The sequence below is a fragment of the Bacillus pretiosus genome (assembly GCF_052947655.1).
This window is the reverse complement of sequence record NZ_CM129593.1, coordinates 545,001-602,671: the sequence shown is the minus strand read 5'-3', so window position 1 is coordinate 602,671 and position 57,671 is coordinate 545,001. Positions and strand designations below refer to the sequence as shown.

Below are 57,671 nucleotides of genomic sequence, written 5' to 3'. Positions count from 1 at the left end.
ACTGTTTTTGTTTTATTAACTTTCGTCTTACGCATCGCAGCCTCTACTTCTGAAACCGCTAAAATACTACTATATCCAGGCTCTACATCCTTTACAAAATCAATCATTGGATCTAACACATCTGGTTTTAATCCAGTCATGAACCCAGCTTCACCTAGCATTGTTTTTTCCATTAACGCATTACATGGACATACTGTTACACACTGCCCACAACTTACACAAGATGAGTCATTTATGCTTACACCATGATCCCATATAACACGTGGACGATCTAAGTTCCAGTCTATCGATATAGTTTCATTAACCTGTAAGTTTTGACATACTTCTACACACTGTCCACAAGCAATACATTGATTTGGATCATACCGATAAAACGGATGTGACATATCCACTTCACAAGCACTTACTTTCGGCTCATACGGATATTTCTGTTCTTCAATTCCCATCATATGTACCGTGTTATGGACTTTACAGTTACCATTATTGTTATCACAAACGGTACAATACAATAAATGATTCTCTAATATTCGATCCATTGCCTCAGTCTGTGCCTCTTTTGCACGCTGGGACTGTCTTTCAATATGCATACCGTTCTCTAATTTCGTTGAACAAGCACGTAATAACTTCCCATTTACTTCTACAATACACGTATCACAAGTTTGAATTGGATCTACTTCTGGTACATGACAAATTTGAGGATGTTCCAAATTACTCTCGTTAAATAATTGTAGTATCGTCTTTTCACCCGATGTGGAAAATTCTTTACCATCCACGGTTACACGGACTGTCTGTTCTGCCATAGTTTCCCCTCTCCTTACAACCAACTGTACAACACAATTATGAATCCGTTTTCAAAATCGTATTACTGTACATATTTTTGAAACGCTCTGCCCGAATACTTTTCTTATGAAGTCGATTCTAGATGTTATAAGGTATAACTACGAAAGCTTGAAAATATCACTATTCTACAGTTCTATTATATCGTACATATACAATAATAACCAAAATAATCTGTGATTCCCTTGCTAATAGGTGTTTTTATTTCCCCATTGTTTTATGATAAATATGGGAGAGAAATACATATAAAAGGGGAATTTAATATGGGGCCTACGCAAGAGACTTATACAATTGTACGCTATCAATCTGGTACATTTTCAAAACAACTGGATGAGATTGTTACAGAATCTCCTATTACTATTAAATTAAATGGTGAAGAATATGTAACAGTTGTATGCACACCAAATTATATTGAAGATATGGTAATTGGTTTTTTAATTTCTGAAGGAATTATTGCTTCCTATAAAGATGTTGAAGAACTATGGGTGCAAAAAGATAACGGAATTGTCCATGTAACATCATCAAAAGTAAATCCACTCTATCAAACTTTATATAATAAACGATACATCACTTCTTGCTGCGGAAAAGGTAGACAAGGTTTTATTTTCGTTAACGATGCAGCAAAAGCAAAAGATTTACATGATATACATGTAAAAATTACTCCTGAAGAATGCTTTCACTTAATGAATACTTTACAACAATCTTCCACTACCTTTCGCCAAACCGGTGGGGTTCACAATACCGCGCTATGTGATCGAAACAATATCCTCCTATCAAGAATGGATATTGGAAGACATAATGCATTAGATAAAATATATGGTCATTGTTTACGCAACGATATATCCGTTAAAGGAAAAATCATCGCATTTAGCGGGCGTATTTCATCCGAAATTTTACTCAAAGTTTCAAAAATCGGATGTGAAATGGTTCTATCTAAATCCGCTCCAACAAAATTAGCATTACAACTTGCTCACGATTTAGGCATTACAGTCGTAGGATTTATTAGAAATGAATCTTGCAATATTTACACACATCCACATCGAATTGATGGTTATCAATCGAATAACTAAAATAACTCCTCGGTTGAGGAGTTATTTTAGTTATAAAAATGTAATATATTAAAGACTTGAATAGTTAATGAAGTTAATATATAATTTCATTACATATTAAAAACAAAACATTGTAGCATATATCTTTTCATTCTTTTACAAATTAAAAGAGACTGTTAACAAAACGCATACACAATCTTATTGAAGTAATGGATTTATTTCGACCAAGGAGGTTATAACTATGGAAATTCGCTTATTAACGACAGAGGACGCAGAAATATATTTAAAAGTTTGTATGGAAGGTTTAACGAAGAACCCGGAAGCTTTTAGCTCTTCTTATGAAGATGTTCTTAAACATGAGGATCCTGTAGCTGCTATGGCAAAACGATTAAGCAATCCGGATAAGTATACTCTAGGGGTCTTCAAAGATAACGATTTAATCGGCATTTCTACTTTAGAAACAAAGCCTTTCATTAAACAAGAACATAAAGCAAAAATCGGTTCCGTTTTTGTTTCCCCAAAAGCGCGTGGCCTTGGAGCAGGAAGAGCTCTAATTAAAGCAATTATCGAAAATGCCGATAAATTACATGTAGAACAACTTATGCTCGATGTTGTAGTTGGTAACGATGCCGCAAAAAAATTATATGAGTCATTAGGCTTCCAAACTTACGGCTTACAAGAGCGTTCATTAAAACATAACGGGCAATATTGGGACGAGGAACATATGGTTCTGTTCTTAAATGATTAATACTTCAATATAGTTTTTTAAAAGCATCTTCTTATTAAGGAAGGTGCTTTTTTCATTACAACAATGTAATCTTCATGTCACCTTTATCGATCGTACCAAACCTTTCCATTCATTATACTAAAAGTATAAAGTGAAACTTTACTCAGTGGAAAGCTTTACCTCCACTGAGTATTAGCCCTCACCAATCGGGCTTTTATGGGCAGTTGATCTTCCATCTAACTTCTTCGCATCCACTAAATCTTTAGATGGAATTCTTACTGCCCATTAATGCGGGGTAAAGTGACACTTTCATTAGTGAGGTACCAATCATGAAATGAACGTATAGCATTCAATTGATATATAAAGGAGAATGTGACATGAAACAAAACAAACGAGCTATGCTTTTAATATTTACTACAGCAATTGTAACTTCTGGGTTAGCAATTTTACCTTGGTTTATTATATAAAACTATTCCCCTAATAACGAAAAAAAGCTTATTGCTTCTTAAGAAGCAATAAGCTTTTTCTATATTATAAAATCCCCAAAATTTTATTTACACAACTTATAATAATAACCATAGATACGGCAATGCACATGACAACCGTATTACGATCTTGCTTTTCTTTTTTTGAAATTTCTTCTTTTGGATTCATGTGTATGATCTCCTTTTAAAAAAAGTGTGAGATAGGAAATTTTTCTTATCCGATGCGAGGTGAATACGAAAACCCTCTCTATCTCACATACACAATAGAATGGAATTGTCATTTTATAAATAAAATGACATGACGTTATGTCGCAACATAGGGTATTTTGTGTCGCTACGTTTTCTATTATAAAAAATAGTTGTGCAAAACTAGTGCATTTTTTATGTCAATTACTCTGAGCGAAAAATAACTCTTCGACCTAATCACATAAAAAGAGTTTTTTATTATTTTCATGTAAACTATACAAGTAGAATGAACAGTTTGGGGTGCACAATATTATGGTTAAAATTTTATTAGTAGACGATGAAGAACGCATGTTACGATTATTAGATCTGTTCTTAAGTCCTCGTGGCTATTTTTGTATGAAAGCTACCTCTGGCCTTGAAGCACTAAAGTTAATAGAACAAAAAGACTTCGATATTATTTTGTTAGATGTTATGATGCCGAATATGGATGGATGGGATACTTGCTATCAAATCCGTCAAATTTCCAACGTTCCGATCATCATGCTAACAGCTCGTAATCAAAACTACGATATGGTGAAAGGTCTCACTATGGGCGCGGACGACTATATTACAAAACCATTTGATGAGCATGTATTAGTCGCAAGAATCGAGGCTATATTACGCCGTACAAAGAAAGACGGCTTCGTTAGCTTCAATGGTATTGAGTGGGATAAAACAAAACATACTGTCACAGTGTATGATGAAAAAATCTCACTGACTCCTATCGAATTTTCGTTACTTGGACTATTTTTACAAAATACAAACCGTGCTTATAGCCGAGATGATTTAATCGAAAAAATTTGGGGTTATGAAACAGACATTGAATATAGAACAATCGATTCACATATTCGCAATATCCGCGATAAATTACGCAAAAAAGGATTTCCAGTTGAAAATTACTTAGAAACTGTTTATAAAGTCGGATATAAATGGAAAAGTGAATAATTACTTCGGTCAGTGGACAATAGTATACCACTGACCCTTTATATGAAATAAGGTATGGTGAGAAAATGAGTAAACTTTCACTTAAAATTGGGACATACTTTTTAATACTAGCTTTATGTATTGAAACAATTGCTTTCGTATCTTTTTACAAAAGCATTTCAAACATGCGCATTGAGGAGGAAACACTTGCTCTTTTAGAAAAGGGTAATCGCTATAGTAACATGATTAAAAACCGCGCCAAGTGGAATGCATATTCTAAAGAAAAGAGACTCACAGAAAGCGCTGAACACAGTAAACGGCCTAAACGTGCTGTATACCCCGAGTTTGATATCAACACTGAAGCTGAACACTTAGTCGAATCAGAAGCAATTGCTAACTCTGATATAGCTATCATTATAACTGACAATAATGGCAAAATTATTTCCACTTCAGAACCTGTAACAAAGGTAATGCAAAAACATCTTACTTGTAAAACAGAACCTATTCCAGCAAACGGATTGGTTGTCGAAAAGAACTGGAAAAAATCAAAATTCATCACAACGGTAAGCCCACTTAACACAGCAGAGTTTCAAGGAAAGTTATATATGTTATTAAAAACATCTTTCTTAGAAAATATGTTACTTAAACTCATGAAGCAATTTCTTATCATTAGTGTTTTGACAGTTATTTTAACGACTATTTCTGTCTTTGTTTTTTCTCGTGTTATTACAGAACCGCTTATAAAAATGAAGCGGGCAACAGAAAAAATGTCAAAATTAAATAAACCAATTCAATTAGGTATTAAACGGAATGATGAACTTGGAAGTTTAGCAAAAACGATTGAAGATTTATCTAGTGAACTGACTTATATGAAAAAAGAACGCAATGAATTTCTCGCTAGTGTTGCCCATGAACTATTAACTCCATTAACCTATATGAAAGGTTATGCGAAGGTAGCAAAGAGAGACTCTTTAACGAAAGAAGAGCGTGAAGAATACTTACAAATCATTGAGGATGAAACAGATAGTGTAACCGATCTCGTCCAAGATTTATTTATGCTGGTGCAATTAGAACAACACCAGTTTGTTATAAAAAAACAAAAAGTGATTCTTCAACCATTTTTAGAACGAATGGTTGAAAAAACAAAAACAACATTAACAAATAAACAAATGCAACTCCATGTATATTGCAAAGATGATTTAGAAGTTTGCATAGACGAAAGACGTATGGAACAAGTTATGTTAAATTTATTACACAACGCTTATCAACATTCGCCAGAAAACACTACTATTACGATACGCGTACTCACAGAAACAGATTCTTTTACAATAAGTGTAGCCGATGAAGGAGAAGGTATTCCTGAAGAAGATATCCCGCATATTTTTGATCGTTTTTATCGTGTTGATAAATCGAGAACGAGAGCTACTGGAGGAAAAGGTATCGGGCTAGCTGTTGCAAAAGAAATTGTAGAATTGCATAACGGTTCCATTCTAGTAACAAGCCAATTAGGAGTAGGAACAAACTTTAGAATCGAGCTACCTTTTGAATAAGATGCGTGTGAAAACACCAGTAGTAGTAAACACTACTGGTGTTATTTTGTTCATAAAATCAGCTCATATAAGCTAACCTTTTGAAATTATTCTTATTTCAATATAAAATAAAGTAAAACTTTAACCAATCGGGCATTTACGGGCAGTTATCTCCCACCTAAAATCCGCGCATTCGCCGGATTTTAAAGTTGGATTCTTACTGCCCGCAAATAGCGGGGTAAAGGTACATTTGCAAAGATTTGGAGGGTGATATAATTGGATATCCATGTATTAACAAAAAATGAAGCAGAAATTTACTTAGAACTTCGTGTAGAAGGATTAAAGCAAAACCCTGAAGCTTTCAGCTCTTCTTATGAAGATATTATTAATAAAGAGTGTGCGATTGAATATAAAGCACAAAAATTAGCACAAGATGAAAACTATACGCTAGGTGCATTTAAAGATGGACAATTAATCGGAGTTGCAACGCTGGAAACGAAACCATATGTAAAACAAGAACATAAAGCTAAAATTGGTTCTGTATATGTGTCTCCAAAAGCACGCGGACTTGGAGCAGGAAAAGCACTTATTAAAGAATGTCTTGAACTTGCTAAATCTTTAGAAGTAGAACAAGTTATGCTTGATGTTGTTGTTGGCAACGATGGTGCGAAGAAACTTTATGAATCATTAGGTTTTAAAACATTCGGTGTACAAGAACGTTCACTGAAATATAACGGACAGTATTGGGACGAAGAGCATATGGTCTTATTCTTAGATGAAAATAAATAATAAAAAACATCCTCATGCCTGGAGGATGTTTTTTACTTTCTTGTATACCATGCCTTATGTAATAATTGAACCGCTTTCGCAATTTCGTCTTCTGATAAAATTGCAAACCCAAGTAAAACTACATTTTCAGGCGCAGTACCGTCTTTATAGTACGTAGAAACAGGATATATTTTAATACTATATTTTGCAGCTTCTTTAATTAGTTCTTCTTCTCGCATTCCATTATGCACTTTTAATAAAATGTGTAATCCAGAATCTTCTCCTATCACTTCAACACGATTAGAGAAATACTTCTCTATTTCAAAAACAAGTCGATCCCTCTTTTTTCGGTAGACGACGCGCATTTTATGAATATGTTTTCCCCAATAGCCTTCATTTAAAAACTTTCTAATCACTTCTTGGTCCATTCTTGAAACACTTTGTGTATAAAACAAATATTCCTTTTGATATTTTTCAATTACATTCTTCGGTAATACTATATAGCTCATCCGTAATGAGGGCAACAAAGCTTTTGAGAGCGTCCCCATATAAATAACTTTCCCATCTGTATCTAAACCTTGTAGTGCCGGAATTGGCTTTCCTGAATAACGAAATTCACTATCGTAATCATCTTCAATAATATACCTGTCTTCCTCTTTCTTCGCCCATTGTAAAAGCTGCGTCCTTCTCGTAATAGGCATAATCATTCCATATGGGAATTGATGAGATGGAGTTACAAATACAACATTCGCATCGCTATTTTCTAAATCTGCCATACAAATTCCGTCTCTATCTAAAGACAACATTTGAACCTTCTTCTCTCCCTGTTCAAAAACGACCATTTTCCTATGATAACCTGGATTTTCAACAGCATAATTACTTCCCTTCAACAATTGAAAAAGTAACTTCACTAATATTTGTGTTCCCGCCCCTAATACAATTTGGCTAGCTGAACAACGCACACCTCTAGATTCATACAAATAGTTGGCAATTTCCTCCCTCAGGCTCAATTCCCCTTGAGGATGTCCAAGAAAAAGCAATTCATTATTATGTGGTTGCCATACATCATTTATAAGCTTGCGGTACGTAGTGAACGGAAACGTATTCGTATCAACCCCTGTTTGGGTGAAATCAAATGTATAGTTCTCCTCCCGAAACGGTACTTCTTCTACTTTCGCTTCACTTCCTTCTACATAAATCATTTGTTCAACTTTACATACAAAATAACCTTTTCTCGATGCTGACTCAATATAACCTTCTGCAAGTAATTGCTCGTAAGCCGCTTCTACTGTATTCTTACTCACTTGTAAATAGTTTGCCAGCTTTCTTTTTGCAGGTAATTTTGTTAAAGCCGGAATCGTTCCATCTTTAATCTCTTTTTTTATATACTCATACAATTGCACGTACAATGCTCTTTTACTATTCACATTTAAATTAGGCGTTAATTCTAACATAATATCTGACCCCTTAATAAAACTAAAATCTGATACTTTTTACAGTACCAGAAGTTATATATAATTCCTTTTATCATGTCACACATAAAAAATCAAATACCGGAGAGGAGAAACATGATAATGAACAATGGTAGACGTATCGGACTCATTATGATTATTATAGGGGCTACATTATGGGGATTATCTGGTCCAATGATTCAGTGGCTATTTCAGCATACTAATGTATCCTCAATTGATTTTTTAACAATTCGCTTGTTGCTTGCAGGAATATTTATTTTGTCTTTCTTACTTATAAAGAAACAAAACATATTTCAAATTTGGAAACACCCTAGATATTCTATACAACTTATTATTTTCTCTATTCTCGGCATGCTCGGTGCGCAATACGCCTTTATTGAAACAGTTCATATTAGTAACGCCGTTACAGCGACATTATTTCAATTTCTTGGCCCTGTTCTTATTACCATTTATGTCGCATTTGGACAAAAAAAATTCCCAGCGTCTATGCAACTGCTCGCAATTATAACAGCACTAACGGGGACATACTTTATTATTACAAATGGTTCAATTGAAAATATTGTTTTATCAAAAGAAGCCATTATTTTTGGTCTATTAACTGCAATTGGATTTGCATTTTATACCCTTCATCCAGCCTCTCTTATTAAAGAATGCGGAACAACTGTAGTAATTGGCTGGGGAATGTTAATTGGCGGTATTGCCCTGCTTATTTGTAATCGCTCGTTTGAATGGAATCAGCTTTCACAAACTTTTACATCAAGAACTTTTTCTATGCTTATTCTTATCATCATAAGTGGCACTCTTTCTTTCCTCCTTTATATCGGTAGTCTGAAATATTTAGCAGCAACAGAAACGAGCATTTTATCTAGCATTGAACCACTTGTAGCTGCCATCGTTTCAATCGCTTGGCTAAATGAATCCTTTGGAGCATATCAATTATTAGGCGGCGTATGTATCGTTCTTTCTGTTATTTTCTTAACGATGCCACAAAAAGAGAATGAACCTGCCTTTTCAACTGAACAAATATAGAAAATGTCAAAAGAGGTCGTACAAAACTTACGACCTCTTTTTATACTTTAAAGGAATTGTCCCGCTTTCTAGCAAATACAATTACACTAACAATAAAATTTAGGAGTGTGACACCATGAAAAAAATCGGAACTATGCTACTTTTCTCTTTTCTCATCGCTGGATGCACACAAGCGCAACCTGATTCAGAAGCACCTAAAAAAGAAGCCATCGCAACGTCATCCACTCAAGTTAATGCACCTTCCTTCTTTCATCTTAGCGTTTTAAAAGATGTAAATTGGGAAGAAACACCCTCCTTCATACAAGAAAAAATACCTTTAAAAGGCATCGAAGAAAAAATCGCAATGGCTGATAGTCCTATTATCGCAAATGAAAAAAATGAAATAATGTGGTACTTTTTAGATCCTGAAATGCCAACTGGAAAACTATCTATTATTGCACTAAAACAAGGATCAATAACTCCAACACCCGTACTCTTTCAACAAGAAACTTCCAAACCAACTTGGACTACTTCAAATACAATTGATTCTACTACAAACGAACTCCCTCTCACTATGTCACTACCTTCATCTGGATTATGGATATTAAATATATATGTGAATGAAAAATATTATGATCAGTTTTTAATTACCGCTGAGTAAAGTGACAAAACTAAAACCCTTTCTTACAACAATGTAATTTCTACGTCATATACTTCGATAGTTGAAGTATCTCCCTTCTCTTATACTTAAAGTAAGAAATGACATGAGGAGAGATGAGAGATGAAAAAAATGATAGAAGTGATCGTAGCAGTAACTGAGGTTTTAGTAAATGGTAAACAAGTTGCAATGGAATTAAATAAATAGTGAAGACACACAAATAAATAATTTTACACTTCTTCATTATTTTGATTTCTTATCTCAAAAAAGCAGTGCCTTTTTAGGCACTGCTTTTAGCTATTAATAACTTGGTATTTTCATAATTTGCGCCACACCTGAATCAATGGCCGCTTTCGCTACAGCTTCCGCAACACTTGGAACAACTCTTTTATCTAACGGATTCGGGATTACATAATTCGCATTACGTTCTTCGTCCGTAATGATGTTAGCGATCCCATATGCTGCCGCTAATTTCATCTCTTCTGTAATATCAGTCGCGCGCACATCTAACGCACCACGGAATATCCCTGGGAACGCCAATACATTATTTACTTGATTCGCATAATCCGAGCGTCCGGTTCCTACTACAGCTGCCCCAGCCTCTAATGCATCCTCTGGGAAGATTTCTGGAATTGGATTCGCCATAGCAAACACAATTGCTTTCTCATTCATCGTTTGTACAAGTTCTTTCGTTAATACGTTAGGAGCAGATACGCCAATAAAAATATCAGCTTGATGAATCGCTTCTTTTAACGTTCCACGCACATATTCTCGATTTGTCTTTTTGGAAACTTCAATTTGTGCTTCGTTCATCCATGATTCACCTTCACAAACAATACCTTCTAAGCTAACTAACGTAATGCGCTTTGCACCAGCTTTTAATAATAATTTTCCAATTGCAATTCCTGCCGAACCCGCACCGTTAATAACAATTTTCACATTATCCATTTGTTTGCTAACAACTTTTAATGCATTAATAACAGCTGCTAAGACGACAATAGCGGTCCCATGTTGATCATCATGGAATACAGGAATATTTGTTTCTGCTTTTAATCGCTTTTCAATTTCAAAACAACGTGGTGCCGCAATATCTTCTAAGTTAATTCCTGCAAACGTAGGCTCTAAATTTTTCACAAGAGTAACGATTTCATCCACATCAGTCGTACCTAAACATAACGGGAAAGCATCTACATTCGCAAATTTCTTAAATAAAATACTCTTCCCTTCCATAACAGGCATAGCTGCTTTCGGTCCAATATTCCCTAAACCAAGTACCGCTGTTCCATCTGAGATAACTGCCACCATATTACCGCGTGCCGTATAGTCATACACTGTTTCTTCATCCGCCGCAATTGCTTTGCAAGACTCCGCTACACCTGGTGTATATGTCAGGCTTAAATCATCCGCTGAATTTACTTCTACTTTACTTGTAATTTCAATTTTCCCTACTAATTCTTTATGCAGTAACAATGATCTTTCATTAATTTGATTATCTAACATACTTATAATCTCCCCTTAAATTGACAAGCTAGCTATATGAATATAGCTAGCTTGTTTGATCATGAAAACATTTTCAATAAAATTGTCGCTGTTACAACCATTGCTGCCCCGCCTAAACGTGTTGAAATTTGCGCAAACGGCATTAATTCCATACGATTTGAAGCTGATAAAATAGCAACATCTCCAGTTCCACCTAAACCACTATGACATCCCGTTACAATTGCTGATTCAACTGGATACATTTTCATCACTTTCCCTACAAGAAAACCTGATGCTACCATTGTAAGAACAACTGATGCGCACACAACAACATATCCTACTGAAAGAACTGCTGCTACGTCTTTTAACGGAATATATAGCAATCCTAATCCAACCATTAACGGCCAAGTTAAATTCTTCGAAATGAATTTATATAAATGGAATGCTCCTTGCTCCATTTTTGCTGGCATTAATTTAAAGTATTTCACAAGTGCTGCTGAGAAAATCATAATGATTGCCCCAGGAATACCGATGAACTTAGAAGCAAATCCTCCGAAGATGAAGAACGTACACGCAATTAATAAACCTGCTCCCATTAATGAGAAGTCAATTGGCTTCTCTGTATTTTGTTCTTTTAATAACTCTGCTTGATTGTCTGTTTTCACTAATACACCGTTACCACTAAGCTCCGGTTTCTTCTCACCTAAACGCTTCATATACCCTGCACTCACGATTGCGAACATATTTCCAATAATAGCCGCTGGAATAAGTTGTGATACAAACGTTGCTGATGATTCATTTAAAATATCACTATAAGCTAGCGACAATGGTAAAATCCCTTCCCCAATACCACCACTCACAATTGGTACGATGATAAAGAAGAATGTTTGCTTCATTTCAAATCCAAATAGTGAACCGACCAATAATCCTACCGCTACAGAAGCTAACGTCCCTACTACTAAAGGTATAAACATACGAACGAAACCTTGTACTAATACTTTACGATTCATTCCTAAAATACTTCCGACTACTAAACAAGAAATATATAAATATAAAAAGTTCGATTTTTTCATTAACATAGTCGCAGCTTCCATTGAAGCTGGATTCATCCAGTTAAAAAATACAAGTAATGATGGAATAAATAATGAAAGTATTGCCGGGCCGCCAATATTTTTTAAAATTGGAATTCTCATTCCAATGTCGCCTAAGAAAATTCCCATGATCATAATAACTGCAAATCCACCAATCATATCTGCTGGCAATTTATTATATACAGATGCCCCATAAATAATAGCAGCCAATACTACATATAACGGTAAAGGTATAACACCGATTTTTACATTCATAATTTTAGAAGCGAAAGATTCTCTTTGTACTTCATTTCCTCCAGAAAATGATACCGCTTCCACATTCTTTTGAATTCCCATATGGCACCTCCTTGTTTTCTTAATAACAATATTAAAACGCTTTCAATAGTAAAAATAGTTTTTGTAAGTTTTGTAATTGATTTTGTAATTAAAAAAAGTATAAGCGACTTATAATAAGTCGCTTATACGTAAAACTCTATTTTATTTTGGTCAATACATCTTAATTTACTCACTGGTCTTCCTACATGTTGATACACCATTTCGTTTTCTAATACTCCAATTTCAGTCAAAAACATTACATACTTTCGAATAGAAACTCTTGAAACCCCAACTAATTGCGCCATTTCATCTGTTGTAAACGCTCGTCCATTCAGCGACTCGATCTTTTGCCAAATTAATTGCATCGTTTGCTTCGTTAATCCTTTCGGAAGCTCTTTAGTGACAGTAGGTTCTCTTTTTTCTTTTTGCAAAATTAACGAATCTAATTCCGATTGACTAATTTTTTGTTGTTCTTTCATGAAAGTAAGCTTTTCTCGATATATAGTTAACGCCTTTTTAAATCGTTCAAATGTAAATGGTTTAATTAAATAATCTACTACACCATATTGTAATGCTTTTTTAATACTCCCCATATCATGTACAGCTGAAATCATTATAATATCGATTTCTTTTTCTTGGTTCCGAATATACATTAAAAGCTCAAATCCAGTTTCTTCAGGCATAAAAATATCAAGTAATACTAAATCTACTCGTGATTCCTCTAATACTTCTATCGCTTCTTTAACGGAGTTAACTGCTTGAACAAGTTCAAACCCTCCTACTTGCTCTAAATAATGCGTATTTAACATTGCTACCATCGGGTCATCTTCTACAATTAAAACTTTAATCATATTTGCCTCTCATCCCTACCTTTAGGTATTTCAATTGTTATCGTTGTTCCCTTTCCTACTAATGAATGCATATGAATTTCCCCATTTATTCGCTGTATACTTTCTTTTACAAGATACAAACCATAACCACGGTTATCTCCCTTTGTGGAATAACCTTTCGTAAATAATGCCCCTATTTCTTCTTCTGGTATACCTTTCCCCGTATCTTGTACTGTAATGATTAATGTATCCCCATATTGTATCTCAAGTTCAACTTGCTTCTTTTTACAATTCATCACTGCCTCTAATGCATTATCAATTAAATTTCCGACAATCGTAATTAGTTCATGAATAATACTTTCATCATCTATTTCCGGCATGTAAGAATCTTCACTTATGATTAATTTTATATTTTTCTCTCTAGCATAGCTAAGTTTCCCAAGTAAAAAACCAGCAAATACTGGACTTTTTATTCTCTCCATAACCCCACCAATTTCATATTGATGCTCTGATACCATACCGCTTATATACTTCTGTAATTCTTCATACTGCTTCATGTGTGTAAGTCCTAATACGACATGCATTTTATTCATAAATTCATGCGATTGTGCCCGTAATGCTTCCGCATATAGTCTAATACCAGTTAATTCTTCTGCTAATTTTCTAACCTCTGTTTTATCACGAAATGTTGCAATTGCACCAACTATTTCTCCTTTTACATATAAAGGAACACGATTCGTCACAATCGTAATTCCATAAATATTTTGTTCTTCGTTTAATTGTACCTCTCCCGTTTGTAATACTTCTTTTATACGTGAATTAGGCATATACAACTCAACATCTTTACCGATAAAATCTTCTTCAAGTCCACTTTTCTTAAACAATCGTTTTGCCTCATTATTTATTAAAGTTACATTGGCTTCTTTATCTACAGCAATAATACCTTCCTTTACAGATTGTAGCATCGTATTTCTTTCTTCAAGAATTTTCGCTATCCTGTGAGGTTCAAGACCGAATAAACTTTTCTTTATATGTCTAGCTAGCAATATTGCTCCTATAATTCCAACTAGTACTCCAACTCCGACACCAATGTAAATGATATGTCTACTTTCCCTAACTCTCTCTTTTACATTATCTGCTGAAATACCAACGGCCACCGCTCCAAGTTGTTCACCTGTTTCAGAAAATACAGGTACAAACACTCGCATTGAAATACCTAAAGTTCCTTCTGCCAGCGATACATGTTCCTTTCCTTTCAATGCAGGCCCTTCATCTCCCCCAATAAAATGATAGCCTATTTTTTGAGGATTTGGATGTGATTTTCTTATTCCATTCATGTCCATAACTACAATGAATTGAACACCTGTATTTTTTAATATTCTATTTGTATACGTTTGGATTGCAGAAGTATCTGCCTTCCCAATCAAACCATCGATTACAATTGAATCATTCGCCACAATGTGTGCAATTGTTTTTGCTTTCTCTGCTTGGCTATCCTCCGTCGTCCGTTCTACATTATGACTAATTAATATATCTGTCACAAGTAAAGAAAAAATTACAACTGTACAAACTAACAATGTAATCGTTTTCCATAAATTCCATAGTCTTTTTCTTTTTTTCATCCCGTTAATGACTCCCCTAATTGCTGAATAGAAAAATAAGTAAGGTGAAAATAATATCACCTTACTTATCTGCTGTTATTATACTTTAAATTTACTAGTCATCGCTTGTAGTTCTTCGGCCATCCCAGCTAAGTTTTGCGAAGCTGAACTAATTTCTTCCATTGAATTCACTTGTTCTTCTGTTGAAGCAGCAACACTTTGCATACTAGCTGTATTTTCTTCTGCAGCCGCTGCAATTTCATCAATAGCATTTGTCACTTCATTTGCATCTCCAGCAATTCTCTTCGTTGTTTCTACCATTTGATTAACTTGAGAAACAATATGTGTAGTAGAACTTAAAATTTCCGTAAAACTTGCTTTCGTTTTTGTTACAACATCAAGGCCTTGTTGAACTTCTCCATTCACATTATCCATCGCCTTAACAGTATGTTCAATATCCCCCTTAATTTCTGCAATTAAATTTGCAATCTCTCCAGATGATTCTCCTGATTGCTCCGCTAATTTTCTAACCTCATCAGCTACAATAGCAAACCCTCGGCCCTGTTCACCTGCTCTTGCCGCTTCAATAGCCGCATTTAAAGCTAATAAGTTCGTTTGAGTAGCGATGTTTTGAATCGCTTCAGAAATAGCTCCTACCTGCTTTGATTTCTCATCAAGAAGTTTAATAATAGCATCTGACTCGGATACCGATTTAGAAATAGACTGCATTTGTTTTGCTGTTTGTTCAACCAATTCTTCCCCTTCTTCAGCTCTTTCTCTCGCATGTAATGAGGAGATAGAAATTGATTCCGCGCTTCCAGTTACATGTTGAATTGCTGTATTTACTTGTTGTAATGTAGCCGCACCTTCTTCAACACCTTGACTTTGTGATTCAGCCCCACCTGATACTTGTTCCATTGCAATTGTAATTTGATCTGTCGCATCATTTGCTTGCTGTACGCTCGCTGTTAACTCTTCAGCCGATGCAGCGACATGTTCTGCTGAAAAACTAATTTGAGTAATCACATCTTGTAAAGAGGCAGACATTTCATTAAATGAATTCCCTAATTTCCCTATATCATCCTTGGAATGGATTGTAATTTTCTCTGTCAAATCTCCCTTACTAATTTTATGTGCCGAGTCAGCTATTTTTCTTAATGGTCTTGTAATAGACTTTGTAATGAAATAAATTAATACACTACCAAATACAATAGCTATAGCAATAACAATCAAAGTCTTATAAAACACTGGATTCGCAGCTTCGGTAATTTCTTCGTCGAACATAACCCCGACTACTTTCCATCCTGTTTTCTCATTTGTTGCAAAGATTAAATTCTTTTTATCACCTTGTTCTGTATAAGACACATTTCCTTGTTTTTCTTCATAAATTGGTTTAATCCACGGATCAGTAACTTTTGCACCTGGTTTTCTAGATGGATGACTAACAATTTGCTTATTTTGATCTAGAATAACTGCATAACCTTTTTCACCAATGTTAATCATTTTGGAAATTTTTAAGATGTTATCTAAATTTAAGTTAATTCCTATAACACCTTTACCATCTTTTACTTCTTTAGCAATTGTCACTACCATATTTTTAGTAGATGCTGATTGATATGGTGCAGTAACAATTACTTTCCCTTTATTTTCATGTGCTTCTTTATACCAAGATCTATCTGTTGGATTATACCCATCAGCCATTTGGATAAATGGTTCTCTTATAAACTTTCCTGCCTGTGTTCCAATATAAATACCTTCTACTTCTGGATGAAGTTTTATATATTGCGTTAACTTCGTTCTTACTATTTCTTCTTGTCCGTTTGGATATGTATCCTCTGTTAAAATGTCTGCAAAGTACGCCGCATCAACAAATTTCTCTTCTATATTTTGAGAAATAACAGTATTTAAAACTGAAATATTCTCCTTTGCTTTACCTGTAATTTGTTGTTCAAAATTTGTTTTGGCAGTTTGATATGAAACACCACCGATAATAAGTCCTGGTATAGTTAAAATAAGAAAAAATGAAATGATTAATTTTTTCTTAATACTCATACATTTAACCCAGTTAAATATTTTTTGCATAATAATCCTCCTTTATGTAATGTGGATACTTGTGTAATTTTATACAAGTAACATATATAAAACAATATATAATGATAACATGTAATTTTTTTGTCAATTATGCATTTTTACATATTCACTACTTCTAAATATTTAATCATAAAAAATAAGAGAACCTCAGCTTATATAATAAGCTGAGGTTCTCTTATTTCTTAACAAAAAACACCCACAAAAACTCCTCTTACAGTTCCTTACATCTATTTCCTTACTAATTCATTTAGAGCTTTTCACATAACTAATCGCCTGACTCCCCATTTGCATCCATGCCTTTTCAAATTTTCCTCTCGGCACTTTTACATCTAGGCTATCCTCGAGAGGATCCCGAATATATACAAATTCTTCATCGTATCCAATCAGTACTACACAATGTTCATTATACGTAATAGAAACATCTCCGCTATTTGTTTCCCATGTAGTAAATTCATCTTCATCTAATGGCGCAAATGTTGCATTCGTAATCATAACTACCGGTTGTCCTGATTTTACACTCTTATAAAGTTCTTCTATACTCTTCCCTGTTAAGTCCACAGCTTTATTAGGTAAATACTTTTTCGCTAATTGAAAAAGTGGTCCGTGATATACACCATATCCAGATTCAGAAAAGGTATAAATATTCCCTACAAATCCTTCATTCGGATTCCCACGTACACCATCGTTCATAAAATCAACTTTCTTTATTTCATTTGCTAATTGCATCTTATCCACTGTAATGCCTGCATATTGTAACATCATCGCTAAGCTAGTCACTTCACAGCCTCTATCTAGCTCTGGTAATTGCTGAATTAAAGGTACATTCGATAAGATGACCTTTTCATCATTATTACTAAAATCTGCTTCTTTTCCGCTTTGTATATTGAAGAATGTTAACTTCTCCACATACTTTGTAATGCCATTTTTATATACATTCCATACTGCTATAGCTAGTAAAGCCATACATATATACCACTTCCATCTCCGTATCACTCTCACGCCCTTTTTAGTTCGTTAAATAAGAATAAAACGCGTCAGCATCCGTGCGAATCACCGGTACAAAATTTAGTTCTTTTCCTTTTTCAGGCTGATCTTTTTTAATTTTTTCTGCTAATTCTTGAACGTTCATATTCGTTTTATCCATATTAAGCTCATCTGCCATTTGTAACACTTTTTGTTCATTAATTTCGCTTAATACTTGATATATATCTTTACCATACAAATCAATATGATATTTTTTTGCTTCTTCCTGCACTTTTTGTTCGTACACTTCTTGCGCTAACGTTTCTATCTCTTTTCCTTTTTGTGAAATACCTAACTTCCCTGCTTCCTCTCTTACTTTCGTTCCATAGATTTCTTCCGCAATGTCTTCTATTTCTTTTCCATTTGTCAAAATGCCTAATTTATCCGCTTCATCATTAATTTTAATCGTATTAATTTGATTAATTAAATTTACAATCGTTGTATTTTCTATAGATATACCTAGCTTTAACGCTTCTTGCTTCACTTTTGTTTCATAGATTTCTTCTGAAAGAGTTCCAACGTCTTTTCTTTCAATCGAAATTCCTAACTGTTCAGCTTCTCTTCCTACTTCCGTCTCATGAATTTCTTTTTCTAGCGTAATTTGTTCTTTCCCTTCCGTTTCAATACCTAGATTCTCCGCCTTTTCTTCTGTATGCACCGCATGTATCTTCCCATTATTTAATTGTTCTTTACTGCGCTGCGTGTAATTTGTCTTTCCTTGTGATGTTTCAGAAGGAGAGGCACCCCCTAATATGCTTAAGCTCATTACTCCAATAGTGAATACCGTCATCATTTTCTTTTTCAAAATTAATTCCTCCCTCTTACACTTTCTTTTCCATCATTCCCTATACATAATCGAAATAACATTATGATCGATATAATCTGCTCAAATACCTTTTTATAATCGCTTCTTCATAGGGCGAACTTTCTGTATATCATACATGTTATAAATAGTTTCTTAACTTTCCCTTAAAAAAAGACGACCTTGTAAAAACAAGATCGTCTTCTCACTTATATTCTTTGGTTTTTAGGGAAATTCACTTCAAAACAAGTACCCTCTCCCCATTTGCTATCTACTAATATTTTCCCATAATGCTTTTCTACAATCCAATTTGCGATTGAAAGGCCTAATCCCGCTCCTTCTGACGCACTTCTCGCTTTATCACCTTGATAAAAACGATCAAATAATTTTGGGATGTCCTCATCTTTAACCCCTATCCCGTCATCTTTCACTCGTATATGAATTGAGCTGCTCGTTTGCGTACAATCGATTTGAATATGTCCGCCCCCATTTGTATACTTCATCGCATTATCTAACAATATGACCATCATTTGATGAATTCTCTCTCTATCACCCATAAATGATATGTCATGTTCTACTTTCAATATCATCTCTTTTTCTTGATATGAAGCAATTTCCTTATATGGATCTACTATTTCTTCTAACAATTTATCCATTTCAAATGTTTTCTTATCCATCTCAATTTGATTAGAATCCGAACGTGCTAACAATAATAAGTTAGTTACAAGCTTAGATAACCGTCTACACTCCTTTGAAATCGTAGAAATATCCATCGCTTTTTCTTCTATTGTCGCAGATGGTGACTGGAATAACACATCCGTTTTTGATTGAATAACTGCAAGTGGTGTCCTTAATTCATGTGATGCATCCGAAACGAATTGCTGCTGTTTTTCCCACGAATTTTGAATGGGTATGAGTGCCCTGCCGGCTAAGAAAAAGCCGATGCCTATTGCACATAAACTTCCTACACTACAACCAATAACAAGAATTAAAAATAAAGTATTTAACATTTCTTTTTCAGCTGTTATATCGCGTACAATTTGAACTATTTTTGTATCTTGTTGAAATGCAAACGTTCTAAAATATTGCCCTTGCACTTCTATATCTTGCAAAGTTCCTAATTTCTTTGGAGAAAACTTTTCCAAATTATCTTCAAAGATAAAACGGCGTTTGCCGTTTTCAATACCTATCTCCACTGTGTTTCCAAGCCAAGTTAACTCCGTTATCCTTGGATCCCCAATCGGAGGATATCCCCTAATTTTTTTAGGTAGTTTTTTATCATCTGAATTCTTTCTATGCTGAACGGATTTTCCTATCGATTTATCTACTTCATTATAAATACGATTATATGTGTATGAATAAATGATACTGCCTAATACACCTATCAAGATAATAAATACTAATGAATTCAATATAGTCAATCGAATGCGTGTTTTCTGAAACATGCTTCCCTTTTTCATTGTTCTTTTAATATATATCCAATACCTCGAACAGTTTGAATATCTTTCTGATAACCGAATGGCTCTAATTTTTTACGTAAATGATGTACATACACTTCTACAATTGCTACTGTCGTATCTGAATCAAATCCCCAAACACGATCAAAAATTTGTTCACGCATTAAAATCTTTCCGCTATTTTGAACAAGGTACTCTAGAAGCTCATATTGTTTTAATGTTAACTTCGTACTTTGTCCATCTACTTGAACGTCTTTATCTTTTCCGAACAGTTCAATCCCTTTATAACGAATAGTCTGCTTTGTTGTTAAATTACCGCTTCGTCGTAATAAAGCACGAATTCTCGCTTTTAACTCTGGAGCCTGAAATGGCTTAACGATATAGTCATCCCCACCAAAGTCTAAGCCTTTCACGCGATCTTCTAAAGAGTCTCTCGCTGTCAAAAATAGGACTGGTGTTTCAATTTTTTCATCACGTATTTTTTGAATTACTTCAAAACCGTCCATTTCTGGCATCATCACATCAAGTAAAATGGCATCATATATATTTTGTAACGCTAGAAATAATCCATCTTCCCCATTCAATGCTGTATCTACTTCAAATTCATCGCGTAATATTTGGACAATAGACTCTAATAAAGAAGCATTATCTTCTACTACGAGTAAGCGCATATTCTCACCTTCCACCATATTGTTCAATTCTATTTATAATTATATTTTAACGTTTTTCTCAATATAAAATTTGAATGATTTATTATAAAAATTCTTTCTTAAATTTTTCTTAATAAAAAATTGAAAGAAATAAGACTCCCCTTATCTCTTTCAACTTTTTACTACGTACACCTTTTTACTCGGCAATTCTAAACAATTTAACTGGCCACCATATACAGCACCGCCATCAATCCCTATAATACGATTACTCCCAAAATACACGCCGCAATTCTCACTACCATGAAACGTTTTTGTTTCCGTATGACCAAATACAACAACCTTTTCACCACTATACCCACTATGAAACTCATTACGTATCCACATTAACGTATATGGTTCACATTCCGAAACTCGCTTCAATGGCTCAACACCGGCATGTACAAATATATACTCTTCTGTTTCAATGTAATGATCTAATTCTTGAATAAATTTTACATGTTCCTCTAAAACATGCGATTGTAAAATTGGTTTTTGGAAGGCTTCTTCATTAACCACAATATCTTCTTCTACAAAGCCATAGCTGTATAAAGTCTTATCTCCACCATTCCTTTTTACCCAATGGTTCCATGAACGTTCTTCATCAGTCGTTAACGCTTTAATCATCATATCTTCATGATTACCCTTTAGAACGAGGGCTCCCTCTTCTTTTAACGCTTTTACCTTTTCAATTACAGCACGCGCATTGGGACCACGATCTACATAATCCCCTAATAAAATCAATTGATCCTGTCTTGCATCATATTGAGCTTCTTCTAATAACTGTTCGAACTTTTCTATTTCTCCATGAATATCACTAATAACAAGAATTCTTTTCATATTATCCCCTTCTTTCTAAGCCACTCTCTTTCTAATTATAGTTCAAAACAACAGAAATTTCTGAATCCATATTCGAAATCACATTTATTACAAATAAAACGATTGTCCTTACAACAATGTAAGTCTCTTGTCATCCAATTCGATAGTTGCAAGTGCTATATTTCCTTATACTAAAAGTAAGAAATGAAACAAAAAACAAGGAGAGATGAGACATGAAAAAAGTGATGGAAGTTGTAGTAGCGGTGGCAGAGGTTTTCGTAAATGGCAAACAAGTTGCAATGGAGTTAAATAAATAATGAAAAGGACAAGATTCATTCTAGACCCTTTACTCATATAAAAGAGATAAGACTTCTTCATTTTTTTGATCCCTTATCTCCTTGTAAAAAAAGCCGTATCCTTTTTTGGGATACGGCTTTCTTATTGCCATGTTCATTTACACACTTTATTATTCCTAGTTGGTTATAAACAAGTAAAATCTCGGCTTAAATTGTTTTATCCTCCTTATTTACTATACCCTCTCTTCAAACAATTTTTTCAAAACAAAAATCCCATTCAAATACACATTACTGAATCCATCATACTAAATGACTTCTTCATTCTGTCTATCTAAATGAGATTATTTCGTACTTTTTATTTCTTTATCTTGTTATTCCACCGGTTGTGGTTGTGGCTGTACGACTTCATTCGCTCCAGCTAACCTCAACATATTTGCAATATCTTTAAAACCTCTTTTTTCAGCATATTGCAGTGGCGTAATATTTTCCTTATTGGCCATATTTACATCTGCCCCGTGGTCAATAAGCATTTGAATTACTTTCTTATGATTTTCACTACCATTTCCTAATACGATTGCTTCTACTACAGCTGTTCCACCACGATCATTTCTATAGTTCACATCAATATCTGTATGCTCTAATAACTCTTTTACGACCTCTACATGGCCACGTTCAGATGCAGAAATGAGTGCTGTTCCACCTGATTTAGTAGTTTCTTTCGTATTAACCCCTGCATTAATTAGTAGCTTTACAATGTCTGTATATCCTTCTCTACTTGCATAAAGAAATGGATTACTTTGTTTCTCATCTTTCCTTTCAATATTAGCACCTGCACCAATTAATGCTTTAACTGTCTCTACATGATTTTGATACGTTGCTGCAAGGATAGGAGTTTCTCCGTTGTCACCTTCTACGTTTATATTGGCTCCATCTTGAATCAGCTTCATAGCTGTTTCCGTGTCTCCAAGAGTCGCAGAAAGTAGCAACTGTTTGTCCATTAAATTTATACTTTTTTCTTCTTTAGGTTCTTCCTGTTCTTTATGCTTTTCTTTTTTCTTTTCGTTTTTCACATGAACCGGTTTCGATTCTGGCTCCTCTTGCTTATCGCAAGCCACTACCGTCATTAAAAGTCCTAATAACATACATAATAAAATTTTTTGTTTTCTCACAACTACAGCTCCTATGAAAGATAATGTTTTCTTAACCATTCCTCCATCACATACAATAACTCTTCTTGAGTACATTTATCCATAAGCCCTTTATATTCCTTCTTTAATCGGATTATCTTAAAACCTATACTATGTTTCTCAACCTATTGGAATGATGTGCCTGATGGCCTCATCATTAACATTATGAAGCAATTAGTTTAGCACGATTTTACCGCATTTGTATACATTTCTAAAAAGTACATAAATGATTGCTTTAGGTTACTATATTCCATTGTAACCGTTCTTCTAAAATTTTTACACCTTTTCTATATTTGCACCTGAGTAATACTAAAAAAGACAACTTATGTAGTTGTCTTTTTTAGTATTAATGATGACCACCGTGATTTCCCTTTTTCGGGTTCCCCATCATCTCTTTATTCATTTCCCATTTATGCTCTGCTAGCTCTTTATATGAAAGAACTTTCCCTTTATAGTTAGACACAAAGTTTTCTGCATCCTTTTTATTTTCAAATGAAATGACATTATAAGCCATCGGTGTCGTTATTGTTTTATCATATACGTAAGTCGCATCTTCTAACGAAATCCACTCTTTCGAATCATAATCTCGAACAAATTTTTCTTTCGTCTTTTCACCTGGATTAATCTCCATCCATTTATACATACAACCGATATCATCAAACTTTAACGCTTTTCCATTTTCTAAAATGACTTCTGTTGCAAATTGATTATCCATTACCCCAATTTGGCAAATATCACACTTATCATGTTTCTCATCAATTGCTACAGCCTCTGCTTGTTTCTTACCACATCCTACTATTGTAAAGACCAAGAATAAGCATATAGCAAGTGTCACATACTTTGTTCTCATTTTACTTCCTCCCTAACCGTATCTTCCACAAGGAGCATATCAAAAAGTTGTGTGAGATTTGTGAAAAAATAATGTACTTTTTGTAATATAAAGACCAAAAAAGATGTGTAGCCATTTCTACACATCTCTCATCATTCACAACCTGTAATTAATAAATCGTCTTCTAACTTAACTAATAATGTATCTGTATTAATTTGCTGACCAACAACTACATTTACTAACCTTATATTTCCACTAATACCGACCGCAACTTTTTCAAGCTCACCGTTATTTTTTCGGATCATCATTAAATTTTCCCACTCATATACGTAAGAAGATTCATTAACAAAAATCTCTTCTACTTTTCCTTCATAAGAACTATAAATCTCTTCAATTCTCGTTTTCATATAAAATCTACTCCCTATTTCACACTTCAATATTTTCATCTTATTCTACCATTCTTACGGAGAGCAGCTTACTTTTTAAAAATTCAAATTAACTACCGTGAACAAAATGACCAAAATAAAAATTATGCTTCTAATGATGTTATTTTTTAAATTATTTACCATTTGAATGAATGCTTTTATGATAAATAAAAAACACTTTTTCTGAATTTTCGTTACATTTTGAAAGCGCAATCATTCTTGAGGGGGAGATTACATGTTAGCACTACTTGGATTTGCGATGGTATTTGTCTTTATGTTTTTAATTATGACGAAACGTATGTCAGCACTAGTAGCATTAATATTAATTCCAATTACTTTCGCATTAATTGGCGGTTTTTATGCAAATATGGGACCTATGATGTTAGAAGGAATTCAAAAACTAGCACCTACTGGTATTATGCTTATGTTTGCTATTTTGTATTTTGGAATTATGATTGATAGCGGTTTATTCGATCCTGTCATTAGTAGGATTTTGAAATTTGTAAAAGGAGATCCTTTAAAAATTGTTGTTGGTACAGCGATTCTTACTATTATCGTTTCATTAGATGGGGATGGAACAACAACGTATATGATTACGGTTTCCGCAATGTACCCATTATATAAACGCCTTGGAATGAATCCACTTATATTAGCTGGGGTTGTTATGTTAGGAGCAGGAGTGACAAATCTTACACCGTGGGGCGGACCGACAGCTCGGGTTATGAGTGCTCTTGGACTAGACGCATCAGAGCTCTTTACACCACTTATACCAGGAATGATCGCTGGTGCAATTTGGGTCGTTTTCGTTGCTTACTATCTTGGCAAAAAAGAAAGAAAACGATTAGGAATTATGGATGTACAATACTTAAAACAAATGCAAACGATGGATGAGCAAGCTGCCACAGTAGAAGCTGCCGTTCATAAACGCCCTAAACTTCTATGGATTAACTTTTTATTAACTGTTACCTTACTTGTCTGTCTCATACTAGAAGTTATGCCGTTACCTGTTTTATTTACAATCGCTTTCGCCATTGCTGTTATGCTTAACTATCCGAACTTAGAACAACAGAAAGAACGTATTGCTTCTCACGCAGGAAACGTATTAGCCGTTGTTTCTCTCGTATTTGCCGCTGGAATTTTCACTGGTATTTTATCAGGAACAAAAATGGTAGATGCAATGGCTCAAAGTGTAGTCACTCTTATACCAGACGCTCTTGGACCACAATTACCGATTATTACAGCTCTTCTTAGTATGCCGTTCACATTTTTCATGTCCAATGATGCATTTTACTTCGGAGTATTACCTATTTTAACGAAAGCTGCCGCTGCTTACGGAATTAGTGCAGCTGAAATGGGACGTGCTTCATTACTCGGGCAACCTGTTCACTTATTAAGTCCTCTTGTCGCTTCCACTTATTTATTAGTCGGAATGGCCAAAGTTGATTTTGGTGAACATCAACGCTTTACGTTACTTTGGGCTGTTGGAACGACAATGGTGATGTTAATTACGGGAATTGTAATCGGAATTATTCCAATATAAGACGTAAAAAAACAGTAGAAGAAATGTAATTCTCTACTGTTTTTTTGTTATGAAGAAACAAGAAAATACCTTCTTTCTGGTCTCCCTACACTCCCATATATAAGCTCCGCATGAACTTTCTTTCCAGATATTAAATACTCTAAATAACGCCTCGCTGTTGATCGGCTTACCCCAACCATTGAGCTTAACACTTCTGCCGTAATACCTTCTTCATCAACTGCTAACATATGCTTTTTTATTTTTGCTAAAGTTAAAGGATCTATCCCTTTCGGGGCATATTCTATTTCATTTCCCTTTACGCCTCTTTGAGACCATAAATGTTCAATTTGTTCTATAGATAATTGATTAGTTTTTTTTAACTGCACAATCTTTTTTTGGTAACTTTCCAAACTCGCTTTAAATCGATCAAACATAAGTGGCTTTACGATATAATCTGTTACTCCGCCTCGTAGAGCGTGCCTCACTACATCTGTTTCCGAAGCAGCTGTAATCATAATAATATCTGTATCATGCAAATTATTCCTAATATATGTGACAAGTTCGGTTCCTTGCATATCAGGTAAGTACACGTCTAATAAAACGAGTTGTGGCTTCACAAACTCTAGCCATTCTTTCGCTTGTTCTCCAGTCGTTGCTGTTCCAATTACTTTAAATCCCTCAATCTTTTCAGTAAAACGACGATGAATGTCCGCAATTCGAATATCATCTTCTACAATCAATACTTCAATCTCCTCACCCATTACAATTCGCCTCTCTCTTTTGGTAATGCAATAATAAATAATGCACCACCTAAATCCCCTTTTTCGATTGCAATACTCCCATTTAAATCTTCTACTAACTCTTTCACTTTTGCTAATCCATATCCTCGTTTCCCGCCTTCTTTCGTCGAGAAGCCTTTATAAAATATGCTAGTAATGACTTCATCATGAATCCCTTGTCCTGAATCTTCCACTTCAATTACTATCTCTTCTCCAATATCAGTTACAAACATCCTTACCTTCTTATCATTCTCTTCATTTCTTTCAATTGCTTCAAATGCATTCGTAATTAAATTTCCTAAAATAGAAACGACGTAATTACTCTCAATATGCGGGCTTAATTTATCTAAGCTACTTTCTCGATCTAGCATAAAATCAATCTTTAACTCTCGCGCTCTATTATAGAATCCAATTAAAATTCCACCTAACCATGGATTTTGAATTCGCTTCATAATAAATTGAACAAAATCTTGATATACCGCTGTTTCCTTATGAATAAGCTCTAAAGCATCTTCATATGATTCTAACTGGATAAGCCCCGAAAGCGTATACAACAAATTGTTATATTCATGCGTTTGCGCTCGTAATGCCTCTGTATATTGCTTCGTCTGAGATAACTCTGCTGTTAACTGATCCATTTCAGATTTCAAACGTAAGCTCGATACAACGCCAGTTACTTTATTCTTTACTTTAATAGGTAGACGGTTCGCAATAACAGCCTGCCCTTTTATATTTAATTGACGATCAAACTGTTCTTCACCAGTTTGAAGTACATCTAGTATCGTTGAATTAGGAATTACATTTAAAATAAATTCTCCAATAATATTACGCTGTTCATCTAACGAAAGAATATCATAAGCCGCTTGATTGACTAAACTAATCATGCCATTATAATCAATGACAATAATCCCTTCACGTACAGATTGAATCACTGTACTATGCTCTTCATATAAAGATGAAATTTCTTCTGGCTCCATCCCAAACATCATTCTTTTTATACTTCCGGCTAAATATATAGAACCAATTATCCCGATTAAAAGACCTATTACTGTAATCCAAAATACACGCTTTCCATATACTTCTACCGCTCCATGAATATCATCCATTGAAAATCCAACAGACACCACGCCTATAATTTCATTTTCCTGATTACGGATTGGAACTTTGCCGCGTAATGAAGGACCTAATGATCCAGTTGCTTTCGAAATATAAGATTTTCCTTCTACTAGAACTCCTTTATTATCTCCACCAACCATTGCTTCTCCTATTTTATCTCGCTTAGGATGTGCATATCGAATCCCCTCTTTGTTTCCAACTACAATAAAATCAGCATCTGTATCAATTCGAATTTTTTCTGCAATTGGCTGAATGATAGAAGCTGGGTTTTCTTTTTGAAAAGCTTCCGTTATTTCAGGTATAGCAGCAACTGTTTTCGCAACATGCAAAGCCCGTTTCCCAATTTGCTCTTCTACCGTTTCAGACAATATGTAATAAAATAAATAACTTGTTAATAGAAGTACGACTAGAATAAGTGTACTAATTGTTATTGTGATTCTCGGTTGTAGTTTTAACTTTTTAAATTTCAAAACCATTCCCCTAACATAATTAAAGATAGAATTTAATGAATTTACAGTCTTTTACGATTACAACTAATCATAACACGGTTACTCTATATTTCTTTATTTTTATCTTCACAAAAAAAGAAACGAAGTACAATTACTACCTCGTTTCTTAACATTTTTTATTACACTTTAAATTTCCCAATCATCTCTTGTAATTCTTCTGCCATTTGCGATAAATGAACTGCTGCTGCATTGATTTCATCTACCGAAGCTAATTGTTCTTCTGAAGAACCAGCAATATTTTGAACGCTTGCTGCATTTTCTTCAATTGTAGCTGCAATTTCATTAATAGATGCACTAACTTGTTTTGCATCTACTGTCATTTGTTCCGCTACTTCTACCATACTATCAATTTGTACAACTGTATCATCTGTAGACTTCAATATTTCAGCGAAGCTTTGCTTCGTTTCATTTGCAACTACAAGTCCTGATTGTACTTCTGTTCCAACTTGCTTCATAGAGCTTACTGTTTCTTTTATGTCAAATTGTATCTCTTTTACTAGTTTTCCAATTTCCGTAGAAGACTGTCCTGATTGTTCTGCTAACTTTCGCACTTCATCTGCTACAATTGCAAATCCTCTTCCTTGTTCTCCAGCTCTCGCAGCCTCAATTGCAGCATTTAATGCTAATAAATTTGTCTGCTCTGCAATATGTTGAATTACCTCAAGGATTGCTCCAATTTGTTTCGACTTATCATCTAGCAAAACAATAACTTTATCTGATTGTGAAACAGACTCATGGATTAATTGCATTTGATTCACCGTTTGTTCAACTAACTTCCCACCATCTTCAGCCTTTTTCTTCGTATACATAGATGCTGTGGATACTAATGAAGAACTGTCTGCCACACGTTGAATTCCTTCTGTAACTTCTTCTAATAATGTTGCGCCTTCTTCGACTTCTTTCGTTTGTATTTCCGCTCCACTCGACACTTGCTCTATCGCTTGTGTAATTTGTTCCGTTGCTTCACTCGTCTGCTTCATACTAGCTGTTAATTCTTCTGAAGATGCCGCTACATGACCTGCTGAAGTATTTATATTGGAAATGACATTCTGTAATGATGCTGCCATCTCGTTAAAGCTTTCTCCTAACTGTCCAATTTCATCTTTAGAATGAACTGTAATGGATTCTGTTAAATCGCCTTCACTAATCTTTTTCGACGATATAACAAGTTGTTTTAACGGATTAATAATAGAAGCAATTATGAAGTAAATTAAAATCCCGCCAATTATTAATGAAATACCAATAACAGTTATCGTTTTATAGAAAATAGGTTCAGCAGCCTCAATAATTTCTTTTGCAGGCATAATTCCTGCTATTTTCCATCCAGTTATCTTATTTGTTTTAAAAGTGATATGACGATCTTCACCATCTAATCTGAAATTAAAATCACCTGTTTCTTGTTTGTACAACTCTTTTTCAAGTTTCTCTTCTACCTTATCACCTGGCTTCATCGTTGGATGTGCTACCACATTTTTATCTTGATCAAAAATTGCTACATATCCACTTTTACCGATATTAACCATCTTTGAAGTGTTTACGATATCATTAATAATTAAATCAATACCAAGAACACCGCTCTTATCCTCATTTTGTTTTGCTATTGTAATAACAATATTTCCTGTCGTTTTTGATTTATATGGAGCTGTAATAATTACTTCTCCACTTTTTTTCACTGCCTCTTTATACCAATCTCTTTCTGTAGGATTATATCCTTCTGGCATTTGAATAGACGGTGATTGAATAAACTGTCCATTACTGGATCCAGTATAGATGGCTTCCAGTTCTGGATGTAACTTATTATATTCTTCTAGTTTATTTTGGATATTTTGTATTTGATCCGTTTGGTAACTTGATTGTGTAAATAGTTTCGTAAAATAAACTGCATCTACTTTTTTACTATCCAATTCTTTATTAATTACATTATCCAAAATTTTTATATTGTCTTTCGCCGATTGTGAAATCGTCTCATTAAAGTTTGTCTTCGCTTGCTGATAAGACGTCCAACCAATTACAATACTTGGAAGAATCAAAATGATAACAAATGACACAAGTAACTTTGCTTTTAAACTACTACTCCTTAATTTCCCTTGAAACATATTTCTACCCCTCCATACCGTTTTAAATGTAATTGTTTTACATTTAATTTCTTTATATAAATCATACGATTCAAATGTATCAATGCGACTCTCTATCTCTTTCTCTATTGAAGAGTTGATACATACCTTTTTCATTCTATATAAATTAAATAATTAAAACAATATATAAAAATGTATATCATTCGAAATATTATAATTCACAGAAGAACCTCTAGTATCTCACTTACTAGAGGTTCCTCCCGCTTTACTATTCTTTATCTTTTTCTACTTCTTTTTTCGCATCTTCTACTACAGATACAACAGGTTTATCGTTTGATAATTGTTGTACTGCTCCTTTTCCAGCAAATCCTTCTAATAACTCTTTTAAATCAATGCCAGAAGAAGCTTTTAATGTTTCTTGCATCGTTGCCATTAAATCAGTCGCATAACCTGCAACTTTTCCGGCACCGCTATTTTTACCACCGCCACCTGTATCGACAACTGTAATTTTATCAATGTTGCTAAGTGGGCTTGCAACTTCCTTCGCATAACTTGGAAGCATGTTAAGAACCATATCCATAATCGCCGCTTGGCCATATAACTCAAATGCCTCTGCAATTTTTTGTTTTGCTTCCGCTTCTGCTAAACCTTTTAATCTGATAACATCTGCTTCCGCTGTACCTTGTGCTTTTTGTACTTCTGCTTTTGCTTGACCTTGCGCTTTTTCGATTTCCGCCTTCGCTAAACCTTCTACACGAACTTCTTCTGCACGTGCTCTTGCTTCCGCTTCAATTTTATATTGATCTGCATCTGCTTTTTTCATTTGTTTTACTTTTTCCGCTTCTGCTGATTGTTCAACAGCATAGCGATCTGCATCTGCCTTTTTCTTTACTTCTGCATCATATTGCTTTTCACGACGCGCAATCTCTTTTTCTTCTAATTCAATTTGCTTTTCACGCTCAATGATTTTAACGCGCATTTGCTCTTCTGTAACACCTTGTTGCGCTTTTGCTTGTTGTAATTCATAGGAAAGATCTGCATCTGCGCGAGCTTGTTCTTGGTCTCTCTTATAAGATTGTACTTTTAACTCTTTATGTTTTTCAGCTTCAGCGATTTGTGCATCACGTTGATACTCAGCTTCTTTCGCTTCTTTCTCAGCACGAGCTTTTTCAATTCGCGCCTCTTTTTCACGCTCTGCATTTGCAACTGTTGCATCACGCTTAACCATCGCAATTTGTGGCTGACCAAGTGCATCTAAGTAACCGTTCTTATCCATGATTTCTTTAATTGTAAAGGAAACGATGCGAAGTCCCATCTTCTTTAAATCTGTAGAAGCTACTTCATGTACCTTTTGAGCAAATTGCTCTCTATTACTATAGGCATCTTCTACTGTCATAGAAGATAAAATAGCACGTAGATGCCCTTCTAAAACTTCTTTTGCTTCTATTTTCAACTCTTCTGTTTCTTTTCCTAAATATTGTTCAGCTGCTGTAGAAACTTCTTCAATGGTAGACCCTACTTTAATAATAGAAACACCATTTACTGTAATCGGTACACCTTGTTTCGTATACGTATCACGTGTTCCCACTTCTAATTTGTAGTTTAATAGACTTAAAGGCTCTGCTCTTTGCATAATCGGAACTACGAAAGTACCGCCGCCACGAATAATCTTAATCTTCTTTCCATCATCAGTGGTAACTACATTTTTCCCGCCACCAAGCCAGTTTCCAGTAACAATTAATGCTTCATCTGGTCCAACTGTTCGATACTTTGTAATGAATACTAAAATGAGTAGAATTAAAATTGCGAGTAATACTCCACCGATAATTAATGGAATCGTCATGTAAATTCCCCCTTATAATTTTGGTTTCTTTAAAGAATAAGCAATGTTCTGTACAAGCAGAACACCATCTTGGACTCCCTCGATAATAACTTCAGTTCCTTGTGAAATATCTTTCTTTCCAACTGTTTTAGCTAGGATTGCATTGTTTCCAAATTGGGAGGAAATTAATACTTCACCAAACCCTTCTGTAGGAATAGTCGTAATGACCTCTCCCTTACAACCAATAAATTCATCCATACGCTGCACAGTGTTTTGTTCTGCTTCTGCAATCGGCTTTAAAATTAATATTTTCATTATGAAAACACCAATAAAGGATATAGCAAATGCAGACCCGAAAATAAGAATGCTATTAAAGGAAAATAAATATTCTCCTATATAACTAAGTCCACATAACATGGCGAAAAAACTAAGTAATAAAGTAACAACGGATACAGATCCGCCTCCAAAACTAAATATGGATTCAAATATATCTCCAAAAAAGATATAAATAACAGTGAGTATAGTAGCAATAATAAATCCGTATAAATAAATTGTTTCAAGTGGATAACCAAACAAAGCCATTTCTTATCCCCCTCTCTTAAACAATCCCTTTTTTATTATGTGTATGCCCACCTCTTTCAAAGATTATAGTTCTTAATTTTCAGTTATTTACCCTTTAAAGAAAAGCCTGTAAGACAGGCCCCTAAAAAAGAACAGGAGAAACCTATTGTGACAGGCTCCTCCTAGTAAATAACCGATATATTATATATCTATATAATATACTATTTTCCACAAAAAGTAAAGTTAAACATACATTGGAAAAGCACTTATTTTACTGATAATTCGTACGTTCCATCGCCATTATCATATTTATATACATACAAATAATACTTACCTGGTTTTGCATTAAATTTTGCCTCTATATGATTTCCATTAGCTTGACCGTAAGCGGCATAATTTTGCATATCTGATTCATGATGAAGCACCCATGTCATCCCGATTCCATACTCATTTAAAACGGAAATATCGATATTTTTCGTTGATGCTACATTAAATGTATAAACATCGGTGTGATCTCCGCCGATAAGGCTACCTTTTATAGTAGTGTTTAGCCCGATACGATTTGCTTCCTCTGGACGATTATTTGGTTCTAATTCTGTTAAACTTCCATCTTTAATCGTAACAGTGGTTTCGTTTCTGCTCTCTTTACCTTTATCATCTTTTACTCTTAACGCTACTTTATAAATTCCTTCTCTTTCATATGCATGTATTGGATTAACTTCTGCACTTGTGCTGCCATCTCCAAATTCCCATAAATAAGAAACAATTTTTCCATCTTCATCATTTGAGCCATCACTTTTAAATTGAATTCCTTCTTTTACAAGCCCATTATAAGGTCCATTTATATTAACCGTTGGAGCTTTATTTTCTCCATCATCTTTTGCGATACCGTGGAAGACTACATCATATTCAAATTCATTTGAACTATTCACACGATAATTGACGAAGTATGCTGTAACAGTTTTGTAGCCACTCCATTCTTTTTGCGCCAGTTGTTCTAGTGCTTCATTTACTCGTTTACTCATTTCGTTCCAATCTTCAGATTCACCTTTTGTTACACTACCTGTAAATGTGCCTTCTAGTGTAAATGTATTAAAGAATTGGGAGCTATGTTTTGTCATTTTTGCCTCTTTCATTGGCAACGTATCACTAATTTCTTTCTCTACTGCTGTTAACGATTTTGGTGCATGTTCAGCTAAATAATCATCTGCTACTTCCGGTACATTATATTTATCTTGATTATCAATTAGCTGTTGCATATACTCTTGATACTCTTTATTTAGTTTAGAATCTTTACTTAAATTCTCACGATAGGCATCATAATTTTTCACGTCATTTGCACGAATTAAATCTTGAATTTTATCAAATGTTTCAAATTGATGTGTATATAAATAAGATTGCAATGCGAACGAGTAATTATAGAAATCCCAAGAACCATATTTAGCAAATAATGTGCGCTCTGCTGTATAACGGCTTGCAGGATCAGATGATAATCCACTAATGATGCTCTTTCTCGGTACTACATTATTTGTACGAGTAGATCCTGCGAAAAATTCTGCATTTCCTTCTTGGAACCAAGTTAATCTCTCATTTTGATACATATCTCCTCTTCCAAATAAACCTGGCACTTCAAATCTCCCTTGAAGATAATGAGTAAACTCATGACGGAATAACTCTTCTAAACTATAAATACTTTGTTCTGGCGTACGCTCATATGTAAAGAATGTACCTGTTTCTTCTATATAAATGCCACCGTTGTTTGTTTCATATCCATACAGTTGTCTGTTTAACTGATATTCGTCTGGAGTATTATAGATTACTATCGTTAATACGTCGTCTGCATTACCTGGCTCTAATGCTTTGTCATTCCCAATTACACGATGATACTGTGCTTTTACTTCCTTTGCAGCCCAGTATAGTCTCTTAATTTTTTCTTCTGATACTTTATCTCCTGTTTTAAATACGATAGATCCATCGTCGAATGTATACGTTTTTGGTAAGTACTGTTCTTTTCCTTCTTTACGTATCGTCTCTAAATCTACAGTATTACCGCTATAATCTTTTCCGTTATAATTTGTTGTAATTTGTTCTACTGCAACAAAATACGGCTCACTTAAACGCGGATACATATGCATTGCTTGTGTAACAACCTCTAAACCTTTATTTGGATTACTATGAAACTTCCCTAAACGACTAGCAAAATAAATTCCATTATTAACGAGCCACTTATTTTCTGGTGTTACTTCATTTAAAAGAGCAATACGATTTATTTCATTAATAAATCCATCTATTTTCCCGTACCACATTGTATCTTTTGCTTCTTTACGAGTTTCAAATAAATAAGATTGCATATCATAATCAATACCTTGCATCATATCGTATACAGCTTGTCCTTTCATACGATCGTCTACATACGTATGAAGATTATCATTGTATTGTTTTAAAATATTCGATGCGTATTGAACCGTTTCCACATCACTTGAAGCATTACTAATTAATTTACCGTATGCAGATACGACTGCATCTTGCTCATATGTACCAAGCTTAAAGTTTGGATTGGCTGCAATTGCTTTTAAAGCAGGTAAACATTTATCCTGGAAGCTTCTCTCATTTAAATCACTTAATTCATTATTGTAAAATGCGAGATAAAAAGCTGAACGTAACACTTCTGTAAACGTTTGAATTCCTTTTGAATCATCTTTCGTAAACGTACTACCTCGGTGAGCTAATTCATCTATAACTGCTTGCATTTTCCCTTTGTCTTTATAAAAAGCCTTTGCATCTTCATTGAACTGGAATAAGTCTGTAATTTGATTCCATTTAATACTTCCTAGCGTTTCAACCAATTCTTGATTATTCATTTTGTTTAAATCAACCATTGAATAGCTTTCTTTAATTTGCTTTACTTCTGAGCTCTTCATAATAGATGCTGGTCGCTGTGAAAAGTCTCCTACTTTTAAACGTTCTTGAAACGATAATGTTTCCTCTGCTTTAGAAACATGTCCAATCTCATCTACTGGTTTTTCAATCCCAACTGGTTTCGAATGCAATACATTGTATGGCACCTTTTCTTCTGCTGATACATTCGTTTGAATTGCTCCTAACGATAGCGCCATTGTACTAATACTAAGCATCACTTTATTAATCTTTGATTTCTTGTTCATATCATTGCCCCCTATTTATATATTCCCTTGAAGAATTTAACATAAAATCTAGATACAACAATATAAAATGCAATATTTCATATTATTTCTTCCTATATTTTGTACATATCGTGAACAGACTTACCTTTATCTAACCTCCAATAATTATGAATCCATAGCGATTAAACTGTCCTTTTACACAAGATAAAAATCGAATTTTTTGACAATTAATCTTTTAATTGTTATAGTTAATATAATTGTTAACTTTATTAAACAAAGGTGGGATTCTATGATAAAAAAAGAAAACAGTGTATTTTATATCTCCATCTTGCTAACAACATTATTCATTATATGGGGAATTACCCCGGCAAGTTGGATACAAGGCTATGATTTGCAAAGTGTTACATCTTCCTTAAACTCATTTATCCTCAATAAATTTGGATGGTTTTACTCTCTACTTATGACCGCAATGATTATTTTAGCCACTTATTTAGCATTTTCTAAGTACGGTTCTATTCGTCTTGGTAAAGATGGAGAAAAACCACAGTATAGTTATCCATCTTGGCTATCCATGTTGTTTGGAGCAGGAATGGGAATTGGATTGCTCTTTTATGGAATCACTGAACCGATTGCACATTTTACAGATCCATTAACAGGAAAAGCAGGTACAGAGGAAAGCGCCAAACTCGCTATGCAATATTCATTTTTCCACTGGGGACTCTTTCCGTGGTCACTATACGCGATGGTTGCTTTAACAATTGCATATTTCACATTCCGTAAACAAAAAGGTAGCACAATTGGGGCTACAGTTACTCCATTATTTAATCGATCGAAAAATTCTCCTATCGGAAAAACAGTCGATATTTTGGCTGTTTTAGCCACAGTATTCGGTATTGTGCCATCTGTTGGGATTGGTGCTCAACAAATCGCCGGAGGATTAAGCTATTTATTCCCTTCTATTCATAACACTGTACTTACACAGCTTGTACTTATCGCCATCTTCGCTGTTTTATATTTAACAAGTGCACAAACAGGCTTAGATCGTGGGATTAAATATTTGAGTAACTTAAATTTCTCTCTTGCAGGTATTTTACTCGTCTCCTTTTTACTTTTAGGACCGACTGTATTTATTATGAAATATTTCACATCTACACTAGGTTCTTATATCGGAGCTTTACCTAGTATGGGATTAAATTTAGGAGCATTTAATGAAAAATCTTCTTCTTGGATTGAAAACTGGACTATTTTCTATTGGGGATGGTGGATATCTTGGTCTCCATTCGTCGGTACATTCATCGCTCGTATTTCTAAAGGGCGTACAATAAAAGAATTTATTATTGGAGTTGTATTAGTCCCAACTCTTATCTGTACATTTTGGTTTGCAGTATTTGGCGGTACCGCTATCCATATGGAAATGTTCCAATCGCTTGGTATAGCTGATGAAATCGCAAAAAATGGTACAGAGATTGGATTATTTGCTGTTATTTCACACCTACCGTTCTCTACATTTTTAACAATTATCGGGTTAATTTTAGTAGCCACATTTTTCGTTACTTCTGCTGACTCGGCAACATTTGTTGTTTCAATGCAAACGAGTAACGGAAGCTTATCACCGAAAAATAGTTTAAAACTTATATGGGGATTAACAATCGCGATAATTGCTGCTATTTTATTACAAGCTGGAGGATTAAATGCACTGCAAATAGCAGCTATAATTGCCGCGCTACCATTTTCTATCGTAGTTGTTCTTATGGTCATTTCGCTCTTTAAGGAGCTTCGAAAAGAAGATGTTAATTTACAAGCAAAAGAAGTTCCGCAAAAAATAAAGAAGGTTATGTAACGATTAGCACCTCTCCTAAAGAAGAATTCGGTCCTCCGATTAGTCCTGAATCCATTATTACTGAGGGCTGCAAAATAAATTAAATAAAACCCATTCGTATGAAATATAATTTTCATACGAATGGGTTTTACTCTATTATATAGTGTTGTAAACATGCTTTCTTCTTAACACCTTATATAACTGTTTTACATTATAATAAGATTAAGCGTTTTTATTTCTTAAATAATCTCTTTCTAAATACAAACATACTCAGTGCTGAAAGAACTAATGCTAAGCCACCAAATAAAGATACATTATTTTCTTGACCACCTGTTGCTCCTAGCGATTTCTTACTTTCTTCTTGCTTAGTAACTGCTGGTTTATTTTCTTTCACACTTTGATTCGCTACTACTTTTTCTGCCACAACTTGATTATCCACGTTTTTTTCTTGAACTACTGCGGATTGATTTACTGCGTCTTTTGAACCTTCAATTTCTTTTCCTGTTTCTTTTACCGGCTCTTTTTCTTCTTCTTTCGATTCTTCAACTTCTTTTGACGGTTCCTTTACTTCTTCTTTCGATTCTTCAACTTCTTTTGTTGGCTCTTTTTCTTCTTCTTTCGATTCTTCAATTTCTTTTGTTGGTTCTTTCACTTCTTCTTTTGGTTCTTCAACTTCTTTTGCTGGTTCTTTTTCTTCTTCTTTTGATTCTTCAGCTTCTTTTGCTGGTTCTTTTGGCTCTTCTTTTGATTCTTCAACTTCTTTTGCTGGTTCTTTTTCTTCTTCTTTTTCAACTATATTCTGGATTACTGTTCCGTTAAAACTTATACTAATTTCATCCGAATCTAAATCAAATTTATACACCTTTTCACCTGGAGTACTCCATTTTATTACTCGGTTATTAAATGTTCCACCCTCACTTGTCAGTTTAATATTCTCAATAATTTCTCCTTCTAAATCATATACAGGAACTTGAATTTCTTCATTTACTTTTGCTTCATCTAAAAAGATTTTCTGTCTGCCGGCATCAATTGAAAACCATTGGCCTAATTGTATTAACGGCCTTACATCACGAATCTCATTTCCAGCTAATTTTAAACTGAGTAGGTCTAACATTGGGCTAAGAACTGAAACATCTTTAATTTGATTATCAGCAAGATTTAACCACTGTAAACTTTTTAATGAAGATAGTGGTGTTATATCTTCAATCTGATTATGAGATACATTCACATCGTTCAACTTTTCTAAGTTTGAGATAAATTCAATATTCTTCAAACCTACTCCTTCTAAAGTAAGTTTTTCTAAGTTCATCATATATTCTAAACCTGTTATATCTTTTATATTTTCCCCTTTTTCTTTAAGTATCTCTAATTTTTTAATCTGCAATAAATCTTCTTTTGTGATAGGAGCGTTTAAATTCTCTCTACCTAAATTCTCTTTATTAATATGTTGTTGTAAAGTTTTATCAAGAATTATATTTTCCTTTTGTTCATCATTTCCTTTTATTTCATCTAACCTTTCAACAACATTTTGAATTACTGTTCCATTAAACTTAATACGATTCTCTTCTGGTTTTATATCCAACAGAAATTCGTATGTTTTTTCACCAGTAGTACTCCATTTAACAGAACCATTATTAACTACTCCATCTCCATTCTTTAATTGAACAGTATCGAGTGGCTCTCCTTGTAAATTATAGATAGGTATTTTAACTTCCTTATCTTTTTCTACATCATCTAAAAAGATTTTTTGTCTTTGAATATCAATGTACATTCTTTTCCCTAACTCTTGAACCGGTCTAACATCACGAATTTCATTTGACCCTAGCTTTAAATCGTATAAACCTGTTAAGTGGCTAAGTGGCGTTATGTCTGAGATATAGTTTTCTTCTAAATTAAGTGATTGTACGGTAGACAATCTTGATACAGGTTCGATGTTTTCTAATTCATTTTTAGAAAGATCTAACTCTACTAACTTTTTCATTGGTGTAATATGTTCAATATTAGTCAGTCCATTGTTGCTTAAAGATAAACTCTTCACATTCTTCAATTGCTCAATCCCAGCAAGATTAGCATTACTAATTTGATTATTTGCTACAGTCAAAGTCTTTAAAGTTGTTACTGTAAATAATGGTTTAATATCTTTTATATAATTACTATTTAAATCTAGCATTTTGATCTTCTTCATTTGACTCAATGGGCTTAAATCCGAGATTTTATTGTTTCTCAAGCTTAAACTTTCGATATGTTCTAACTCAGCCAAAGGTCCAATATCTTTAAGTTCACCATAAGTTATACTTAATGATTTCAATTGTCTCAAACTCGAGATAAATTGTATATTTTCTAACTTAACTTCTTCCAATGTTAAGGTTTCTAAGTTCGTCATATATTCTAAACCAGTTACGTCTTGTATTCCTTTACTTTTCGCTTCAACGACTATTAAAGATTTAACTTTTAATAAATCTTCCTTAGTTATTGGCGTATTTAGATTCTCTCTATTTAAATTATACTTATTAATATGCCTTTGTAATTGCTTATCTAATATTACATTTCCGTCTTCATCCTGTTGATCCTCTTTATTTTCCTTTTGCTTTTCTGGAACATTATTTTCTAAATTTAAAGCATTTACTTCAAACTGCACTTGATATTTATTATCATAGGCCATTGTCGGAATATAAATATGCATTTGCATATTATATCTTTTTCCTAATTCTCCTACTTCAAACTGAATCACTTTCGTTCCGTTTTTCTTTTTATCTTCTGATATTACTTTTACATCATGAAACACACCAGGAGTATGAATATCTTCTGTTTTCAAGTATTTGAAGAAATCACTATCACTTAACGTTGCCGTTACCATTTTCTTTCCATTCTCAATCGTTAACTTAGGATCCTTTATATAAACAGCTGCCATAGACTCCTCATTCGTTTTATCTTTATATGCTTTCATAACAGCATCATATGTACCATCTTCTAAAGCATAGCCCTTTTTATTAGCCTCAATTGCTACTGCCGCTAAAGCAGGCGTTGAATACGTGGCAAATGGAAGTGATAACGCCGCAGCGATAATCATCGCATTTATATGTTTTCTTTTATTTTTTTTCAACTTTACATCTCCTCCAAAATATATAAATCTAAATGTAATCATATCTCGAATAAATGATAATGATTTTCATTATCAATGTCAACTAAAAAAATAAAAAGTTAACAAAAAAATAACCCCTTTTTAAGGGGGTTATGCCATTTTTTCTCCGGTTTCTTCTTTAAAAAAGCTCTTCATCGCATGGAATACGTCTGCTTTTTGCTTTAAAATATAATATCTAAAATTCTCATCTTTAATATTTTTATAGGCTGACATGAGGGTACTATGGCGGTTGTACTGGTTCACTTCCCCATATCCAAACATATTACACTTCTTCATTAACTCTTCGACAAGCTTTACACATCTAGCATTATCTGATGTTAAATTATCACCGTCTGAAAAATGGAATGGATAAATATTATAGCGGTCTGGTGAGTATTTATTATCAATTAGCTCGAGTGCTTTTTTATATACAGAAGAACATATCGTTCCGCCACTTTCTCCTTTTGAGAAAAACTCTTCCTCTGGAACTACTTTTGCCTCCGTATGATGGGCAATAAACTCAATATCTACTGTTTCATACTTCGTTCGTAGAAATCGCGTCATCCAGAAAAAGAAGCTACGTGCCATATATTTCTCCCATATTCCCATCGATCCACTCGTATCCATCATCGCTAATACAACAGCTTTTGAATCTGGCTTTAATACTTCATTCCAAGTACGGAACTTTAAATCTTCTTGGTGAATCGGATGAAAAGAGGCTTTACCACGCATCGCATTTCGTTTATATGCGGATATCATCGTTCGTTTCTTATCGATATTTCCCCATAATCCAGTCTTTCTAATGTCATTAAATTCAACATGTTCAATCCGGTTTTCATCTATTTCTTTTCTCTTTAAATTAGGCAGCTCTAACTCTTTGAAAAATGCTTGCTCTAATTCTAAAATAGAGACTTCAGCTTCATAATAATCTTCTCCAGCCGCGTCCCCTGCTCCTTGCCCTTTTCCTGGTCCTTTTTGCTTTTGACCACCTGATCCATCTCTCGCAACGACATCACCAACTTTGCTGTCACCATTTCCTTGCCCAACGTGTTTGTTTTTATCATAATTGTACCTAATCTTATATTCATCTAAAGAACGAATCGGTATTTTTACAACATCCTTACCATTAGACATAACTATGCTTTCTTCTGTTACAAGATCGGGTAAATTATTCTTAATTGCCTCTTGTACTTTTTCTTGATGGCGTTGTTGGTCGTCATATCCTTTGCGATGGAGGGACCAGTTTTCCTGTGAAATCGTATAATTTGGTTGGTTTTCTTCACCCATTTCTTTCCCTCCTTACTGTAATTGTCTTCCCTTATGAACAGTAAGCTAGAAATTTTGTTTTATACTGTGCAAGCTAGAATGAAAGATAACTGCCCATCGAAATTCATCCCATAAACATATATAACGTTTTTCATATAATACTCCGAGCATCCTAAACAAAATTTTGCCACTCACATACTAGAAAGAAATATTCAGCCGTTGATAAGAAAGAAACACAATGCATAGTTGCACACATTTACACTTTGCAACATATTGTATTGTGTTGGCTTTTTTCGTATGAATGGTTGGTTACTCTATCATATGCATATTGTAAAAATAATTGACAATAAATTCATGAAATTGTATCTTAATTTATTACATTTGGACAAGGTATGACACTTTACACATATAAATGGATAATAAAACGCTGTCCCGCAAAATACAAGAGACAGCGTTTTGTTATCAAACTATCGGTTTAGCAGACTACCTACATAGCGTAATAATTCATTCGCAGATGAAGAATTATAGCCGTGCTCATCAATTAAGCGTGCAACAACATCATTGATTTTCTTAAGCTGATTTTCGTCTGGCGTTTTCGTTGATGTTGTAATTTTCACTATATCTTTTAAATCAGCAAATAGTTTTTTCTGAATCGCTTCGCGAAGACGCTCATGTGAATTATAATCAAAGCGTTTTCCTTTACGCGCATAAGCAGAAATGCGAATTAAAATTTCTTCACGGAATGCTTTCTTAGCATTTTCTGAAATTCCAATTTGCTCCTCAATTGAGCGCATTAGCTTTTCATCTGGACTCATTTCTTCACCTGTTAATGGATCACGTAATTTCGATTTATTGCAATATGCTTCAACGTTATCTAAGTAATTATCCATAAGTGTCTTCGCTGATTCTTCATATGAATACACGAATGCTTTTTGTACTTCTTTCTTCGCAATTTCATCATATTCTTTTCTCGCTAATGAGATGAAATTCATATAACGCTCTCGATCTTCATTACTAATTGACGGATGCTGATCCAACCCGTCTTTGAGCGATCTAAGTACATCTAATGCGTTAATAGATGGTACCTCTTTTCGAATAATTGTAGAAGAAATTCGGTTAATAACATAACGAGGGTCAATACCTCTCATACCTTCATCTTGATATTCACGTTGCAGCTCCTCTACATCAATCGCATTATAGCCTTCTACCGTTTCTCCATCATATAAACGCATCTTTTTAATTAAATCAATATCTGGACGCTTCGGATCTTTTAAACGAGTTAAAATCGTAAACATTGCTGCAACGCGAAGTGTGTGCGGTGCAATATGCACATTGGATACATCACTTTCACGAATCATTTTTTCATAAATATGTTCTTCTTCACTCACTCGTAAATTGTATGGAACTGGCATTACAATAATTCTTGAGTGCAATGCTTCATTTTTCTTGTTTGCTATGAAGGAACGATACTCCGTTTCATTCGTATGCGCTACAATTAATTCATCTGCTGAAATAAGCGCAAATCTTCCCGCTTTGAAATTCCCTTCTTGCGTAAGCGATAATAAATGCCATAAAAACTTCTCGTCGCATTTTAACATCTCTTGGAATTCCATCATCCCACGGTTTGCCTTATTCAATTCTCCATCGAAGCGATACGCTCGTGGATCTGATTCTGAACCATATTCTGCGATTGTTGAAAAGTCCAGACTACCTGTTAAATCGGCGATATCTTGTGATTTAGGATCAGACGGGCTAAATGTACCAATCCCTGTACGGCGATCTTCCGAGAAGAAAATACGCTCTACAACTACATCCTCAATTCTTGAACCATATTCTTGCTCTAGACGCATTACGTTTAATGGCGATAAATTCCCTTCAATTCTAACTCCATACTCACCAAAGAAATCATCCCGTAAATGATGCGGAATTAAATGCAGTGGATCTTCATGCATTGGGCAGCCTTTAATTGCAAAAATTGCGCCTCGATCTGTTCGTGAATATGTTTCTAATCCTCGTTTCAGCATCGTAACTAATGTTGATTTCCCGCCACTAACAGGACCCATTAATAATAAAATACGTTTTCTAACATCTAATCGTTTTGCAGATGGATGAAAATATTCCTCCACAAGACGTTCTAAAGCATCCTCTAATCCAAATAGCTGATTACTAAAGAAGTTATACTTTCTTCTACCATCTACTTCTTCGATTCCAGCATCTTTTATCATATTGTAAATGCGAGAGTGTGCTGTTTGAGCCACCCATGGTCTTTCCTTCACAAGCTCTAAATACTCCGCAAACGTACCTTCCCATTGTAACCGTTCTTCTGCTGCTCGATGCTGTTCAATCTTTTTTAGAATATCCATTATAGCTCCTCCCCCATCTCCTTGTTCAATCGGATTATTATAAAAGGTATGCTAGGATGTCCTTAAACATTCTTTAAATCAAAATGAAATATACAGTAGTGCTATAAAATTCTCTCCAAAATTCAAAGAAAATTCTGTATAATATAGGTATTAAAGTTTTTACACCTCTATTCATTTTAAATAAATTCTTTTCTTCCAAGAACCTTACATACATTTTGATTCATATTTAAGATTCGTAAACTGAAAAATAGGAGGGATATTAGTATGAAATTATTATTAATTTTAGGTGTATCACTCACATTTCTTACAGCTATTTTCACATCTGGTTACAATGATAAACCCGGTACACAAAAAAAGTGATGTGCTTCTTAGCACATCACTTTTTTTATCAATCATTTATAATACACATTTTCCACATCATATTTTGATAAAGGTCGGCTATAATAATAACCTTGCACAAACTTCACATTCTTTTCCTTCAAAAATTGTATTTGTTCCGCCTTTTCTACACCTTCTGCAATTACATTCAATTCCAAAGTATGAGCTAAATGAATAATTGCAGCTGTAATATTCGTATCACGTTCATCCACATGTATACCTTCCATAAAAGAACGATCGATTTTCAACGTATCAATTGGATACGTTTTTAAATAACTTAAAGATGAATATCCCGTCCCAAAATCATCTAAATGAATCTTTAAATTTTGTTCTTTTAATTGTAGCAATACCCTTTTCGATATGTCTTTATGCATAAGGGCTCCTTCTGTAACCTCTATCGCTAATAGATGAGCTGGTACATTGTACTTATGTAACGCCCGTGTAATCATCTCTATTAATGTAATCGAGCGAAAGTGCCTGGCTGAAATATTAACTGCAATCGGGACAACTTCATATCCTTTATTTAACCATTCACGTATTTGCCGACACACTTCATTTACTACCCATTCATCAAGCTTAATAATAAATCCTGTTCTTTCTGCTAGCGGAATAAATTGATTGGGAGAGACAAATCCCAATTCTTTATTCTCCCACCTTATTAAAGCTTCCATACTCGCTATTTTTTTCGTTTCAATATTCATTTGTGGCTGATAATACAAGCAGAATTCATTTTTTTCTATAGCACGATGCAATTGGTTTTCTATTATAAATCTTTGTTCACGCTCACAATCTAATCCACTGCAATAAAACTGATAATGCCCTTTTCCTTTTTCTTTTGCTTTTTCCAAAGCAGCATCAACTCTTTGGAATAATATTTTTTCATCCTCTCCATCTGTTGGAGCCATTACAATTCCGATTGACGCACTTAAATAGACGTCCTCTTCTTCGATTACAAAATGTTCACTAATCTTTTTTAGTATGCTTTTTGCAACTATCTCTACACGTTCTTTCGTTATATTTTCTATTAACATAACAAATTGATCATCGTGTTCTCTAAATAAGTGCATACCGTCTATTTGAAGACTGCTTAAACATTCTGTAACTTTTTGTAATACTTTATCTCCTTCTTTATGACCAAAAGTATCATTAATAAGGTGAAATTCATCTAAATCTATAAAAACAAGTGCAAACTCTGTATTATCATTTAAAAAAACATTTAACTTATTTGCACATGAAATTCTATTCATTAATCCTGTTAATTGGTCATAATAAGCTAAATATTCTGTTCGCATTTCATTCAATACTTGCCTTGTAACATCCCTCGTAACAATATATACCCCAACAATTTCGGCGTTCACAATAATCGGAATAGTTCTCAAAGAAATATAGAGCTCGTACCCTTCTTTATGAACATATTTCCTTGAAACAATTTGTTTTGCCCTTCCTTGCAGGGCTCCTTTAAATATAATTTGAAAATCTTTTTCATATTCCTTATTAATAAATTCAAAAATAAATTTATTATGTAATTCTTCATATCGATATCCAAATATTTCATACGTTGCTGGATTTGCATATGTAATTCTACCTATAGAATCCATAGATATAATGGAGTCATTATTATATTCTAATAACGACTTAAACAACATTTGTTTTTCCTCTATCTCTGCCTTTTCCTCAATCTGAGCTGTGATATCCCTCGTAATACAAATAATAAACTGACATACTCCTTCTTCGTCGAATACAGGATTAAGTGAAGATTCATAATGTAACTCACCCTTTGGTAAACTAACTACATCACAAAAGGTATGTGCTTTCGCTTCGCTCGCTACTTTTGCATATTGCACTCGCAATATTTCCGCCGTATCTTCTGATAATACTTCAGCAAACGTTTTTCCATAACATTCTTCGCCTAGCTTCGCATAATCCATACCTATCTTATTTACATAAATATATTTAAAGGTTTCCTCATCCATAACTTTCACAATAAATACTAAATCTTGAATAGCATGTAATAGTCCTCTTCTTATTAAATCCATATCTATCATACTTAAAAAGGTATTTTGATTATTATATTGTTCCTTCATATTTATCTCAACCCGTCTAATCTATTTTTATTCATATATCCCATTCTATATGAATATGTACCCTTTTTTAAATGTATGATTACATATTATTTTTATTTTTAGAAAAAAAGTCGCCATATGGCGACTTTTAATAAACAATTTCTAAATCTAATCCCGGATAATTTTGTTGACGGAATGCTTCATAAATTAAAATAGCTGCTGTATTAGATAAATTTAATGAGCGCACTTTATCAGTCATTGGAATACGTAAACAATGATCGAAATTTTCTTCGATTACATTAGCTGGTAAGCCGTTTGTTTCTCTTCCAAATACAAAATAGTAATCCTTCTCACGTTTGCTATAATCAAATGCTGTATGAGCTTTCTCGCCATACTTTGTTAAATAGAAGAATTCACCGTCTTTATTTTTCTCATAAAATTCTTCAATTGAATCATAATACGTAACTTTCACGTGCTGCCAATAATCTAATCCTGCACGCTTTAACATTTTATCATCCGTTGAAAATCCAAGCGGTCTAATCAAATGTAATTCTGTTCCAGTTGCTGCACAAGTACGAGCAATATTCCCTGTATTTGCTGGAATTTCTGGTTGATATAAAACAACATGTACTCCCACGCGATATTCACCTCTGTTTTTTGTCTACTACGTATTATACCACTTGAGCGAAAAATCTCTACCCATTAATAATATGAAAGAATTTATATTTCATTTGTGGTGTATATTTACTAGAATCTTCATAGTTCCAATAACGCCGACGGCTATTCGCTGAATGTGCATTTACAAGTGGCATACCATCTGCGTCTTTTGCTACTACAATCGTCGTATGATTCCACCTACCATCATCCTCGAAATCATAAGCGATGACATCACCAAGAATAAGGTCCTCTGGCCTTTCTACCGCTTCAGCTCGAAGCCCTGTTGTAGCACCTGACAAATACCAATAAAAAGAGTGTGCGACAGCCCAGCTCCAACTCCACTGATTCTCCCTTTGCCACCATCCTTTGCGAATATTAGGATATCCATTCATTGGTACTTCTCCAGTATGAAGACATTGAGAAATAAAATTCGTACAATTATCAGGGAAATTACGATATACAGGGTTTCGATCATCCCACCAACGCTCTGCATATTTAACCGCCTCTAAACGGTTGTACTGATAAGAACCATACTTCTCTTTTGTAACTTCCCTTTCTAACGTCTCACTCATTCCAACTGCTTCTGGCACTTCAATAGCATAATCACCTATTACCCGACTATTATTTAAACAAACTCTTCGTTTTAGTTGTTCCTCTTCGATATAAAATAATTCTTTATGTTTAATTAAATATTTAAAATGTATTTGATAATCAATTTCTTGATGATTGCTATTATTTAATTGTCTCATGAAAGAAACATCCGCAGTTGCTTTCACTATCTCTGCATTACGCTTTTGAAACAATTGTTTCTTTCTCTGTGCTATTTGTAATAAATCTTCAGCAATACCATCTACATTTGTTCGTTTCTCTGTTACATATGCTAAAAATTGTTGTACTTGCTTTTCAATATTTATTTTTACAACCATTTCGTCTCCCTCCCATATTACAATATGAAGAAGGGAGATATTATCTACTCTTTTTTCTGCGCTAACAATTCAAGTCCGCGATTCATTTCATGAAGAACCTCTTCATCTTTCTCACGTTGCATCGCTTTTTCAATAGCTTCGCCCACGCCATCTCCACCAATTTTCCCAAGTGCCCATGCTGCTGTTCCGCGAAGTACTGGTCTTGGATCGTCTTTCATAACACCAATTAAATCTGGAATTGCTGATGCCTCTTTAAAATGCGCAAGTGCCAAAATTGCATTTCGTTGCAACGGCTTTTTACCTCTCCATGAACCAGACATAATTCCATATTTCTCTTTAAAATCACGATTGCTAATTGTTAAAAGTGGTGTTAATAACGGCTTAACTAACTCAGGATCTGGTTCCATCTCAGGATGATTATGAAAATCCATTCCTTTATTTTTCGGACAAACAGTCTGACATGTATCACATCCATAAATACGATTTCCTATTTTGTCGCGGTATTCTTCCGGTAGGAATCCTTTCGTTTGTGTTAAAAATGCAATACATTTCTTCGAATCTAACTGTCCTCCTTGTATTAAAGCGCCTGTAGGACAAACATCAATACATTTTGTACAACTTCCACATTGATCTTCTATCGGCTGATCTGGTGGGAAGGGAACGTTTGTAATTATTTCTCCTAAATATACATACGAACCAAATTCAGGTGTAATAATAGCGCAATTCTTACCACTCCATCCAATACCGGCACGCTCCGAAACAGCTCGATCACTTAATTCACCCGTATCAACCATTGACTTAACTTCTATATCGGGAAGTTTTTCGATTAAATATGCTTCTAATTTTTGCAAACGATCTCGTAAAACAAGATGATAATCTTGTCCCCAAGAGGCACGACAAAAAATACCGCGGCGTTCTCCGCGCTTACTTAATGGTGCATTTTTTAATTTTGAAGGATACGCTAATGCAATCGCAATAATTGATTTTGCACCAGGTAGTAGAAGCTGTGGGTTCGTTCTCTTTTCTATATCAGACTCTTCAAATCCCGATTGATAATTTAATTGTTGTTGCTGGATTAACCTCTGCTTTAATTCCTCAAATGGTGAGGCACTAGCAAAGCCTATTTTATCTATACCAATTGTTTTACTATACGCAATGACATCTTGCTTTAATTGTTCAAAATCCATTCCTAATCGCCTCCTCAGATGAATCCATCCCTTATGTAACGACTATATTGGTTAGCAATTCACTTTTGGAATACTATTCTTTACTTCTATTTTCGCATACAATTATGTTTTTCAAACATTAAAAAACGCAATGCCTCGTTTATCTTAGAAACGAAACACTGCGTTGATCACAATTTATAGAAAAACATTTAATAAAATTTGGAGCGGGTGAAGAGAATCGAACTCTCGACCAGAGCTTGGAAGGCTCTTGTTTTACCACTAAACTACACCCGCAAATATGAAATAAATATAAGATATTAGAATAACTTATGTAAAGTAGTATAGCATGTAAAAAAAACGGAAGCAAGAATTTTATCGAAAAAAGTCGAAAAAGTGATGAGTATCTCATCACTTTTTCAATTCTTTATCAATCGCCTTCTTCATACTATCCAAATCAGGGTTTGCAAGATTTCCGTTTATATATACTGAAGGAGCACCTTGAACTTTTAATTTTTGAGCACGATCTGAATCTTTACGTACTTTTTCTTTTATTTCTTTACTGTGTAAATCTTTCTTAAATTGTTCTACATCAACTTTCGGAAGCTTCTCTTTCACAATGTTAAGAAGTAATTCTTCTGTAATCCATTCTTCCGTGTCTTTCTTTTGACTTTGATAAATCTCATCGTAGAAAATCCAGAATGAATCTTGATCTTGTTTATAAATTGCTTCACCAGCTGCTGCACCTAAATCAGAGTCTTTTCCGATAAATGGGAAGTTAATAAAGTATAACTGCACTTTACCTTTATCGATATACTCTTCTTTTAATCGTGGTAATACTGTTACATCCCAAGTACGACAAGCAGGACATTTGAAGTCTCCAAATTCAACTACCTTAACTGGGGCATCATCTTTCCCTAAAGATTGTTGTGTGGAATAAGCAAACATCTCATTCCCTTTATCTTTTTTGTCATTTATGATGCTATACGCAATTGTTCCGATTACAATCAATACTGCGATAGAAAAAACTACACCAAGAGCCATGAGTTTATTTGATTTCATATACATTCCTCTTTAAATTCATATTCTGTATACAGCATTGTACACAATACACATAATATCAACACTTATATACGTCACGCAATGAACACGCTCACATAAATTACAAAAACACAATAATTGTGACGATATTGTGTCACAATTTGTCACAATTTATTCAAAAAAAGGAAGCTCCTATGTAGGAACTTCCTTTAGCTTACTGCTTTTTCACGAGCACTCTTTAACATCGACTGCTCTGTTTTTATATCATGACGAATTACTAACTTCTCACTAACTGCTTGCACATACTCATTATGATTGATATAGCCTTCTTTCTCCATTAATCTCAAAACGACATTTCGTCTCTCTACGGCCTTATCATAATTTTGTGCAGGTGAGTAATAAGCGGGTGCCTTTACTACAGCAGCCATCATTGCACTTTCAGCCAACGTTAATTGGCTCACCTTTTTACCGAAGTAAAGGTTTGCTGCTTTTTCAATTCCCCATGCTCCTTCTCCGTAATAAATATTACTTACATACAATTTTAAAATTTCATCCTTCGTAAATGTCCGTTCAATTTTTTTCGTATAAAAAATTTCTTTCCACTTACGAGAAAATGTACGTTCATTCGTTAAAAAGGCATTTTTGGATAACTGTTGTGTAATTGTGCTTCCGCCTTGCACAACACCACCAGCTTTTATATTCTCAACAGACGCTCTGACAATCGCTATATAATCTAAACCGTTATGATGATAAAACCTTTTATCTTCTGTCGCAATAAATGCATGTGTTAATGATTCTGGCACCTCTAACTTAGCAGGTACATGTAATTTACTAATATCACTTTGCTCGATCATTATATTTCCAATGAATAATAACGTACAACTTAACAATAATAATAAAATAATGGCTTTATAAAAGAATTTAGTCATTGGATTTAATGCAACTTTTTGATGATAGTTCACCCTAGATAATACTCGTTCTTTCATCTTAAACACCTCTTTTCCACACAGCGTATAACTCTTACTTTAAGAATACCTTGTTGTAAAAAAATATCCCATCGATTTCTCTTACACGTACCTTACATCATTGTAAGGTATAAAAAAGTATTGTATCACAGTCCTTTTTTATCTACTATTCATCTGAAATATTGAATATAGATTATGCTAAACCAATAACAGAGTATACCTTAAGCCTATACTTCCCTATTAAAACATCCTATTTTCATTATATCATCTACAAAAATATATATTTGTAAGTATCTAGTAATCTAAATGTATACAATATATCATACATTATACAGAACAAACGTTCCTGAAATCAATACTAGCACTATTATTATTTTGACCTTTTTCTTAAACAGTATACAAAAAAGAGTAGTGATTTGATTGTATCTCAAACCGGCTACTCTTTTCTTCACAATCTACCTATTAAATTATATGGCTGCACTTCCCACGTTTCGTACGGAATACAATGTGTTGCTCTCATCGCATCAAGCGTTCTGGATTTCATATGAGGACGCGTTATATACTCATCTATATTCTCTTCATTTAAAACAACAAATTTAGCCTCTTGTATTTCTTCAGGCTGAATTTGTATTTCACCGCTCACGTATGCCACTTTAAAAACAACACCTAGAATGTGCATGGAAGCATTATAATAAACTCCTGTAATACCGATAGGCTTCACCGTTAATCCTGTTTCCTCTTTTATTTCCCTACAAACAGCTTGATCGAGCGCTTCTCCTTCTTCCACCTGTCCTCCTGGCAACTCCCACGTATCCGATCGCCAATGTACTTTAGCTAATAACACTTCGTCTTTTTCATTTGTTAAATAACCTGCTACAGCAACGATATGCTTTGGTGTTTTATGTTCCATATTAAACCTCCTAGAAATAATGATTATTTCATATATCCCTATAAGCATATTCCCTGTCTAAAACAAAATACCTTTACTAATTCATCCTCTTAATTAACTTCATGAAAAAAAGCCCCTATCCGTTAAATGAACAGGGGCTTCTATCGTATTATTCTCCTAAGTCTACGTTGTGGTAAACTTGTTGCACATCTTCTAGATCTTCTAATGCATCAACCATTTTTTCAAATTGTACTTGAGCCTCTTCAGGAAGTTCTACATCACTTTGTGCAAGCATTGTTAATTCTGCAACTGTGAATTCTTCAACACCAGCATCTTTAAGTGCAGATTGTACGGAATGGAATTGATCAGGTTCAGCATACACGATAACAGAATCTTCTTCTTCTAGAATGTCACGTGCATCAACATCTGCTTCCATTAAAATTTCAAGAACTTCATCTGATGTTTTACCTTCAAGACCGATAACAGCTGTCGCATCAAACATGTAAGCTACAGAACCGTTTACACCCATGTTACCACTGTTTTTGCTAAATGCAGCTCGTACATCTGCTGCAGTACGGTTTACGTTATTTGTAAGTGTATCTACAATTACCATAGATCCATTTGGTCCGAATCCTTCATAACGAAGCTCGTCATAATTTTCTTCTGAACCGCCTTTTGCCTTTTCAACTGCACGATCAATAATTGTTCTTGGTACGTTGTATGTTTTCGCACGTTCTAATACAACTCTAAGCGCTTGGTTTGATTCTGGATCTGGCTCGCCTTGTTTTGCTGCCACATAAATCTCACGTCCAAATTTCGCGTATATACGGCTTGTATTTGCATCTTTTGATGCTTTTTTTTCTTTAATATTATTCCATTTACGACCCATACTTTCCACTCTCTTTCCCGTTTTAAATCTACATAAAAATATTAATATGAAATATAATGTGTATTCAACACATTTTTAAAAGAAATATAAAAAGTTCATTTTTGATTCATATTACAGACATAATATAAATTACTATCATTTTGTTCTTTCGACAAGTTATATTATACATGAATTTCTACATTTATTACGAATTTTAGAAGCACATAGTATAATTTAACAAAAAAGACTCTAACAGAAATGTTAGAGTCTTTTTATATAGCCGATACATATTTCCATAATATTCCCATAACTACTTTCTATTGTTGTATAATAAAAAAAGGAAAAAATTTGAAGAGAGATGGAGGGAGAAGTATGACACATTCACATGAGAAAAAAGCACATGGTCTGAAAGGAATAGGAGAGAAGTTAAACCCAACTATCTATCAAGTGAGATTCATGAAATTAGATGAACCAATTCAATTTGAGTCATTTCCTGAATTAAAGGAATTAGGAGATTGGTTGAGTACTTCAACGCACATGTGGGCGTGCCACTCAACTATGTACAAGTACAACAAAGAAGAGTTTGAAAAGAGGTTTTTAGAAATTACAAACTTAACCGTTGATAATGTACTAATATCTACTGGTGCTGTCGGATTTAACTTCATGTCACCGGGTTGGAGAAATTCTCTCTAGAGTGCTCGAAGGGAATATTGTATATACAATATTCTGCTGGAATTTTATAGAATATCACAATTAAAAGGATAAAAATGAATGTTTGTTTTTATCCTTTTAATGTTTCGCAGTCTACTCACCGTACACTTTTTGTACTTATTTTGTCATATAATGAAAAGAAAATACAAAAAAACTCTATACTAATTGTATAGAGTTTTTTTCGCCGTTCATGATACCGATGGTCGGGGTCGAACCGACACTCCCGAAGGAACACGATTTTGAGTCGTGCGCGTCTGCCAATTCCGCCACATCGGCACAAAAGAAAGGCGGCAACCGGATTTGAACCGGTGGTAAAGGTTTTGCAGACCTCTGCCTTACCACTTGGCTATGCCGCCATGTTAAATTTTATTGGAGCGGAAGACGGGATTCGAACCCGCGACCCCAACCTTGGCAAGGTTGTATTCTACCACTGAACTACTTCCGCAAAATGGCTGGGCTAGCTGGATTCGAACCAGCGCATGACGGAGTCAAAGTCCGTTGCCTTACCGCTTGGCTATAGCCCATCGAATTCTTACTTAATTATATGTAAGTATCAATTAAATTATTTGTAATTTTAAAAATAAAAATGGGGCGACTGATGGGAATCGAACCCACGAATGCCGGAGCCACAATCCGGTGCGTTAACCACTTCGCCACAACCGCCATGTTGTGTAAATATATTTGGCAGGGGCAGTAGGAATCGAACCCACACTGGAGGTTTTGGAGACCTCAGTTCTACCTTTAAACTATGCCCCTATGTAAATGGTGGAGGGGGGCAGATTCGAACTGCCGAACCCGAAGGAGCGGATTTACAGTCCGCCGCGTTTAGCCACTTCGCTACCCCTCCGAAACTTACATGGTGCCGGCTAGAGGACTTGAACCCCCAACCTACTGATTACAAGTCAGTTGCTCTACCAATTGAGCTAAGCCGGCGTATATTATTAAGATAAATGGTGGCTCGGGACGGAATCGAACCGCCGACACGAGGATTTTCAGTCCTCTGCTCTACCGACTGAGCTACCGAGCCTTATTAAAATGGCGGTCCCGACCGGGGTCGAACCGGCGATCTCCTGCGTGACAGGCAGGCATGTTAACCACTACACCACGGGACCATTTGGTTGCGGGGACAGGATTTGAACCTGCGACCTTCGGGTTATGAGCCCGACGAGCTACCGTGCTGCTCCACCCCGCGATAATACTATTCATATAATTTATATGGTGGAGGATGACGGGATCGAACCGCCGACCCCCTGCTTGTAAGGCAGGTGCTCTCCCAGCTGAGCTAATCCTCCAAAAGTGGTGACCCGTACGGGATTCGAACCCGTGTTACCGCCGTGAAAGGGCGGTGTCTTAACCACTTGACCAACGGGCCAAATATTATAAATCCTATGGCGGAGAGCAAGGGATTCGAACCCTTGATACGCTTGTGACGTATACACGATTTCCAATCGTGCTCCTTCGGCCAACTCGGACAGCTCTCCAATGGCTCCGCAGGTAGGAATCGAACCTACGACCGATCGGTTAACAGCCGATAGCTCTACCGCTGAGCTACTGCGGAATAATATTGCCTGGCAACGTCCTACTCTCACAGGGACAAGGTCCCAACTACCATCGGCGCTAGAGAGCTTAACTTCCGTGTTCGGTATGGGAACGGGTGTGACCTCTCTGCCATCATTACCAGACATTATTCTTTTGAGACAATCATTATTATAACTTATTTTCTTTAAAAGTCAACAAGTTTTTTATGTTCTCTCAAAACTAGATAACATTGCTACATATTATATGGTTAAGTCCTCGATCTATTAGTATTCGTCAGCTCCACATGTCACCATGCTTCCACCTCGAACCTATCAACCTGATCATCTTTCAGGGATCTTACTAGCTTACGCTATGGGAAATCTCATCTTGAGGGGGGCTTCATGCTTAGATGCTTTCAGCACTTATCCCTTCCGCACATAGCTACCCAGCTATGCCCTTGGCAGAACAACTGGTACACCAGCGGTGCGTCCATCCCGGTCCTCTCGTACTAAGGACAGCTCCTCTCAAATTTCCTACGCCCACGACGGATAGGGACCGAACTGTCTCACGACGTTCTGAACCCAGCTCGCGTACCGCTTTAATGGGCGAACAGCCCAACCCTTGGGACCGACTACAGCCCCAGGATGCGATGAGCCGACATCGAGGTGCCAAACCTCCCCGTCGATGTGGACTCTTGGGGGAGATAAGCCTGTTATCCCCGGGGTAGCTTTTATCCGTTGAGCGATGGCCCTTCCATGCGGAACCACCGGATCACTAAGCCCGACTTTCGTCCCTGCTCGACTTGTAGGTCTCGCAGTCAAGCTCCCTTATGCCTTTGCACTCTACGAATGATTTCCAACCATTCTGAGGGAACCTTTGGGCGCCTCCGTTACACTTTAGGAGGCGACCGCCCCAGTCAAACTGCCCACCTGACACTGTCTCCCGGGTCGATAAGACCCGTAGGTTAGAATTTCAATACAGTCAGGGCGGTATCCCACCAGCGCCTCCACCGAAGCTAGCGCTCCGGTTTCAATGGCTCCCGCCTATCCTGTACAAACTGTACCAAAATTCAATATCAGGCTACAGTAAAGCTCCACGGGGTCTTTCCGTCCTGTCGCGGGTAACCTGCATCTTCACAGGTACTATAATTTCACCGAGTCTCTGGTTGAGACAGTGCCCAAATCGTTACACCTTTCGTGCGGGTCGGAACTTACCCGACAAGGAATTTCGCTACCTTAGGACCGTTATAGTTACGGCCGCCGTTTACTGGGGCTTCAGTTCAGAGCTTCGCTTACGCTAACCCCTCTCCTTAACCTTCCAGCACCGGGCAGGTGTCAGCCCCTATACTTCGCCTTACGGCTTCGCAGAGACCTGTGTTTTTGCTAAACAGTCGCTTGGGCCTATTCACTGCGGCTTTCCGTTAAGAAAGCACCCCTTCTCCCGAAGTTACGGGGTCATTTTGCCGAGTTCCTTAACCAGAGTTCTCTCGCACACCTTAGGATTCTCTCCTCGCCTACCTGTGTCGGTTTGCGGTACAGGCACCTTTTATCTCGCTAGAAGCTTTTCTTGGCAGCGGGGAATCAAAGACTTCGCTCCATAAGGAGCTTCCCCATCACAGCTCAGCCTTCACGATAAGCGGATTTGCCTACTTATCAGCCTAACTGCTTGGACGTGCACAACCAATCGCACGCTTCTTCTATCCTTCTGCGTCCCTCCATTGCTCAAACGATAAAGAGGTGGTACAGGAATATCAACCTGTTGTCCATCGCCTACGCCTGTCGGCCTC

43 protein-coding genes, 16 tRNA genes, 2 rRNA genes and 2 pseudogenes (2 of these 63 cut by a window edge) are annotated in these 57,671 nt (G+C 35.1%); 10 read left to right on the top strand and 53 right to left on the bottom strand.

The annotated features are described in order from the left end of the window. Positions 1 to 800: the start of a formate dehydrogenase subunit alpha gene (fdhF, locus tag ACU8YW_RS03100; protein ID WP_000840694.1), read on the bottom strand. 2,137 nt of this gene lie to the left of the window's left edge; only the first 800 of its 2,937 coding nucleotides appear in the window; it begins with the start codon at positions 798 to 800; its stop codon lies beyond the left edge, outside the window. A gap of 300 nt (positions 801 to 1,100) precedes the next feature. On the opposite strand from fdhF, the gene fdhD reads away from it, so the two are divergent. Then, complete coding sequence (fdhD, locus tag ACU8YW_RS03095) at positions 1,101 to 1,907, top strand: formate dehydrogenase accessory sulfurtransferase FdhD (protein ID WP_088608954.1); 807 nt, start codon at positions 1,101 to 1,103, stop codon at positions 1,905 to 1,907. A 220-nt stretch (positions 1,908 to 2,127) separates the two neighbouring features. Continuing rightward, a complete protein-coding gene (locus ACU8YW_RS03090; RefSeq protein ID WP_426934359.1) occupies positions 2,128 to 2,634 on the top strand; it encodes a GNAT family N-acetyltransferase in 507 nt (168 codons plus the stop codon). A 510-nt stretch (positions 2,635 to 3,144) separates the two neighbouring features. On the opposite strand, the gene ACU8YW_RS03085 is transcribed toward ACU8YW_RS03090, so the two are convergent. Continuing rightward, the gene (locus ACU8YW_RS03085) at positions 3,145 to 3,267 is read right to left on the bottom strand and encodes a hypothetical protein (RefSeq protein ID WP_001068388.1); all 123 of its coding nucleotides are present in this window, start codon (positions 3,265 to 3,267) and stop codon (positions 3,145 to 3,147) included. Positions 3,268 to 3,596: 329 nt separating this feature from the next. Between ACU8YW_RS03085 and ACU8YW_RS03080 the strand changes: the two genes are divergently transcribed. The 3 genes from ACU8YW_RS03080 (at position 3,597) to ACU8YW_RS03070 (ending at position 6,565) form a co-directional block, all read left to right on the top strand. Beyond that, a complete protein-coding gene (locus tag ACU8YW_RS03080; RefSeq protein ID WP_000238949.1) occupies positions 3,597 to 4,268 on the top strand; it encodes a response regulator transcription factor in 672 nt (223 codons plus the stop codon). 65 nt (positions 4,269 to 4,333) lie between these two features. Beyond that, positions 4,334 to 5,797, top strand: a complete 1,464-nt coding sequence (locus ACU8YW_RS03075) for a sensor histidine kinase (protein ID WP_426934358.1) — start codon at positions 4,334 to 4,336, stop codon at positions 5,795 to 5,797. Positions 5,798 to 6,052: 255 nt separating this feature from the next. Next, a complete protein-coding gene (locus ACU8YW_RS03070; RefSeq protein ID WP_426934357.1) occupies positions 6,053 to 6,565 on the top strand; it encodes a GNAT family N-acetyltransferase in 513 nt (170 codons plus the stop codon). A 32-nt stretch (positions 6,566 to 6,597) separates the two neighbouring features. Here the strand turns inward: ACU8YW_RS03070 and pdxR are convergent, their stop codons facing one another. Continuing rightward, positions 6,598 to 7,998 (bottom strand): MocR-like pyridoxine biosynthesis transcription factor PdxR, encoded by a 1,401-nt coding sequence (gene pdxR, locus ACU8YW_RS03065; RefSeq protein ID WP_426934356.1) that lies wholly within the window; start codon positions 7,996 to 7,998, stop codon positions 6,598 to 6,600. 120 nt (positions 7,999 to 8,118) lie between these two features. Here pdxR and ACU8YW_RS03060 point away from each other — a divergent pair, with 120 nt between their 5' ends. Next, entirely contained in the window at positions 8,119 to 9,045 is a 927-nt protein-coding gene (locus ACU8YW_RS03060) for a DMT family transporter (RefSeq protein WP_098133102.1), read from the top strand. Between the two features lie 115 nt (positions 9,046 to 9,160). Beyond that, positions 9,161 to 9,685, top strand: a complete 525-nt coding sequence (locus ACU8YW_RS03055) for a DUF4871 domain-containing protein (RefSeq protein ID WP_087983429.1) — start codon at positions 9,161 to 9,163, stop codon at positions 9,683 to 9,685. A 297-nt stretch (positions 9,686 to 9,982) separates the two neighbouring features. Here the strand turns inward: ACU8YW_RS03055 and ACU8YW_RS03050 are convergent, their stop codons facing one another. The 14 genes and pseudogenes from ACU8YW_RS03050 to ACU8YW_RS02985 form a co-directional block, all read right to left on the bottom strand. Beyond that, positions 9,983 to 11,182 (bottom strand): NAD(P)-dependent malic enzyme, encoded by a 1,200-nt coding sequence (locus ACU8YW_RS03050; protein WP_088608950.1) that lies wholly within the window; start codon positions 11,180 to 11,182, stop codon positions 9,983 to 9,985. A gap of 59 nt (positions 11,183 to 11,241) precedes the next feature. Beyond that, positions 11,242 to 12,588, bottom strand: a complete 1,347-nt coding sequence (locus ACU8YW_RS03045; RefSeq protein WP_000512729.1) for a 2-hydroxycarboxylate transporter family protein — start codon at positions 12,586 to 12,588, stop codon at positions 11,242 to 11,244. Between the two features lie 122 nt (positions 12,589 to 12,710). Further along, positions 12,711 to 13,418, bottom strand: coding sequence for a response regulator (locus ACU8YW_RS03040; protein ID WP_147787294.1), 708 nt, complete (start codon positions 13,416 to 13,418; stop codon positions 12,711 to 12,713). Then, on the bottom strand, positions 13,415 to 15,019 hold the full coding sequence (locus tag ACU8YW_RS03035) for a sensor histidine kinase (protein ID WP_149213941.1): 1,605 nt from the start codon (positions 15,017 to 15,019) through the stop codon (positions 13,415 to 13,417). Before ACU8YW_RS03035 ends, ACU8YW_RS03040 begins: the two co-directional genes overlap by 4 nt. Positions 15,020 to 15,097: 78 nt before the next feature. Then, a complete protein-coding gene (locus tag ACU8YW_RS03030; RefSeq protein WP_446894109.1) occupies positions 15,098 to 15,916 on the bottom strand; it encodes a methyl-accepting chemotaxis protein in 819 nt (272 codons plus the stop codon). Between the two features lie 120 nt (positions 15,917 to 16,036). Next, positions 16,037 to 17,050, bottom strand: a pseudogene (locus ACU8YW_RS03025) (HAMP domain-containing protein); the annotation flags it as partial. Between the two features lie 282 nt (positions 17,051 to 17,332). Then, a complete protein-coding gene (locus ACU8YW_RS03020; protein ID WP_116442942.1) occupies positions 17,333 to 18,082 on the bottom strand; it encodes a C39 family peptidase in 750 nt (249 codons plus the stop codon). A gap of 13 nt (positions 18,083 to 18,095) precedes the next feature. Further along, positions 18,096 to 18,917 carry a transporter gene (locus ACU8YW_RS03015; RefSeq protein ID WP_149213943.1) on the bottom strand — a complete coding sequence of 274 codons (822 nt, stop codon included), beginning with the start codon at positions 18,915 to 18,917 and terminating at the stop codon, positions 18,096 to 18,098. A 206-nt stretch (positions 18,918 to 19,123) separates the two neighbouring features. Beyond that, on the bottom strand, positions 19,124 to 20,374 hold the full coding sequence (locus ACU8YW_RS03010) for a sensor histidine kinase (RefSeq protein WP_088061774.1): 1,251 nt from the start codon (positions 20,372 to 20,374) through the stop codon (positions 19,124 to 19,126). After that, positions 20,371 to 21,042, bottom strand: coding sequence for a response regulator transcription factor (locus ACU8YW_RS03005; protein ID WP_088061772.1), 672 nt, complete (start codon positions 21,040 to 21,042; stop codon positions 20,371 to 20,373). The genes ACU8YW_RS03010 and ACU8YW_RS03005 overlap by 4 nt, the downstream gene beginning before the upstream one ends. Positions 21,043 to 21,192: 150 nt before the next feature. Then, entirely contained in the window at positions 21,193 to 21,897 is a 705-nt protein-coding gene (locus tag ACU8YW_RS03000; RefSeq protein ID WP_048562841.1) for a metallophosphoesterase family protein, read from the bottom strand. Positions 21,898 to 22,543: 646 nt separating this feature from the next. Next, complete coding sequence (locus ACU8YW_RS02995) at positions 22,544 to 23,416, bottom strand: ankyrin repeat domain-containing protein (protein WP_097857531.1); 873 nt, start codon at positions 23,414 to 23,416, stop codon at positions 22,544 to 22,546. 289 nt (positions 23,417 to 23,705) lie between these two features. Beyond that, positions 23,706 to 24,209 carry a nitrous oxide reductase accessory protein NosL gene (locus tag ACU8YW_RS02990; protein WP_149213944.1) on the bottom strand — a complete coding sequence of 168 codons (504 nt, stop codon included), beginning with the start codon at positions 24,207 to 24,209 and terminating at the stop codon, positions 23,706 to 23,708. Positions 24,210 to 24,340: 131 nt separating this feature from the next. Beyond that, on the bottom strand, positions 24,341 to 24,595 hold the full coding sequence (locus ACU8YW_RS02985) for a hypothetical protein (protein WP_087983445.1): 255 nt from the start codon (positions 24,593 to 24,595) through the stop codon (positions 24,341 to 24,343). Between the two features lie 253 nt (positions 24,596 to 24,848). Here ACU8YW_RS02985 and ACU8YW_RS02980 point away from each other — a divergent pair, with 253 nt between their 5' ends. After that, entirely contained in the window at positions 24,849 to 26,153 is a 1,305-nt protein-coding gene (locus tag ACU8YW_RS02980) for a CitMHS family transporter (protein WP_000880452.1), read from the top strand. A 47-nt stretch (positions 26,154 to 26,200) separates the two neighbouring features. On the opposite strand, the gene ACU8YW_RS02975 is transcribed toward ACU8YW_RS02980, so the two are convergent. The 7 genes and pseudogenes from ACU8YW_RS02975 to colA form a co-directional block, all read right to left on the bottom strand. Then, complete coding sequence (locus tag ACU8YW_RS02975; protein ID WP_088061768.1) at positions 26,201 to 26,893, bottom strand: response regulator; 693 nt, start codon at positions 26,891 to 26,893, stop codon at positions 26,201 to 26,203. After that, positions 26,893 to 28,503, bottom strand: a complete 1,611-nt coding sequence (locus ACU8YW_RS02970) for an ATP-binding protein (RefSeq protein ID WP_087983451.1) — start codon at positions 28,501 to 28,503, stop codon at positions 26,893 to 26,895. The genes ACU8YW_RS02975 and ACU8YW_RS02970 overlap by 1 nt, the downstream gene beginning before the upstream one ends. A 152-nt stretch (positions 28,504 to 28,655) precedes the next feature. After that, positions 28,656 to 29,516, bottom strand: a complete 861-nt coding sequence (locus tag ACU8YW_RS02965) for a methyl-accepting chemotaxis protein (protein WP_371399490.1) — start codon at positions 29,514 to 29,516, stop codon at positions 28,656 to 28,658. An 81-nt stretch (positions 29,517 to 29,597) separates the two neighbouring features. Beyond that, positions 29,598 to 30,632, bottom strand: a pseudogene (locus tag ACU8YW_RS02960) (HAMP domain-containing protein); the annotation flags it as partial. Between the two features lie 247 nt (positions 30,633 to 30,879). Continuing rightward, positions 30,880 to 32,454, bottom strand: coding sequence for a flotillin lipid rafts scaffold protein FloT (gene floT / locus ACU8YW_RS02955; protein WP_000154996.1), 1,575 nt, complete (start codon positions 32,452 to 32,454; stop codon positions 30,880 to 30,882). 12 nt (positions 32,455 to 32,466) lie between these two features. After that, the gene (locus tag ACU8YW_RS02950) at positions 32,467 to 33,015 is read right to left on the bottom strand and encodes an NfeD family protein (protein ID WP_001173145.1); all 549 of its coding nucleotides are present in this window, start codon (positions 33,013 to 33,015) and stop codon (positions 32,467 to 32,469) included. Between the two features lie 245 nt (positions 33,016 to 33,260). Next, positions 33,261 to 36,158, bottom strand: a complete 2,898-nt coding sequence (gene colA / locus ACU8YW_RS02945; RefSeq protein ID WP_199695644.1) for a collagenase ColA — start codon at positions 36,156 to 36,158, stop codon at positions 33,261 to 33,263. A gap of 268 nt (positions 36,159 to 36,426) precedes the next feature. Between colA and opuD the strand changes: the two genes are divergently transcribed. Beyond that, entirely contained in the window at positions 36,427 to 37,977 is a 1,551-nt protein-coding gene (opuD, locus tag ACU8YW_RS02940; protein WP_199695643.1) for a glycine betaine transporter OpuD, read from the top strand. Positions 37,978 to 38,188: 211 nt separating this feature from the next. On the opposite strand, the gene ACU8YW_RS02935 is transcribed toward opuD, so the two are convergent. The 12 genes from ACU8YW_RS02935 to ACU8YW_RS02880 form a co-directional block, all read right to left on the bottom strand. Then, the gene (locus ACU8YW_RS02935; RefSeq protein WP_426934354.1) at positions 38,189 to 41,059 is read right to left on the bottom strand and encodes an NEAT domain-containing protein; all 2,871 of its coding nucleotides are present in this window, start codon (positions 41,057 to 41,059) and stop codon (positions 38,189 to 38,191) included. Between the two features lie 129 nt (positions 41,060 to 41,188). Beyond that, positions 41,189 to 42,364, bottom strand: a complete 1,176-nt coding sequence (gene yhbH, locus ACU8YW_RS02930) for a sporulation protein YhbH (protein ID WP_046957378.1) — start codon at positions 42,362 to 42,364, stop codon at positions 41,189 to 41,191. Positions 42,365 to 42,810: 446 nt separating this feature from the next. Beyond that, positions 42,811 to 44,706, bottom strand: coding sequence for an ATP-dependent protease PrkA (gene prkA / locus ACU8YW_RS02925; protein WP_000353275.1), 1,896 nt, complete (start codon positions 44,704 to 44,706; stop codon positions 42,811 to 42,813). 392 nt (positions 44,707 to 45,098) lie between these two features. Beyond that, entirely contained in the window at positions 45,099 to 47,168 is a 2,070-nt protein-coding gene (locus ACU8YW_RS02920) for a sensor domain-containing protein (RefSeq protein ID WP_088610253.1), read from the bottom strand. Between the two features lie 127 nt (positions 47,169 to 47,295). Continuing rightward, positions 47,296 to 47,784 (bottom strand): tRNA (uridine(34)/cytosine(34)/5-carboxymethylaminomethyluridine(34)-2'-O)-methyltransferase TrmL, encoded by a 489-nt coding sequence (trmL, locus tag ACU8YW_RS02915; RefSeq protein ID WP_000538149.1) that lies wholly within the window; start codon positions 47,782 to 47,784, stop codon positions 47,296 to 47,298. A 58-nt stretch (positions 47,785 to 47,842) separates the two neighbouring features. Next, the gene (locus ACU8YW_RS02910; protein WP_000260555.1) at positions 47,843 to 48,730 is read right to left on the bottom strand and encodes an amidase domain-containing protein; all 888 of its coding nucleotides are present in this window, start codon (positions 48,728 to 48,730) and stop codon (positions 47,843 to 47,845) included. Between the two features lie 44 nt (positions 48,731 to 48,774). Continuing rightward, positions 48,775 to 49,917, bottom strand: a complete 1,143-nt coding sequence (gene queG / locus ACU8YW_RS02905) for a tRNA epoxyqueuosine(34) reductase QueG (protein ID WP_048541846.1) — start codon at positions 49,915 to 49,917, stop codon at positions 48,775 to 48,777. A gap of 199 nt (positions 49,918 to 50,116) precedes the next feature. Beyond that, positions 50,117 to 50,190 (bottom strand) — tRNA-Gly (locus tag ACU8YW_RS02900). 114 nt (positions 50,191 to 50,304) lie between these two features. After that, positions 50,305 to 50,955 carry a DsbA family protein gene (locus tag ACU8YW_RS02895; RefSeq protein WP_426934353.1) on the bottom strand — a complete coding sequence of 217 codons (651 nt, stop codon included), beginning with the start codon at positions 50,953 to 50,955 and terminating at the stop codon, positions 50,305 to 50,307. A 188-nt stretch (positions 50,956 to 51,143) separates the two neighbouring features. Beyond that, positions 51,144 to 51,920: a transglycosylase domain-containing protein gene (locus ACU8YW_RS02890; protein ID WP_088610251.1), complete on the bottom strand. Its 777-nt coding sequence runs from the start codon at positions 51,918 to 51,920 to the stop codon at positions 51,144 to 51,146. 427 nt (positions 51,921 to 52,347) lie between these two features. Further along, a complete protein-coding gene (locus tag ACU8YW_RS02885) occupies positions 52,348 to 52,809 on the bottom strand; it encodes an NUDIX hydrolase (RefSeq protein ID WP_088610250.1) in 462 nt (153 codons plus the stop codon). A 148-nt stretch (positions 52,810 to 52,957) separates the two neighbouring features. Next, entirely contained in the window at positions 52,958 to 53,677 is a 720-nt protein-coding gene (locus tag ACU8YW_RS02880) for a YebC/PmpR family DNA-binding transcriptional regulator (RefSeq protein ID WP_088610249.1), read from the bottom strand. 351 nt (positions 53,678 to 54,028) lie between these two features. On the opposite strand from ACU8YW_RS02880, the gene ACU8YW_RS02875 reads away from it, so the two are divergent. After that, a complete protein-coding gene (locus ACU8YW_RS02875) occupies positions 54,029 to 54,349 on the top strand; it encodes a DUF3884 family protein (protein ID WP_046956772.1) in 321 nt (106 codons plus the stop codon). A gap of 212 nt (positions 54,350 to 54,561) precedes the next feature. On the opposite strand, the gene ACU8YW_RS02870 is transcribed toward ACU8YW_RS02875, so the two are convergent. From ACU8YW_RS02870 to ACU8YW_RS02790, 17 genes are all read right to left on the bottom strand, one after another. After that, positions 54,562 to 54,643 (bottom strand) — tRNA-Leu (locus ACU8YW_RS02870). Between the two features lie 9 nt (positions 54,644 to 54,652). Beyond that, a tRNA-Cys gene (locus ACU8YW_RS02865) sits at positions 54,653 to 54,723 on the bottom strand. A 14-nt stretch (positions 54,724 to 54,737) separates the two neighbouring features. Next, positions 54,738 to 54,812 (bottom strand) — tRNA-Gly (locus ACU8YW_RS02860). A gap of 4 nt (positions 54,813 to 54,816) precedes the next feature. Then, a tRNA-Gln gene (locus ACU8YW_RS02855) sits at positions 54,817 to 54,891 on the bottom strand. A gap of 63 nt (positions 54,892 to 54,954) precedes the next feature. Beyond that, positions 54,955 to 55,030: transfer RNA gene (locus tag ACU8YW_RS02850), tRNA-His, on the bottom strand. A gap of 19 nt (positions 55,031 to 55,049) precedes the next feature. Beyond that, positions 55,050 to 55,123 (bottom strand) — tRNA-Trp (locus ACU8YW_RS02845). Positions 55,124 to 55,130: 7 nt separating this feature from the next. Continuing rightward, positions 55,131 to 55,214 (bottom strand) — tRNA-Tyr (locus tag ACU8YW_RS02840). Positions 55,215 to 55,224: 10 nt separating this feature from the next. After that, a tRNA-Thr gene (locus ACU8YW_RS02835) sits at positions 55,225 to 55,300 on the bottom strand. Positions 55,301 to 55,318: 18 nt separating this feature from the next. Further along, a tRNA-Phe gene (locus ACU8YW_RS02830) sits at positions 55,319 to 55,394 on the bottom strand. Between the two features lie 9 nt (positions 55,395 to 55,403). Beyond that, positions 55,404 to 55,479: transfer RNA gene (locus ACU8YW_RS02825), tRNA-Asp, on the bottom strand. Between the two features lie 3 nt (positions 55,480 to 55,482). Continuing rightward, positions 55,483 to 55,559 (bottom strand) — tRNA-Met (locus tag ACU8YW_RS02820). Between the two features lie 24 nt (positions 55,560 to 55,583). Next, a tRNA-Val gene (locus ACU8YW_RS02815) sits at positions 55,584 to 55,659 on the bottom strand. 5 nt (positions 55,660 to 55,664) lie between these two features. Further along, positions 55,665 to 55,739: transfer RNA gene (locus tag ACU8YW_RS02810), tRNA-Glu, on the bottom strand. Between the two features lie 17 nt (positions 55,740 to 55,756). Further along, positions 55,757 to 55,848: transfer RNA gene (locus ACU8YW_RS02805), tRNA-Ser, on the bottom strand. A 2-nt stretch (positions 55,849 to 55,850) separates the two neighbouring features. Further along, a tRNA-Asn gene (locus tag ACU8YW_RS02800) sits at positions 55,851 to 55,925 on the bottom strand. Positions 55,926 to 55,933: 8 nt separating this feature from the next. Further along, positions 55,934 to 56,049, bottom strand: a 5S ribosomal RNA gene (gene rrf / locus ACU8YW_RS02795). 100 nt (positions 56,050 to 56,149) lie between these two features. Further along, a 23S ribosomal RNA gene (locus ACU8YW_RS02790) occupies positions 56,150 to 57,671 on the bottom strand (it continues 1,400 nt past the right edge of the window).

Bases quoted from the DNA above. Each gene is read 5' to 3' on its own strand.
- ACU8YW_RS02965 (WP_371399490.1), bottom strand. From the start codon at position 29,516: ATGAAGCAGACGAGTGAAGCAACGGAACAAATTACACAAGCGATAGAG.
- ACU8YW_RS03090 (WP_426934359.1), top strand. From the start codon at position 2,128: ATGGAAATTCGCTTATTAACGACAGAGGACGCAGAAATATATTTAAAA.
- ACU8YW_RS02985 (WP_087983445.1), bottom strand. From the start codon at position 24,595: ATGAAAACGAGAATTGAAGAGATTTATAGTTCTTATGAAGGAAAAGTA.
- ACU8YW_RS02920 (WP_088610253.1), bottom strand. From the start codon at position 47,168: ATGAAGGAACAATATAATAATCAAAATACCTTTTTAAGTATGATAGAT.
- ACU8YW_RS02890 (WP_088610251.1), bottom strand. From the start codon at position 51,920: ATGAAAGAACGAGTATTATCTAGGGTGAACTATCATCAAAAAGTTGCA.
- ACU8YW_RS03055 (WP_087983429.1), top strand. From the start codon at position 9,161: ATGAAAAAAATCGGAACTATGCTACTTTTCTCTTTTCTCATCGCTGGA.
- ACU8YW_RS02895 (WP_426934353.1), bottom strand. From the start codon at position 50,955: ATGAAATCAAATAAACTCATGGCTCTTGGTGTAGTTTTTTCTATCGCA.
- prkA (WP_000353275.1), bottom strand. From the start codon at position 44,706: ATGGATATTCTAAAAAAGATTGAACAGCATCGAGCAGCAGAAGAACGG.
- ACU8YW_RS03010 (WP_088061774.1), bottom strand. From the start codon at position 20,374: ATGAAAAAGGGAAGCATGTTTCAGAAAACACGCATTCGATTGACTATA.
- ACU8YW_RS03060 (WP_098133102.1), top strand. From the start codon at position 8,119: ATGAACAATGGTAGACGTATCGGACTCATTATGATTATTATAGGGGCT.
- ACU8YW_RS02975 (WP_088061768.1), bottom strand. From the start codon at position 26,893: ATGGGTGAGGAGATTGAAGTATTGATTGTAGAAGATGATATTCGAATT.
- ACU8YW_RS03085 (WP_001068388.1), bottom strand. From the start codon at position 3,267: ATGAATCCAAAAGAAGAAATTTCAAAAAAAGAAAAGCAAGATCGTAAT.
- opuD (WP_199695643.1), top strand. From the start codon at position 36,427: ATGATAAAAAAAGAAAACAGTGTATTTTATATCTCCATCTTGCTAACA.
- ACU8YW_RS02990 (WP_149213944.1), bottom strand. From the start codon at position 24,209: ATGAGAACAAAGTATGTGACACTTGCTATATGCTTATTCTTGGTCTTT.
- fdhD (WP_088608954.1), top strand. From the start codon at position 1,101: ATGGGGCCTACGCAAGAGACTTATACAATTGTACGCTATCAATCTGGT.
- ACU8YW_RS03005 (WP_088061772.1), bottom strand. From the start codon at position 21,042: ATGCGCTTACTCGTAGTAGAAGATAATGCTTCTTTATTAGAGTCTATT.
- ACU8YW_RS03040 (WP_147787294.1), bottom strand. From the start codon at position 13,418: ATGATTAAAGTTTTAATTGTAGAAGATGACCCGATGGTAGCAATGTTA.
- ACU8YW_RS02950 (WP_001173145.1), bottom strand. From the start codon at position 33,015: ATGGCTTTGTTTGGTTATCCACTTGAAACAATTTATTTATACGGATTT.
- ACU8YW_RS02880 (WP_088610249.1), bottom strand. From the start codon at position 53,677: ATGGGTCGTAAATGGAATAATATTAAAGAAAAAAAAGCATCAAAAGAT.
- ACU8YW_RS02875 (WP_046956772.1), top strand. From the start codon at position 54,029: ATGACACATTCACATGAGAAAAAAGCACATGGTCTGAAAGGAATAGGA.
- ACU8YW_RS02970 (WP_087983451.1), bottom strand. From the start codon at position 28,503: ATGGTTTTGAAATTTAAAAAGTTAAAACTACAACCGAGAATCACAATA.
- ACU8YW_RS03075 (WP_426934358.1), top strand. From the start codon at position 4,334: ATGAGTAAACTTTCACTTAAAATTGGGACATACTTTTTAATACTAGCT.
- ACU8YW_RS02980 (WP_000880452.1), top strand. From the start codon at position 24,849: ATGTTAGCACTACTTGGATTTGCGATGGTATTTGTCTTTATGTTTTTA.
- ACU8YW_RS03050 (WP_088608950.1), bottom strand. From the start codon at position 11,182: ATGTTAGATAATCAAATTAATGAAAGATCATTGTTACTGCATAAAGAA.
- ACU8YW_RS02995 (WP_097857531.1), bottom strand. From the start codon at position 23,416: ATGTACTCAAGAAGAGTTATTGTATGTGATGGAGGAATGGTTAAGAAA.
- ACU8YW_RS02910 (WP_000260555.1), bottom strand. From the start codon at position 48,730: ATGGTTGTAAAAATAAATATTGAAAAGCAAGTACAACAATTTTTAGCA.
- ACU8YW_RS03035 (WP_149213941.1), bottom strand. From the start codon at position 15,019: ATGAAAAAAAGAAAAAGACTATGGAATTTATGGAAAACGATTACATTG.
- queG (WP_048541846.1), bottom strand. From the start codon at position 49,917: ATGGATTTTGAACAATTAAAGCAAGATGTCATTGCGTATAGTAAAACA.
- ACU8YW_RS02885 (WP_088610250.1), bottom strand. From the start codon at position 52,809: ATGGAACATAAAACACCAAAGCATATCGTTGCTGTAGCAGGTTATTTA.
- colA (WP_199695644.1), bottom strand. From the start codon at position 36,158: ATGAACAAGAAATCAAAGATTAATAAAGTGATGCTTAGTATTAGTACA.
- ACU8YW_RS03045 (WP_000512729.1), bottom strand. From the start codon at position 12,588: ATGGGAATTCAAAAGAATGTGGAAGCGGTATCATTTTCTGGAGGAAAT.
- floT (WP_000154996.1), bottom strand. From the start codon at position 32,454: ATGACGATTCCATTAATTATCGGTGGAGTATTACTCGCAATTTTAATT.
- ACU8YW_RS03030 (WP_446894109.1), bottom strand. From the start codon at position 15,916: ATGGAACAAGTATCAGGTGGGGCTGAATCACAAAGTCAAGGTGTTGAA.
- ACU8YW_RS03000 (WP_048562841.1), bottom strand. From the start codon at position 21,897: ATGAAAAGAATTCTTGTTATTAGTGATATTCATGGAGAAATAGAAAAG.
- ACU8YW_RS03080 (WP_000238949.1), top strand. From the start codon at position 3,597: ATGGTTAAAATTTTATTAGTAGACGATGAAGAACGCATGTTACGATTA.
- yhbH (WP_046957378.1), bottom strand. From the start codon at position 42,364: ATGGGTGAAGAAAACCAACCAAATTATACGATTTCACAGGAAAACTGG.
- pdxR (WP_426934356.1), bottom strand. From the start codon at position 7,998: ATGTTAGAATTAACGCCTAATTTAAATGTGAATAGTAAAAGAGCATTG.